The sequence below is a fragment of the Sphingopyxis sp. L1A2A genome (genome assembly GCF_005502465.1).
Taxonomy (GTDB): Bacteria; Pseudomonadota; Alphaproteobacteria; order Sphingomonadales; family Sphingomonadaceae; genus Sphingopyxis.
Genome location: NZ_SCOT01000026.1, coordinates 1 through 40,555 on the forward strand (window position 1 = coordinate 1; position 40,555 = coordinate 40,555).

The 40,555-nt window shown below is 65.4% G+C and carries 43 protein-coding genes, 1 tRNA gene and 1 other RNA gene; 24 read left to right on the forward strand and 21 right to left on the reverse strand.

What is annotated here, in order from left to right:
- The first annotated feature begins 115 nt into the window (after positions 1–115).
- The gene (locus tag FFS68_RS13300) at positions 116–964 is read left to right on the forward strand and encodes an IS481 family transposase (RefSeq protein ID WP_137753691.1); all 849 of its coding nucleotides are present in this window, start codon (positions 116–118) and stop codon (positions 962–964) included.
- 239 nt (positions 965–1,203) lie between these two features.
- Here the strand turns inward: FFS68_RS13300 and FFS68_RS13305 are convergent, their stop codons facing one another.
- Positions 1,204–1,530 (reverse strand): septum formation initiator family protein, encoded by a 327-nt coding sequence (locus FFS68_RS13305; protein WP_137753692.1) that lies wholly within the window; start codon positions 1,528–1,530, stop codon positions 1,204–1,206.
- 182 nt (positions 1,531–1,712) lie between these two features.
- Positions 1,713–2,987, reverse strand: coding sequence for a phosphopyruvate hydratase (eno, locus tag FFS68_RS13310; RefSeq protein ID WP_137753693.1), 1,275 nt, complete (start codon positions 2,985–2,987; stop codon positions 1,713–1,715).
- 204 nt (positions 2,988–3,191) lie between these two features.
- Here eno and FFS68_RS13315 point away from each other — a divergent pair, with 204 nt between their 5' ends.
- The 5 genes from FFS68_RS13315 to FFS68_RS13335 all read left to right on the forward strand — a co-directional run bounded on the left by FFS68_RS13315 (position 3,192) and on the right by FFS68_RS13335 (position 5,248).
- Positions 3,192–3,737 (forward strand): hypothetical protein, encoded by a 546-nt coding sequence (locus FFS68_RS13315; protein WP_137753694.1) that lies wholly within the window; start codon positions 3,192–3,194, stop codon positions 3,735–3,737.
- Between the two features lie 31 nt (positions 3,738–3,768).
- Positions 3,769–4,209, forward strand: coding sequence for a phage holin family protein (locus FFS68_RS13320; protein ID WP_249340154.1), 441 nt, complete (start codon positions 3,769–3,771; stop codon positions 4,207–4,209).
- Positions 4,193–4,600 carry a hypothetical protein gene (locus FFS68_RS13325; protein WP_249340155.1) on the forward strand — a complete coding sequence of 136 codons (408 nt, stop codon included), beginning with the start codon at positions 4,193–4,195 and terminating at the stop codon, positions 4,598–4,600. The genes FFS68_RS13320 and FFS68_RS13325 overlap by 17 nt, the downstream gene beginning before the upstream one ends.
- Positions 4,584–4,949 carry a hypothetical protein gene (locus FFS68_RS13330; RefSeq protein ID WP_137753696.1) on the forward strand — a complete coding sequence of 122 codons (366 nt, stop codon included), beginning with the start codon at positions 4,584–4,586 and terminating at the stop codon, positions 4,947–4,949. Before FFS68_RS13325 ends, FFS68_RS13330 begins: the two co-directional genes overlap by 17 nt.
- An 83-nt stretch (positions 4,950–5,032) precedes the next feature.
- Positions 5,033–5,248: a DUF4170 domain-containing protein gene (locus FFS68_RS13335; protein ID WP_137753697.1), complete on the forward strand. Its 216-nt coding sequence runs from the start codon at positions 5,033–5,035 to the stop codon at positions 5,246–5,248.
- 103 nt (positions 5,249–5,351) lie between these two features.
- On the opposite strand, the gene FFS68_RS13340 is transcribed toward FFS68_RS13335, so the two are convergent.
- The 4 genes from FFS68_RS13340 to FFS68_RS13355 form a co-directional block, all read right to left on the reverse strand.
- On the reverse strand, positions 5,352–5,630 hold the full coding sequence (locus FFS68_RS13340; RefSeq protein WP_137753698.1) for an ETC complex I subunit: 279 nt from the start codon (positions 5,628–5,630) through the stop codon (positions 5,352–5,354).
- A 189-nt stretch (positions 5,631–5,819) separates the two neighbouring features.
- Positions 5,820–8,285, reverse strand: a complete 2,466-nt coding sequence (gene hrpB / locus FFS68_RS13345; RefSeq protein WP_137753699.1) for an ATP-dependent helicase HrpB — start codon at positions 8,283–8,285, stop codon at positions 5,820–5,822.
- The gene (locus FFS68_RS13350) at positions 8,282–8,671 is read right to left on the reverse strand and encodes a DUF1801 domain-containing protein (protein WP_249340156.1); all 390 of its coding nucleotides are present in this window, start codon (positions 8,669–8,671) and stop codon (positions 8,282–8,284) included. The genes hrpB and FFS68_RS13350 overlap by 4 nt, the downstream gene beginning before the upstream one ends.
- An 8-nt stretch (positions 8,672–8,679) precedes the next feature.
- The gene (locus FFS68_RS13355; RefSeq protein ID WP_137753700.1) at positions 8,680–9,693 is read right to left on the reverse strand and encodes a polyprenyl synthetase family protein; all 1,014 of its coding nucleotides are present in this window, start codon (positions 9,691–9,693) and stop codon (positions 8,680–8,682) included.
- 104 nt (positions 9,694–9,797) lie between these two features.
- Here FFS68_RS13355 and FFS68_RS13360 point away from each other — a divergent pair, with 104 nt between their 5' ends.
- Complete coding sequence (locus FFS68_RS13360) at positions 9,798–10,076, forward strand: chorismate mutase (RefSeq protein ID WP_137753701.1); 279 nt, start codon at positions 9,798–9,800, stop codon at positions 10,074–10,076.
- 601 nt (positions 10,077–10,677) lie between these two features.
- Here the strand turns inward: FFS68_RS13360 and FFS68_RS13365 are convergent.
- From FFS68_RS13365 to FFS68_RS13415, 11 genes are all read right to left on the reverse strand, one after another.
- Positions 10,678–12,084: a HAMP domain-containing sensor histidine kinase gene (locus FFS68_RS13365; RefSeq protein WP_137753702.1), complete on the reverse strand. Its 1,407-nt coding sequence runs from the start codon at positions 12,082–12,084 to the stop codon at positions 10,678–10,680.
- 3 nt (positions 12,085–12,087) lie between these two features.
- Entirely contained in the window at positions 12,088–12,750 is a 663-nt protein-coding gene (locus FFS68_RS13370) for a response regulator transcription factor (protein ID WP_137753703.1), read from the reverse strand.
- Between the two features lie 127 nt (positions 12,751–12,877).
- Positions 12,878–13,186, reverse strand: coding sequence for a hypothetical protein (locus tag FFS68_RS13375; RefSeq protein ID WP_137753704.1), 309 nt, complete (start codon positions 13,184–13,186; stop codon positions 12,878–12,880).
- Positions 13,187–13,273: 87 nt separating this feature from the next.
- Positions 13,274–13,348 (reverse strand) — tRNA-Val (locus FFS68_RS13380).
- Positions 13,349–13,506: 158 nt separating this feature from the next.
- Positions 13,507–13,779 (reverse strand): HU family DNA-binding protein, encoded by a 273-nt coding sequence (locus FFS68_RS13385; RefSeq protein ID WP_088441614.1) that lies wholly within the window; start codon positions 13,777–13,779, stop codon positions 13,507–13,509.
- Between the two features lie 168 nt (positions 13,780–13,947).
- A complete protein-coding gene (gene lon / locus FFS68_RS13390) occupies positions 13,948–16,344 on the reverse strand; it encodes an endopeptidase La (protein WP_137753705.1) in 2,397 nt (798 codons plus the stop codon).
- Positions 16,345–16,468: 124 nt separating this feature from the next.
- Positions 16,469–16,804, reverse strand: coding sequence for a YbaB/EbfC family nucleoid-associated protein (locus FFS68_RS13395; RefSeq protein ID WP_137753706.1), 336 nt, complete (start codon positions 16,802–16,804; stop codon positions 16,469–16,471).
- Positions 16,801–18,498: a DNA polymerase III subunit gamma/tau gene (locus FFS68_RS13400; protein ID WP_137753707.1), complete on the reverse strand. Its 1,698-nt coding sequence runs from the start codon at positions 18,496–18,498 to the stop codon at positions 16,801–16,803. Before FFS68_RS13400 ends, FFS68_RS13395 begins: the two co-directional genes overlap by 4 nt.
- Positions 18,499–18,542: 44 nt before the next feature.
- Positions 18,543–18,640: signal recognition particle sRNA small type (ffs, locus tag FFS68_RS13405), an RNA gene on the reverse strand.
- A gap of 41 nt (positions 18,641–18,681) precedes the next feature.
- Positions 18,682–19,020 carry a 2Fe-2S iron-sulfur cluster-binding protein gene (locus tag FFS68_RS13410; RefSeq protein WP_137753708.1) on the reverse strand — a complete coding sequence of 113 codons (339 nt, stop codon included), beginning with the start codon at positions 19,018–19,020 and terminating at the stop codon, positions 18,682–18,684.
- Complete coding sequence (locus tag FFS68_RS13415; RefSeq protein ID WP_137753709.1) at positions 19,017–20,120, reverse strand: aminotransferase class V-fold PLP-dependent enzyme; 1,104 nt, start codon at positions 20,118–20,120, stop codon at positions 19,017–19,019. Before FFS68_RS13415 ends, FFS68_RS13410 begins: the two co-directional genes overlap by 4 nt.
- 141 nt (positions 20,121–20,261) lie before the next feature.
- Here FFS68_RS13415 and FFS68_RS13420 point away from each other — a divergent pair, with 141 nt between their 5' ends.
- Entirely contained in the window at positions 20,262–20,918 is a 657-nt protein-coding gene (locus FFS68_RS13420) for an alpha/beta hydrolase (RefSeq protein WP_137753710.1), read from the forward strand.
- Positions 20,919–21,061: 143 nt separating this feature from the next.
- Here the strand turns inward: FFS68_RS13420 and FFS68_RS17935 are convergent, their stop codons facing one another.
- On the reverse strand, positions 21,062–21,226 hold the full coding sequence (locus FFS68_RS17935) for a hypothetical protein (RefSeq protein ID WP_171003879.1): 165 nt from the start codon (positions 21,224–21,226) through the stop codon (positions 21,062–21,064).
- Between the two features lie 112 nt (positions 21,227–21,338).
- On the opposite strand from FFS68_RS17935, the gene FFS68_RS13425 reads away from it, so the two are divergent.
- From FFS68_RS13425 to FFS68_RS13450, 6 genes are all read left to right on the forward strand, one after another.
- Complete coding sequence (locus FFS68_RS13425) at positions 21,339–21,791, forward strand: RpiB/LacA/LacB family sugar-phosphate isomerase (RefSeq protein ID WP_137753711.1); 453 nt, start codon at positions 21,339–21,341, stop codon at positions 21,789–21,791.
- On the forward strand, positions 21,788–23,095 hold the full coding sequence (gene glyA / locus FFS68_RS13430; protein WP_137753712.1) for a serine hydroxymethyltransferase: 1,308 nt from the start codon (positions 21,788–21,790) through the stop codon (positions 23,093–23,095). The genes FFS68_RS13425 and glyA overlap by 4 nt, the downstream gene beginning before the upstream one ends.
- A gap of 5 nt (positions 23,096–23,100) precedes the next feature.
- Positions 23,101–23,319 (forward strand): hypothetical protein, encoded by a 219-nt coding sequence (locus FFS68_RS13435; RefSeq protein WP_137753713.1) that lies wholly within the window; start codon positions 23,101–23,103, stop codon positions 23,317–23,319.
- 3 nt (positions 23,320–23,322) lie between these two features.
- Entirely contained in the window at positions 23,323–23,787 is a 465-nt protein-coding gene (nrdR, locus tag FFS68_RS13440; protein WP_137753714.1) for a transcriptional regulator NrdR, read from the forward strand.
- Positions 23,784–24,536 (forward strand): TrmH family RNA methyltransferase, encoded by a 753-nt coding sequence (locus FFS68_RS13445; protein WP_137753715.1) that lies wholly within the window; start codon positions 23,784–23,786, stop codon positions 24,534–24,536. The genes nrdR and FFS68_RS13445 overlap by 4 nt, the downstream gene beginning before the upstream one ends.
- Before the next feature lie 177 nt (positions 24,537–24,713).
- Positions 24,714–24,965 (forward strand): hypothetical protein, encoded by a 252-nt coding sequence (locus FFS68_RS13450; RefSeq protein ID WP_137753716.1) that lies wholly within the window; start codon positions 24,714–24,716, stop codon positions 24,963–24,965.
- A gap of 9 nt (positions 24,966–24,974) precedes the next feature.
- Here FFS68_RS13450 and FFS68_RS13455 read toward each other — a convergent pair whose 3' ends face one another.
- A complete protein-coding gene (locus FFS68_RS13455) occupies positions 24,975–25,289 on the reverse strand; it encodes a chorismate mutase (RefSeq protein WP_137753717.1) in 315 nt (104 codons plus the stop codon).
- Between the two features lie 213 nt (positions 25,290–25,502).
- Between FFS68_RS13455 and rpsD the strand changes: the two genes are divergently transcribed.
- Positions 25,503–26,114 carry a 30S ribosomal protein S4 gene (gene rpsD / locus FFS68_RS13460; protein ID WP_137753718.1) on the forward strand — a complete coding sequence of 204 codons (612 nt, stop codon included), beginning with the start codon at positions 25,503–25,505 and terminating at the stop codon, positions 26,112–26,114.
- A gap of 60 nt (positions 26,115–26,174) precedes the next feature.
- Here rpsD and FFS68_RS13465 read toward each other — a convergent pair whose 3' ends face one another.
- Complete coding sequence (locus tag FFS68_RS13465; protein WP_137753719.1) at positions 26,175–28,142, reverse strand: S9 family peptidase; 1,968 nt, start codon at positions 28,140–28,142, stop codon at positions 26,175–26,177.
- Positions 28,143–28,298: 156 nt separating this feature from the next.
- On the opposite strand from FFS68_RS13465, the gene FFS68_RS13470 reads away from it, so the two are divergent.
- The 3 genes from FFS68_RS13470 to aguB all read left to right on the forward strand — a co-directional run bounded on the left by FFS68_RS13470 (position 28,299) and on the right by aguB (position 31,961).
- A complete protein-coding gene (locus FFS68_RS13470; RefSeq protein ID WP_137753720.1) occupies positions 28,299–29,981 on the forward strand; it encodes a M28 family metallopeptidase in 1,683 nt (560 codons plus the stop codon).
- Between the two features lie 137 nt (positions 29,982–30,118).
- Positions 30,119–31,102 (forward strand): agmatine deiminase family protein, encoded by a 984-nt coding sequence (locus tag FFS68_RS13475; protein WP_137753721.1) that lies wholly within the window; start codon positions 30,119–30,121, stop codon positions 31,100–31,102.
- Positions 31,103–31,109: 7 nt separating this feature from the next.
- Positions 31,110–31,961, forward strand: a complete 852-nt coding sequence (gene aguB, locus FFS68_RS13480; protein ID WP_137753722.1) for an N-carbamoylputrescine amidase — start codon at positions 31,110–31,112, stop codon at positions 31,959–31,961.
- Positions 31,962–31,970: 9 nt separating this feature from the next.
- On the opposite strand, the gene FFS68_RS13485 is transcribed toward aguB, so the two are convergent.
- Positions 31,971–32,594 carry a PilZ domain-containing protein gene (locus tag FFS68_RS13485; RefSeq protein WP_137753723.1) on the reverse strand — a complete coding sequence of 208 codons (624 nt, stop codon included), beginning with the start codon at positions 32,592–32,594 and terminating at the stop codon, positions 31,971–31,973.
- A gap of 516 nt (positions 32,595–33,110) precedes the next feature.
- Here FFS68_RS13485 and FFS68_RS13490 point away from each other — a divergent pair.
- The 6 genes from FFS68_RS13490 to nirD all read left to right on the forward strand — a co-directional run bounded on the left by FFS68_RS13490 (position 33,111) and on the right by nirD (position 40,431).
- The gene (locus FFS68_RS13490; RefSeq protein WP_137753724.1) at positions 33,111–33,692 is read left to right on the forward strand and encodes an ANTAR domain-containing protein; all 582 of its coding nucleotides are present in this window, start codon (positions 33,111–33,113) and stop codon (positions 33,690–33,692) included.
- Positions 33,689–34,900 (forward strand): CmpA/NrtA family ABC transporter substrate-binding protein, encoded by a 1,212-nt coding sequence (locus FFS68_RS13495; RefSeq protein WP_137753725.1) that lies wholly within the window; start codon positions 33,689–33,691, stop codon positions 34,898–34,900. Before FFS68_RS13490 ends, FFS68_RS13495 begins: the two co-directional genes overlap by 4 nt.
- A 248-nt stretch (positions 34,901–35,148) precedes the next feature.
- Complete coding sequence (locus FFS68_RS13500) at positions 35,149–36,399, forward strand: nitrate/nitrite transporter (protein ID WP_137753726.1); 1,251 nt, start codon at positions 35,149–35,151, stop codon at positions 36,397–36,399.
- A gap of 2 nt (positions 36,400–36,401) precedes the next feature.
- Positions 36,402–37,616, forward strand: coding sequence for a hypothetical protein (locus FFS68_RS13505; RefSeq protein ID WP_137753727.1), 1,215 nt, complete (start codon positions 36,402–36,404; stop codon positions 37,614–37,616).
- Complete coding sequence (gene nirB, locus FFS68_RS13510) at positions 37,616–40,093, forward strand: nitrite reductase large subunit NirB (protein WP_137753728.1); 2,478 nt, start codon at positions 37,616–37,618, stop codon at positions 40,091–40,093. Before FFS68_RS13505 ends, nirB begins: the two co-directional genes overlap by 1 nt.
- Complete coding sequence (nirD, locus tag FFS68_RS13515; RefSeq protein WP_137753729.1) at positions 40,090–40,431, forward strand: nitrite reductase small subunit NirD; 342 nt, start codon at positions 40,090–40,092, stop codon at positions 40,429–40,431. The genes nirB and nirD overlap by 4 nt, the downstream gene beginning before the upstream one ends.
- Positions 40,432–40,555 lie beyond the last annotated feature (124 nt).

Genomic DNA, 40,555 nt, shown 5'->3' on the forward strand with positions numbered 1-40,555 from the left:
CAAATCGGAATGGTGCGCAGCTTCAAATCGGAATGCTGCGCGAGATCACGTCGGAATGCTGCGCACGATCAAATCGGAACACTGCGCGTGATGACCTCGGAATCCGCAGTAGGGGATCAACGAGAAGACCGTCCTGAAGTGGCGGCACCGGCAGTCCGTCGAGGACATGCCGATGGGGCCGAGGGAGCGCCGCAGCACTGTGCTCTCACCGATGGAAGAGGCTGCCATCGTGGCGTTGCGGGTGCAGGCCCGGCTGCCTCTGGATGATGTCTACATCGCGTTGAAGGACGTGATCCCGCAACTGACCCGCTCATCCCTGCACCGCTGTCTGCACCGGCACGGTATCAGCCGTCTGCCTAAGGCCGACCGCGAGAAGCCGAAGACGTTCAAGGACTACGAGATCGGCTACTTCCACATCGACATTGCCGAACTGCGCTACGAAGGCGGCAAAGGGTTCCTCTATGTGGCGGTGGATCGCACCTCGAAGCTGGTCTTCGCCCGTATCTATCGCAAGGCCACCAAGTTGGCGGCGGCCGCCTTCCTCAAATCACTCGTCAGAACCGTGCCCTACAGGATTCACACCGTGCTGACCGACCATGGTGTCCAGTTCGTCCAGCTCCAGCGCGGTCAGAGCCGGGGATGGTTGATCCACATCTTCGAGCGGGTCTGCCTCGAAAACGGCATCGAGCATCGGCTGACCAAACCCTATCACCCATGGACCAACGGCCAGGCCGAGCGAATGGTCCGAACCATCAAGGAAGCGACCGTCAAATCCTTCCACTACGGCTCGATCCAGAAGCTACGACGACACGTCAGCGAATGGCTGATCGCCTACAACTTCGCCAAGCAGCTCAAGGCTCTGACGTTCAGGACACCCTACGAAGCCATCGAGGAACTCTGGAAATCAAAGCCCGATGCCTTTATCGTCAAACCCAACCATCACATGCCGGGACCAAACACCTAGGCGGCGCATTATAACGTCGGCCGTACTTATGTCGCTGACGCCTCAATCGGACTATTGGGCGGCAACGCTTTAATTTGCCGACAGCCGGTTTTGGGCCGTCGTCCTGCGTCTGCTATGACTTGGATCAGGCGCAGACCTGACGTGTTCTCGGAAGCTCAAAGGTTCAAATGCGAGTTATAGTAAAGGTGTGCCCGCGAAAGCGGGCATGACGAATGAAAGAATGCGCGGTGACTTGGCGGTCAGCGCTTCGCCGCAGGCTCCATCGGGATGATGACTTCATCGGGATGATAGGCGCCCAGTTTCTCGCGCACATATTCCTCGGCCAGATCGGGATCGACGCGCCGCCGGTCGAGCAAGTTGACACGGTTCTGCAGCTCGCTCTCCTTCTTGGCGAGCTCACTCAGCACCACGCGCTGCTTTTCAACCGACTGGCCATAATCGCCCCAAGCGTAGAGCCCGGTCGGTCCCAAAATGATGTAGCCGATCATCGCCAGCACCGCGATCACGGCGACCGCCGGACCGACGGCCCGGTTCATCGATTTGCGGAGTTTGTGGCGCTGCGTCATTGCTGCCCCTTGAATCAGAGTTGATTCAAGGCGTCAAGGCGCCTTGCGACGCTTTTCCACTATTCTCGTCACCCTGGACTTGTTTCAGGGTCCATGGCCTACCGCCAAAATCGACGCTGCGCAAAGTGACAGGCCAGACCCATGGATGCTGAAACAAGTTCAGCATGACGAGACAAAAGGGATCAGCCGAAAATCGCCGCACCCGGGTACCGCGCCATGTCGCCCAGTTCTTCCTCGATGCGGATCAGCTGGTTGTACTTGGCGAGCCGGTCCGAGCGCGCGAGGCTGCCGGTCTTGATCTGGCCGCAGTTGGTGGCGACCGCGAGGTCGGCGATCGTCGAATCCTCGGTCTCGCCCGAGCGGTGCGACATCACCGCAGTGTAGCGCGCGCGGTGCGCCATATCGACAGCGTCGAGCGTTTCGGACAGCGTGCCGATCTGATTGACCTTGACGAGCAACGAGTTGGCGAGGCCGTCCTTGATTCCCTGTTCGAGGCGCAGCGGGTTGGTGACGAACAGATCGTCGCCGACGAGCTGGCACTTGTCGCCGACCAGGTCGGTGAGCGCCTTCCAGCCCACAAAATCATCTTCGCTCATCCCGTCCTCGATCGACTTGATCGGATAGTCGTTGACGAGCGCGGCGAGATATTCGGCCATCTGCTGCGGGCTGAGCGACAGGCCTTCGCCGCTGATCTCATATTTGCCGTTCTTGAAGAATTCGGTCGCGGCGCAATCGAGCGCGAGGACGACATCGGTGCCGAGCTTGAAGCCCGCCTGATCGACCGACGCGGCGATGAAATCGAGCGCAGCGCGGGTCGAGGCGAGGTTCGGGGCGAAGCCGCCCTCGTCGCCGACCGCGGTCGCGAGGCCCTTCGCCGACAGGCCCTTTTTCAGCGTGTGAAAAATTTCGCTGCCCCAGCGCACCGCTTCGGCGATGCTGCCGGCGCCGACGGGCATGATCATGAATTCCTGGACGTCGATCGGATTGTCGGCATGTTCGCCGCCGTTGATGATGTTCATCATCGGCACGGGAAGCGTGCGCGCCGAGACGCCGCCGACATAGCGATAGAGGGGCAGGCCGCGCGCGTCGGCCGCGGCCTTCGCGGCGGCAAGGCTGACGCCGAGGATCGCGTTGGCACCCAGGCGGCTTTTGTTCGGCGTGCCGTCGAGGTCGATCATCGCCACGTCGAGTTCGCGCTGATCCTCGGCATCGAGGCCGATCAGCGCGTCGGCGATGTCGCCGTTGACTGCGGCGACGGCTTTCGTCACGCCCTTGCCCAGATAGCGGCTCTTGTCGCCGTCGCGCAGTTCGACCGCTTCGTGCGCGCCGGTCGAGGCGCCCGAGGGCACCGCGGCGCGGCCAAAGCTGCCGTCCTCCAGCAGCACATCGACTTCAACGGTGGGGTTGCCGCGGCTGTCGAGGATTTCGCGGCCGTGGATGTCGATGATCGCGGTCATGGATAATGTCCTGCTGAAAGCCCTGTCGGCAGGGCGGTAGGGAAAGGCGCCCGCCTGTTATCGGCGACACAGGAAAAGCGCAATAATGCATAGGAATTTTGCTGGCCTATGGAACCATTCGGCGCGCCTTGCTATATATTCAGACAGGACCAAAAGGGATGCTCGCCGCTGCGGCGCCCGACATAAGAAGAAGAGGACAACGCCATGGCCAAAGCCGCTACTCCCGCGACCAAGAAAGCCGCCGCTCCGCGTCCCAAGGCACCCGCAAAGGCCGCCGCCACCAAGGCCGCGCCCGCCCGCAAGCCCGCGACCGTGAAAGCCGCCAAGGATCATCCGATCCGCGATCAGCTGGCCGCGACCCGCGACACCATCAAGTCGGAAGCCTCGAAAAAGGCCGCCTCGCTGAAGGGTGAAGCGACGACGCTGGCGAATCAGGCGTCGGCCAAGGCGCGCGACGCCGCGACCAAGGGCAAGGGCAAAGCCGCCGATGCGGTCGGCAACCTCGCCAAGATGCTCGAGGACAGCGCCGGCACCGTCGACACCAAATTCGGCAAGCAGTACGGCGACTATGCCCGCTCGGCTGCGGCAACCGTCGCCGGTCTGGCCTCGACGCTCGACAAGAAGGATCTCGACGAGCTCGCCGCTTCGACCAAGGATATGGTCAAGAAGAACCCGGCGATTGCCGTCGGCGCCGCCACGGTGATCGGCTTCGTGCTCGCCCGCATGCTCAAGGGCGGCTCGAACGATTGACAAGGTCTTGGCCGCTTCCGATCCGAACCCTTTGCCCCCGTCCGCTAAGCCCAGCTTTGACGGCATAAGTCACGGCTACGCTCCCGACGGGCCGCCGGTCGCGCCGCCGCCCGTGCCGCTCGAACAGATTGTCGGCGATGTCGTCGACAATCTATCGGCGACAGCAAAGGCCGAGTTTGCGCTGATCGAGGCGCGCGGCGAGCTGGCGCTACACGGCGCCAGCCGCGCCGCGATCTGGGGCGGCGTGGCCGCGACGGCGGCGGGTGTGGCGCTGCTGGCGCTGGCATTCGGGGCGATCCTGGCGCTGTCGCCGCAGGTCGGCCCGCTGCTTGCGACGGTGATCGTCGTGACCGTCTTGCTCGCCATCGCCGGCGGTGCGGCATGGCGCGCGCATATCAGCTATGGCGACATTCGCACCGCGCTGCGGCGCGACCTGACCAACGAGGGGTTCGACGATGCCGCGGACGCGTAACCGCCTGATCGCCGCCGCGCGGCGCTCGATGCTGCAGCGCGCCGAACTGCACCGCCGGCTCGACGTCGCCAAGGCGGCGTTCAAGCCCGGCGCGCTGGTCGATCGCGGCAAATACCGCGTCAATGCCAAGATCGACGACGCCGCGCATGCGGTGCGGCAGGAGTTTCGCAACAACCGCTTGCCGATCGCGCTGGCCGCCGTGGCAGGGGTGGCGTGGCTGCTGCGCGAACCGATCAAGGAGCATGCGCCGCGGCTGACGCGCAAGATTCAGGATATGGCGAGCGCGATCACCGATCGGCTGCGCCCAACCGACGAAATGGCCAACGAAACATATGCCGATGACGGCGACTATAGCGAACCAGTGGAGAATGACGATGAAGCCGTTCAGTGAAACCGCCAGCGACGCGCGCGCCAAAGCGAGTGAACTTGCCGAGAAAACCGCCGAAAATGCGCGGCTGACCGCCGAAGCGGCGAAGGCGCGCATCCAGGACGGCTATGGCCGCGCGCGCGCCGTGACCGAAGATTTCGCCGCCAAGGCCAGCGAGCAGGCCAGCGTCGCCCGCGAAGCCGCCGGCGAGGTGTATGAAAAGGGCAAGGTCCAAGCCAAGCGCGCGAACAGCAAGCTGAAGGACGCGGCCGAGAAGCAGCCGATGGCGCTGGTCGCCGGTGCGATCGCGATCGGCGCGCTGCTCGGGTCGCTACTGCCGAAGTCCGGTTCGGGGGGTCGCAAGGGCGACTGACCGGCTTGCCGTAGCGGCGCCGCGCTGTTAGGGGCCGCGGCTTATCCCCTCCCCAGCGCTAACCCGCAAGGAAAGCACAGCCCATGAGCAAATTGCACCTCGTGTTCGGCGGACGTGTCAGCGATCCGCAGGGCACCGACTTTGTCGACCTCCACAACCTCGACGTCGTCGGCCTGTTCCCCGACTATAAGTCAGCCGAAAAAGCGTGGCGCGCCGCGGCGCAGCGCACGGTCGACGATGCCGAAATGAAATATGTCGTCGTGCATCTGCACAAGCTGTTGCAGCCGGACAGCGAGTAAACCTGTCTCGTCATTGCGAGGAGCAAAGCGACGCGGCAATCCAGAGTTTGCGTAAACCGGCCTGGATTGCTTCGCTCCGCTCGCAATGACGATCGGTTAGAATTTACCGGAAATTGTCGGCATAAGCCTGAATCTTCAGCGTGCGAACCGGCGGTGCGACGACGTCGGCTTCGATCCCGTTGCGTTCCGCATAAGCGACCGCCTCGTCCTGGCTCGCAAAGCCGAGCCGGATCTGCCGCTGGGTATCGCCGCTGCCCGCCCAGCCCATCAACGGATCGGGCCTGCGCGCTTCGGCGGGGGCGAATTCCAGCATCCAGCGCTGCGTTCCCGCGCGCCCCGATTGCATCGCATTTTTGGGTTTCTGAAAAATGCGCGCTTTCATCGGGACTGTCCTGCGTTGGTTGGGCTGCCCGTGCCTTAGCGGCAAGCAAAGACGACGAAAAGAGGAAACCCCATCGCCCCCGCTAAGGGCGTTTCAGAGTCACGTGCCTCTGAACGCGGCCGCGGGCGGTTTACGCAGCACGACCGGAAAAGGCCCACAGCGGCCCCCGCCTTCGCGGGGACGACGCATCTATTGTCCGTCGCGCCGCGCTTGCGCCGCCTTGGTCAGCAGGGTCGGACGCGCAGTCGCGGGATCGTCGGGCCAGCTGTGTTTGGGATAACGGCCGCGCATCTCGCGCGCCACATCGTGCCAGCTGCCGCCCCAGAAGCTGACGAGGTCGCGGGTCGTCTGGATCGGGCGGTGCGCGGGTGAGGTCAGCGCGAGGACCAGCGGCACCGGCGGATCGCCGATCACTGGATGCCGCGCCAGCCCGAACAATTCCTGCACCCGCACGCTGACCGTCGGCCCGCCGTCGGCGCCATAGTCGATCGGATGGCGGCTCCCGACCGGGGTGACATAATCGGCGGGCGCATGTTTTTCGAGCAACTGGCGCGCCGACCAGTCGAGCAGCCCCATCAGCACGTCGGTCAGCTTGCGGTCGCCGATATCGCGCAGCCCGCGGCATCCGCCGAGCAGCGGCGGCAACCAGATGTCGAGGCTGTCGGCGAGCGCACCGGTCGACAGCGTGTCGATCCCCGCAAAGGATGCCCGCTGGCGCAGCGCCTGCGCCGCCGGACCCCACCCTATCAGCCCCAGTCCCTTATCGCGCACCGCCGCCAGCCGCAGCGCGATGTCCTCCTCGACATTGTCGCTGCGCCCCGCCTGCCCGCTGGTCAGCGCAATCGCGCCGAGCCTCCGTTCGCGGCGGTGATCGACGCGGTCGCTCGCGGCATCATAGCTGCTCGCGGCGTGCGCGACGATGCGGTCGGCGAAGATCGCCTCGACCTCGGCCTGTTCGATCGGCGCTGCGGCGAGGATGCGAACCCCGGCAGCATGGCCCTGCGCGTCGGCGATCGCGAGCCATTCACCGCCCGCAAGCGGTTCGACCGGATCGATGCGATAGGCGCGGCCGCCGACGCTGAGATATTCGCCGCGCTGCCCGGCCCGTTGGCGGGCGACGCGGTCGGGCCAGGCGGTCGCGATCCAGCCGCCGATCGAGCGCGGTGCCACCTCATCGGTCCCTGCCGCCAGCTTGTCACCGATGCTCGCCAGCCGCCGCGCCAGCCGAACCGCGCCTTCGCTGCGGTCGCCGCGCTGCCCGCGCCAGCGCCCGAGCCGCGCCTCGACATCGACGCCGCGCCCGCCGAGCCCCGGTTCGGTGAGCAGCACCGCGAGGCGTCCGGCCATCTCGCCTTCCCCAGCGCGTGCCGCGTCGAGCAGCATATGCGCGAGCGGCACCGGCAACGAGATCGCGGCGAGCGCCTTGCCATGCGCGGTGATCCGGCCATCGTCGGCCAGCGCGCCGATCGCCTGCAAGCGCGTTTTGGCATCGGCGATCGCGGCGGGCGACGGCGGGTCGAGCCAGCCCAATTGGCGCGGATCGATGATGCCCCAGCTGGCGCAATCGAGCACCACGGGCATCAGGTCGTTTTCGTGGATTTCGGGCGGGTCGAACGGCGGCATTCCCGTCGTTGCCGCTGCTTCCCACAAGCGATAGGCGACCCCCGGCCCCTGCCGCGCCGCGCGTCCGGCGCGCTGGGTTGCCGATGCCTGGCTGGCGCGTTCGGTGACGAGGCGCGCGATCGCAGCCGCCTTGTCGAAGCGCGGGCGCCGCGACAGTCCAGCATCGATGACGATGCGCACCCCGTCGATGGTCAGGCTGGTTTCGGCGATGCTCGTCGCCAGGATCAGCTTGCGCCCGCCATCGGGATCGCGGACGAGCGCCTTGCGCTGGAGCGCCGGGTCGATCTGGCCGTGCAGGCGGTGGACGACCAGCGGCAACCCCGATGCCTCGACTGCCGCCGCGGCGCGTTCGATGTCGGCGGCGCCGGGCAGGAAGCACAGCATGTCGCCGCCCGCCTCATCGGCCATCGCCTGCCGCACCGCGACCAGCACGCTCGCCTCCAGCCGATCCTCGGCACGGCGGCCGATATGGCGCAGGTCGAGCGGGAATATCTTGCCCTCGCTGCGCACCACCGGCGCATTGCCGAGCAACGCCCCAAAACGCGCACCGTCGAGCGTCGCCGACATGGCGATCAACCGCAGATCGTCGCGCAGTCCCTGCTGTGCATCGATCGCCAGCGCGAGCGCGAAATCGCCGTCGAGGCTGCGCTCGTGAACCTCGTCGAACAGCACCGCCGACACGCCCGTCAGTTCGGGATCGGCGAGGATGCGGTTGCGGAACAGCCCCGGGGTCATCACCAGCAGCCGCGTCGCCGCCGATTGTTTGCTGTCGAGCCGTGTCGCATAGCCGACGTTGCCGCCGACCGGCTCGCCCATCTCGTCGGCAATCCGCTCCGCCGCGGCGCGCGCCGCCAGCCGGCGGGGCGACAGCAGCCAGACGTCGCCGCTGCACCACGGCTGGGCCAGCAACGCGGGCGCCACGCGCGTCGTCTTGCCCGCCCCCGGCGGCGCCACCACCACGGCATTGGGTTTAAGCACCAGCGCCGCCATGATGTCGGGCAAAACCTGATCGATCGGGAGCGGCTGCATCATGCCCGCGCCGCGGGGTTGCCCAGTTCGGCGTTGAGGCGGTGCGCCGCGGCGGCGAGGCGGGCGACCTGCTCCGACGTGGTTTCGGTCGCTTCGGTCAGCACCAGATTGCCAAGTTCATATTTGCCGCTCGCCTTGATCCGCGGCTCGATCTCGCGCAGCCGCTTGCCGCGCCAGAAGCCGAGCAGGACGCGATGCTCCTCGGCGCGGATCAGGATGCACGGGCCATTCGCCATGAAAACCAGGTTGGTCCATTTGATCGTTTCGGCGAACGGCGCGGCGTCCATGATCGCGGCGCGCATCATTTCGGCGCGGTCGCGCTGCCAGCCCGATAGCGCGGCGATATAGGCATCGGGAGTTTCCGCGACCGGACCCATTCCCATTGCCATCGCGCGGTTCAATAGGCGCGCGCGACGGCGAAGGCGACCGCCTCGGTCAGCGCCGCCTTCGCATGGCTGGCGCGGAAGCCGCCGATCGCATCGACCGCGCGCTGGCCATAGTGGCGCGCCCGCGCCAGCGTATCGTCGATCGTGCCATGCTGGCGCAGCAGGCGGGTGGCGTGGGCAAGATCTTCGTCCGACGTGCGGTGGCCGGTGATCGCGAGCTTCCAGAACTCGCGTTCTTCGGCGCTGCCACGCGCATAAGCGAGGATCACCGGCAGCGTGACCTTGCCATCGCGGAAATCGTCGCCGACCCCCTTGCCCATCGTTTCGGCATCCGAAACATAGTCGATCGCATCGTCGACCAGCTGGAACGCGATGCCCAGATTGCGGCCATAGGCGTCGAGCGCGGCCTCGGTCGCTTCGTCGCGTTCGGCGACGACCGCGGCGATCTTGCACGCCGCGGCGAACAGCTCGGCGGTCTTGGCGTTGATGATCGCGAGATACTGGTCTTCGCTGGTTTCGATGCGGCGCTGCGCCGAGAGCTGGTTGACCTCGCCCTCGGCAATCACTGCCGAGGCGCGCGACAGGATCTTGAGAACTTTCAGCGATCCGTCCTCGACCATCACCTCGAACGCGCGGCTGAACAGGAAATCGCCGACCAGCACCGACGCACTGTTGCCCCAGATCAGGTTCGCGGTCTTGCGGCCGCGGCGCAGGTCCGACTTGTCGACGACATCGTCGTGGAGCAGGGTCGCGGTGTGAATGAATTCGACCGCGGCCGCCAGTTTGCAGTGGCGGCGGCCCGGATAGTCGAGCAGCTGGCCGCACGCGAGGGTCAGCATCGGACGCATCCGCTTGCCGCCGCCGGCGATCAGGTGCCCGGCGAGTTCGGGGATCAACGGCACTTCGGATTGCATGCGGTCGAGAATGACCGAATTTACCTCGTTCATGTCGGCGGCGACAAGCGCCATCATCGGGTCGAGCGAGGGGGGCCGTTCGCCGTAGAGCTGGTGGATTTCGGCAGTCATGATGCGGCGAGCCTTGGCCGCGCGGCCGCGATTTTGCAACGACTTTCGGCTTGCTTTGGCCCCCCGCCCGGTGCCAAGCGTGCCGAGCATAAGAGGAGCCGCGCATGGACGACCAGCTGAGCCGTTACCGCCAGAGCATCGACAATATCGACGCGGCACTCGTCTATATGCTGGCCGAGCGGTTCAAGGTGACCAAGGCGGTCGGCGAGCTGAAAGCCCGCGACGGGCTGCCGCCCGCCGATCCGGGCCGCGAGGAGCGGCAGATCGAGCGGCTGCGGTCGCTGGCGCGCGATGCCGATCTCGACCCCGAATTCAGCGAGAAATTCCTGCGCTTCATCATCGAAGAGGTGATCCGCCATCACCAGCAGGCCCGCGACGCCTGACGCGGGGCCGCGAGGCGGCGTAACCTTTCGCCACGTGGCAGCGCATTGAAGATCATGCGCTGGTTATTCGCCCTGCTCTCCGCTCTGCTGATGTCGATGCCATCCGTGGCGACGGCAGCAGGCGTACCGAGCGCCGCAGCGTGCCGGCATGAAGCGGCAGATGGGATGCGCGATTGCTGTCCCGACCATGATGCCACCTGCCGCGACGCCGCATGCATGGCCCGGTGCCTGGCGGCGGCAATGGCGAACCCGGCTGTCCCATCGATCGGGCACGAATGGCGGGCTGGCTCAGGCCGCCCGCCCGCCGCGTTGGCGCTGACCACTTGGCAGACGCCGCCGCCGACGCCGCCGCCGAACGTCAGCGCCCTTCTCGATCCACCATAAGATTTGAACAAAGGATGATTGAAATGAAGACGTTTATCACAACGATTGCCGTGGCTCTGACCGCAATGTCCACATCGGCGATGGCCGCTGCACCAGCGGCGTTCGACGCCGCCTGTTGCGCGCTGGGCGTTTGCTGCGGCGGGCCTTGCTGCTAAACAAAGCAGGCTATGACGAGAGGGGTCGGACCAATGGTCCGGCCCCTTTTTACACGGTTTTCTTACCCTGCCGGTAGCCTGAGCCGCACCAGCAAGCCGCCCAGATCCTCGCTTTCCTCGAGCGCGATGCTGCCGCCATAGATTTCGGCGACGTCGCGGACGATCGCCAGGCCCAGCCCGGTTCCGGGCTTGCCGCTGTCGAGCCGCACGCCGCGATCGAAGATGCGGGTCCGGTCGGCGGGCGAAATCCCGGCGCCGTCGTCCTCGATCAGGATTTCGGCCATCGCGCCGTCGCGCTGGATGGTAACGAAGACGCTGCCGCCGCCATATTTGGCGGCATTTTCCAGCAAATTTCCGACCAGTTCGTCCAGGTCCTGGCGCTCGACGCGCGCGATCAATTGCCGGTCGCCCGTGGCATCGAGCCGAGCATCGGGGTAGAGCAGCCCGACCGCGCGCGACACGCTGTCGACGCTGTCGCGGACGTTTGCGCGCGCCTGGGCAGCACCGCGGCGCCCGACCGCGCGCGCGCGCGCGAGGTGATGTTCGACCTGCCGCTGCATCGTCGCCGCCTCGCGCCGCACCGTGTCGGCGAGCGGCGAGATTTGGCTGGTCGCGCTGTTGAGCAACACGGTCAGCGGCGTTTTAAGCGCATGCGCCAGATTGCCCGCGTGCAGCCGGGCTTCCTCGGCCTGTTTCTCGTTGTGCGCGAGCAGCGCGTTGAGTTCGTCGACCATCGGCTGCACTTCCAGCGGCAACGGCGCATCGACGCGCCGGTTCTGCCCGCCGCGCATCGCCGCGATGGCGCGGCGGATATGGCGCAGCGGCCACAGCCCGTAAAAGGTCTGGAGCGCCGCGAGGATGATGAGGCCGAGGCCGAGCAGCGCCAAGCTGGGGATCAGCGTCGCGCGGACCGCGCCGACCTGCGCGTCGAGCGCGACGCGCGATTGCGCGATCTGGTACCGCCAGCTGACCTTGCTGCCCGGCAGGATGACATTGCGTTCAAGCACCCGCAGTTCTTCGTCGGGAAACTGGTTGCTGTCATAGGTGTGGATCTGGTCGTCGATGTGCGGGGTTGGCGCCTTCAGCGAGCGTTCCCACAGCGAGCGCGAGCGATAAGGTTCCTGCTCGCCGCCGCTGATCTGCCAGTACAAGCCGCTATAGGGTTCGAGGAACCGCTGATCGCCGAGCGGTTCGACCAACCGCACCTCGCCATCGGGGCCGATTTCCGACGAACGGATCATCGCGATCAGCACATATTCCAGGCTGGAATCGAAATTGCGGGTGATCGCCCCGGTCAGCACGCGGTCGAGCGCGAAGCCGCCGCCGATCAGCAGCACCGAAATCCACAGCGCCGCGATCGCGATCATCCGCCGCGCGAGCGAGCCGGTGATGCGGCTGGGCGGCACTGCCGGTTTTGCCGCCGCGTCCGGGTCGGTCACGAGCGCCGGGGCGACGTCGGCCTCCGCCATGACTTATTGCGGATCGTCGAGCTGGTAGCCGAGACCGCGGATCGTCGTGATGATGTCGGCGCCCAGCTTTTTGCGGATGCGGGTCACGAACACCTCGATCGTATTCGAATCGCGATCGAAATCCTGATCATAGATATGTTCGATCAATTCGGTGCGCGACACCACCTTGCCCTTGTGATGGAGCAGGTAGGACAGCAGCTTATATTCCTGCGCGGTCAGTTTCACCGCTTCGCCGGCCAGCGTGACCCGGCCCGAGCGGGTATCAAGCCGCACCTGCCCAGCGATCAGTTCGCTCGACGCATTCCCCGCGGCGCGGCGGATGAGCGCGCGCAGACGGGCGATCAACTCTTCGGTCTGGAACGGCTTGGCCAGATAGTCGTCAGCGCCGGCGTCGAGCCCCGCGACTTTGTCGGACCAGCTATCGCGCGCGGTCAGCACCAGCACCGGGAAATTGCGCTTTTCGCGGCGCCAGCGGTCGAGGACGGTCAGCCCGTCAATCTCGGGCAGCCCGAGGTCGAGGATCGCGGCGTCATAATTTTCGGTTGAGCCGAGGAAGTGCCCGTCCTCGCCATCGGTCGCGAGATCGACGGCATAGCCGGTCCCTTCCAGCGTGGCCTTCAACTGCGGCCCCAGCGTGGGTTCGTCTTCGACAATCAGGATCCGCATTCAGACGCCTTTCATTGGCAGACCGGACAGGGCCGGTCGCATATTTTGACTGTGTATCAAGTCCGAACGATCATCGCAAAATGTCGTTGCGATGAATCGTCGGCGCCAGAATCGGTAGCAGGTGATGTCAGGGTTTGCGGCCGACGATCCGGCCGGTGCGGGCATCGACATAGACGACGACGACCTGACTGCCGTCCATGAACTTCAAGGCATAGATCATTCGGCCCGCATCAAACTGCGGCCCGCCCAGATAGGTCATGCTGCTGTAGGGCGCGCGCGAACGAACGTCGGCGATCAGGCGGTTGAGCGGCACGACCTGTCCCTGCGCCGCCGCGTCGCGCATATTATCCTGGTCGCGATCGTTACGCGCGGCGGCAGGCATGCCCGCAGTGAGCAGCAGGGCCGAGAGGATGGAGAGGGTCAATGTGCGGATCATGGCCGTTTCTCTAATGCAAAGGCATTGAATAGGCGATGAATGACCCCGTCAGCCCCCGTTTTGGTTCGGGATCCACCGCCTGGGTCATGGTGGGCGCGGCAGGGATTGAACCTGCGACCCCACCCGTGTGAAGGGTGTGCTCTACCACTGAGCTACGCGCCCGTCCGGGTCCGACCGAGTGGCCGACGCCCGAAAGCCGGACGTCCATAGCCGCTGCACCGATGATTGCAACGGCGATTTCGCCGAAACACCGCGCCGATGCAAATCAGGCCGCAGCTTGCGCTGCGGCCTGAAATATTCTTACCCAAAGGGCTGACCAATCAGTTGACCGCGTCCTTGAGCGCCTTGCCGGCCTTGAACTTGGGCTGGTTCGACGCCGCGATGGTCATCGTTTCACCGGTGCGCGGGTTGCGGCCGGTCGATGCCTTGCGCTTGCTGACTGCGAACGTACCGAAACCAACGAGACGAACTTCGCCGCCCTTTTTCAGCGAACCCGTGATCGCTTCGAAAACGGCTTCGACGGCTTTGCTCGCGTCACCCTTGGTCAGGCCGCTCGAGTCAGCGACGGCGGCGATCAGGTCTTGTTTGTTCATGCCTAAGGAACCCCTGCTTATGGTTGATTGAATGATTCATGGCCGTGCCATGGGGCGTCACTAACGCCGTTTCGTCCCTTGTTGTCAAAGCAAAAAAGGACGAAAACCGCCGTTAAACGACGATTTTGCGACGAAAAGCAGACTCGTAAGACAGCAAAACGATCAGGGTCAGTGGCGAATCGTCGTTTCGAGGTCCGCACCGGGGGCAATCGGCGGCGACGCCGCGAGTTCGTCGGCTTCGGTCCATTCGATCGGCACGATCGGACTGACCAACGCCACCGCCAGCACCTCGTCGACGTGACTAACCGGAATGATCTTGAGCCCGGTGGTGATGTTCGCCGGGATTTCGACCAGATCCTTTTCATTTTCTTCCGGAATCAGCACGGTGGTGATGCCGCCGCGCAGCGCCGCGAGCAGTTTTTCCTTGAGCCCGCCGATCGCCAGCACGCGGCCGCGCAGCGTGACTTCGCCGGTCATCGCGACATCGCGGCGCACCGCGATCCCGGTCAAGGTCGAAATCATTGCGGTGACCATGCCGACGCCCGCCGACGGGCCGTCCTTTGGCACCGCGCCCTCGGGCAAATGGATATGGATGTCCTTGCGCGCGAACAGGCTGGGCTTGATGCCATAGCTTGGCGCGCGCGCTTTCACGAACGACAGCGCCGCCTGCACCGATTCGGTCATCACTTCGCCGAGCTTGCCGGTGGTGCGCACCTGGCCCTTGCCCGATGCGGTGACCGCCTCGATGGTCAGCAATTCGCCGCCGACCTCGGTCCATGCCAGCCCGGTGACGGCGCCGATCTGGTCCTCCAGATCGCCCATGCCGTGGCGATATTTGCGCACCCCCGAAAACTCGTTGAGGTTTTCCGAGGTGATGGTGACACTTTCGGTCTTGCCTTCGAGGATGCGGCGCAGCGCCTTGCGCGCCAGCCGCGCGATTTCGCGTTCGAGCGTGCGGACGCCGGCCTCGCGGGTGTAATAGCGGATCAGGTCGCGCAGCCCTTCGTCGGTCAGCGTGAATTCGCCGTCCTTCAGCCCATGCGCCTCGATCTGCTTGGCAATGAGATGCAGCTTCGCGATCTCGACCTTTTCGTCCTCGGTATAGCCTTCGAGCCGGATGATCTCCATGCGGTCGAGCAGCGCCTGCGGCAGATTCAGCGAGTTGGCGGTGGTGACGAACATGATGTCGCTGAGGTCGACGTCGATCTCGAGATAATGGTCCTGGAATTTGCCATTCTGTTCGGGGTCGAGCACTTCGAGCAACGCCGACGCCGGATCGCCGCGGAAATCCTGACCCAGCTTGTCGATCTCGTCGAGCAGGAACAGCGGGTTCATCGTCCCCGCCTTTTTCAGGTTCGTCACGATCTTGCCCGGCAGCGAGCCGATATAGGTGCGGCGGTGACCGCGAATTTCAGCCTCGTCGCGCACGCCGCCCAGCGACTGGCGAATGAATTCGCGCCCGGTCGCCTTGGCGATCGACTTGCCGAGGCTGGTCTTGCCGACGCCCGGCGGGCCGACGAGACAAAGGATCGGACCCTTCAGCTTGTTGGTACGCGCCTGCACCGCCAGATATTCGACGATGCGGTCCTTGACCTTTTCGAGCGCATAATGGTCATCATCAAGCACGGCCTGCGCCGCGGCGATATCCTTCTTCAGCTTCGACTTCTTGCCCCACGGCAGGCCGATCAGCGTGTCGAGATAGTTACGAACGACCGTGGCCTCGGCCGACATCGGCGCCATCGCGCGCAGCTTCTTCAGCTCGGCGTTGGCCTTGGCTTTGGCCTCCTTCGACATCTTCAGGCCGTCGATCTTGACCTGCAGTTCGGCCAGGTCGTCGCCGCCCTCGCCATTGTCGTTGCCAAGTTCGCGCTGGATCGCTTTCAGCTGTTCGTTGAGATAATATTCGCGCTGGCTCTTTTCCATCTGGCGCTTCACGCGGCCGCGGATCTTCTTTTCGACCTGCAGCACGCCAAGCTCGCCTTCCATGAAGGCGAACACCATTTCGAGCCGCTTCGACGGCGCGTCTTCGACGAGCAGCGCCTGCTTGTCCGACACCTTGATGTTGAGATTGCCCGCGACCGAGTCGGCGAGGCGCGAGGCGTCGTCGATCTGCGACAGCTGGACCGCGGTTTCGGCCGGCATCTTTTTGTTGAGCTTGGCGTAATTTTCAAACTGGTCGACCACCGAGCGCATCAGCGCCGCGGTATCGACGCTGTCGTCGACCGTATCGCCGATCGGCTTCACGCTCGCCATCACGGCTTTATCGTTGCTGGTCAGCGCGACCAGCTTGGCGCGCTCCTTGCCCTCGACCAGCACGCGAACGGTGCCGTCGGGCAGCTTGAGCAGCTGCAGCACGGTCGCGATCACGCCCGTGTCGTACAGATCGTCGCGCTGCGGATCATCCTCGCCCGGGTCGAGCTGCGCGACGAGGAAGATTTCCTTGTCCGATTCCATCGCGGTTTCGAGCGCGGCGACCGAACGGTCGCGCCCGACGAACAGCGGCACGATCATGTGCGGGAAAACGACGATGTCACGCAGCGGCAGCAGGGGAAAAGATTGCGTCATTACGGCTCCTGGACGAGCGTCACGACCGGACGCACCGCCCTTCTTATAGGGTGATCATCGCTAATATGGCGTAACTTCGCACGCATTCAATGTCGCTGCCGTGAACAGCGGGGGCAAAGCCGGCTCAAAACGGCAGCTTGAAGCCCGGCGGCAGCGGCAGACCGCTTGTCATCTTGCCCATTTCTTCGTTGCTGACCCGGTCCGCCTTTTCGCGCGCGTCATTGAACGCCGCGGCGAGCAGATCTTCGAGCATTTGCTTGTCGGCAGGGACAATCAGACTGTCGTCGATGTTGATCGCCTTGATCCGGCCCTTGGCGCTGGCCAATATCCGCACCAGACCGCCGCCCGAAACGCCCTCGACCTCGACGCTGTCGAGCTTCGCCTGCGCCTCCTGCATCTGCGCCTGCACCGTGGCGGCCGCTTCCTGCGCCGCCTTCATCATCTCTTCGATCGATTTCATGGATTGGACTTATGGCGATTGTCGGCGGGGTCTTCAAGTTTCGCGTCGGGAAAAGCGGCCAATGCGGCTTTCACCACCGGCAAAGCCCGGATTCGCGCGTCATTGTCGGCGACCGTCGCGGCGCGGACTTCGCCCAGGCTGGGCCGTGCTTCGCCTTCGCCGCCCCGGACATGCCAGCGGCTGCCGGTGGCAGCGAACAGCGCGTCGCCCAAGTCGCGCTCGAACGCGGCGGACAGCGCCGCAGCCGGGGAAAAGACAAGATGGCCCGGTTCGAGTTCGACGATCCGCAGATGATCATGGACATCGACCGCCAGCCGATGGTTGCCGCTGCTTTCGAGCAGTTGGTGGATCTGTGCGATCGTCAGCGACGTCGCGGGCGTTTCCGCCACCGCAGCAGCCGGGGCGGCGGCGGCGGGCTCCTTGCTCGCCCCTGCAGCGGGCACCGCGAGCGGCATTGTCGGCAATCGCCCCGATTCCAGGATTTTCGCCAGTTCGCCGGGGTCGGGCATCGATGCGGCGTAAATGACCCGCAGCAACAGCATCTCCAGATGCTCGAGCGGATTGTTCGCGCGCAGCACCTCGTCATGCCCCTTGAGCAGCAATTGCCACAGCCGATTGAGGGGCGCGAAGCCGAGCTTCTGCGTCCAGTCGACGATCCGCTCGCGGTCGGCCTGCGCCAGCGCGGGATCCTCATGGCGCGAGACCTTGGCCAGCGTGATCGCGTGGGTCAGGTCCATCAGCCCGCGCACCATCGCCACCGGCTCGATGCCCAGCGCATATTGGCCACGCGCGAGGTCGATCGCGCCGCCGGCATCCCCTTCCAAAATCGTTGCCATGAGGTTGGCGATCGACGAGCGGTCCGACAGGCCGAGCATCACGCGCACCTGGTCGGCGCTCACCTTGCCCCCGCCGTCCAGATCGGCATGTGCGATAGCCTGGTCGAGGATCGACAGCCCGTCGCGCACCGATCCCTCGGCCGCGTTGGCGATCAGCCAGATCGCCGGCGCCTCGGCTTCGACGCCTTCCTTTTGCAGAATCGCGCTGAAATGCGCGAACAGCATGTCGGGGGTGATGCGGCGCAGATCGAACCGCTGGCAGCGCGACAGCACGGTCACCGGCACCTTGTTGACCTCGGTCGTCGCGAACAGGAATTTGACGTGCGGCGGCGGCTCTTCGAGCGTTTTCAGGAGCGCATTGAAGGCATTACGCGACAACATGTGGACTTCGTCGATGATGTAGATCTTGTAACGCGCCGACACCGCGGCATAGCGCACCGCCTCGATAATCTCGCGCACATCGTCGACGCCGGTGTTCGATGCGGCGTCCATTTCGATGACGTCGATATGGCGGCCCTCGGTGATCGCGCGGCACGGTTCGCATACCCCGCACGGATCGATCGTCGGCCCGCCCTGCCCGTCGGGTCCGATGCAGTTCAGCGCTTTCGCGATCAGGCGCGCGGTCGACGTCTTGCCGACCCCGCGCACCCCGGTCATCAGAAACGCGTGCGCCAGCCGATCGCGCGCGATCGCATTGCCCAGCGTGCGGACCATCGCATCCTGACCGATCAGTTCGGCAAAGGTTTGCGGGCGATATTTGCGCGCGAGGACGCGGTACGGGCCGGATGACGCCTGCGGCTTCACCTCGGGCAGGTCCATTCCCAGCATCGGGGGTTCGTCGTCGGCGGAATCGCTCATGGCATCGTCTTAGGGACGGCGCGCGATCTTGTCGAAGGGGGAAATTGGGTGGGAGCCGGAACGACCCGCGGCGAATTCGTTGCGGCTGCTTCCTTCCGGACCTGACCGGGTTGGCGAAGACCACGTCCGCCCGACTCCCGCGGCGCATATGGCGGGGAGATCAGCGAATTGCAAGCGTTGCGCTCAGCGCGGCCCCTGCATGTTGCGGCTTTCGCCCGGGATATGCACGGTCAGCCCGTCCATCGCCTCGGTTAGCAAAATCTGGCACGCGAGGCGGCTGGTGCGGCGCACGCCGGCGGCGAGGTCGAGCATATCCTCTTCCATCTCGCTCGCCGGCGGCAGGCGGTCGAAATCCTCTTTGGCGACAATGACGTGGCATGTCGAACAGGCCATCTGGCCCTCGCACGTCCCTTCGAGCGGCATCATGTGCGCCTGCGCGACGTCGAGCAGGATGCTGCCCGGTTCCGTTTCGGCCTCGGTGCGCCCTTTGCCATCGGTGTGGATGAAGGTGACGCGCATCAATTGACCCCCTGCAATCGTGCCGCATCCTTGATCGCGGTCAGGCCGTCGCGCAATTCCTGTTCGCTGGTGTAGCGCCCCCAGCCAAGGCGGATCGAGGCGCGCGCATCGGCCTCGCTGACCCCCATCGCGCGCAGCACATGGCTGACCTTGCCCGACCCACTGCCGCACGCGCTGCCGAGCGAAAAGGCGATGCCCCGCGCGTCGGACATCAGGCGGAGGCCGTTCACGCCCGCGCGGCGGATGTTGAAATTGCCGTGGTAGCGCGCGTCGGCGGCGCCATTGAGCGTCCATTCGGGCAGCATGTCGCGCGCCAGTGACCATAGCCGCGCGACATGCGCGGTGTCGGCGTCGGCCCGCTCGGCCGCCAGCGCCGCAGCGGCGCCAAACCCGGCGCACAGCGCGGGCGAGACGGTTCCCGAGCGCATCCCCTGTTCCTGCGCGCCGCCGAGCATCAGCGGCGGCAGGTCGATGCCGTCCCTGATCCACAGCGCGCCGATGCCTTTGGGGCCGTGGATTTTGTGCGCCGAGACGGCGATCAGGTCGGCGCCCTCGGGGATCGCCACGCGCCCATAGCCTTGCACCGCGTCGCAGAGCAGCAGGCTGTTCTTCACATGGGCGGCGGCGGCGAAATCGGCGACCGGCTGGATCGTCCCGACCTCGTTATTGACCAGCATCGCCGCAACGATGCCATTTTCGGGGATCAACGCAGCGTCGGGCGGCAACGCCAAGCCCTCGGCATCGACCGGCAGGATCGCGGCGTTCAACCGCTCGAGACATTGCAGCGACGCCGCATGTTCGATGCTCAATCCGGCGACCCCGCCCGGCATGATCTCGGCGCCGCGGAGCAGCGCCCAGTTGAGCGCCTCGGTCGCGCCCGAGGTGAAGAAGACACGCCCCCCCTTCGGAAGCAGCGCCGCGACCTGATCGCGCGCGACCTCGACCGCCGCGGCGGCGGCGCGCCCGCCTTTATGCGTGCTCGACGGGTTGGCAAAGCCCCCGAGGTCATTGGCGCCTTCTCCCGGCCCCGCCAGCCAGCGCAGCATCGCCTCGCGCGCTTCGGGGGCGAGCGGCGTTGTGGCTTGGTAATCGAGGTAAATCATCCGGCGGACAGATCCTTATTGCGAGCGATTCGCAAAAGTTGCAACATGCTACGCAATTTCTATATAGGCGCCATCTTCGCTCCGCCACCCCGCCAGCCCGGCGATTCGGCGGCCAGCCATAAAAGATAATGAGGTGCTCCCATGCCCGACGTGATTTTCCCCGGCCCCGAGGGCCGTATCGAAGGCCGTTTCTCGCCCCCGCCGCGCCCGCGCGCGCCGGTTGCGCTGATCCTGCATCCGCATCCGCAGGGCGGCGGCACGATGAACGACCGTATCACCCAGGCGATGTACAAGAGCTTTGTCGCGCGCGGCTTTGCGGTGCTGCGCTTCAACTTCCGCGGTGTCGGCCGCAGCCAGGGCACGTTCGACAACGGCATCGGCGAGCTGAGCGATGCCGCATCGGCGCTCGACTGGGTCCAGTCGATCCATCCCGAGGCGCAGACGACGTGGATCGCAGGTTTCAGCTTTGGCGCGTGGATCGGCATGCAATTGCTGATGCGCCGCCCCGAAATCCGCGGCTTCCTGTCGGTCGCGCCGCCGGCGAACATGTACGACTTCAGCTTCCTCGCCCCCTGCCCCTCGTCGGGCATCATCGTCGCGGGTGGGCAGGACGAAATCGTGCCGCCGGTCGCGGTGCAGAAGCTGGTCGACAAGCTGCGCACCCAAAAGGGCATCACGATCCATCACGACGAAATCCCGCGCGCCAACCATTTCTTCGAGCATGAGCTCGACCAGCTTATGAAGTCGCTCGATAACTATCTGGATATGCGGCTCGCGCCCGATTCGCCGATCCGCTGATTCAACGATCCTCCCTGTGGCGAAGCCATGGGGAGGTGGCAGCCCGCAGGGCTGACGGAGGGGCCATTGCGCACGGTCGGCGCCCCTCCACCATCGCCTGCGGCGACGGTCCCCCTCCCCATCGCTTCGCGACAGGGAGGATTTTACTTCACCGGCACCAGCCAGATCGCGACATTGGCGAACATCACCAGCGCCGCGACCAGCATCAGCAGCGCGCGGCGACGATCGCCCCCCCGAAAGACATAGGCAGCGCCGCCGGTCAGAACGACCCCGGTGAGCATCAGCACGGATATGACAGTGTCGGACATGCCGCGGCTTTATCGGTCGCGTCACAAATTTGCCACCTCGCTTATGGCCAATCCGCGCGGCTTCGCCTAAAGCGCGCTCATCGATTCCTTGTCCAAAGCGGGAGCCGCGCCGATGCGCATCGCGATTGCCTCTGACCATGCCGCTTACGAGCTGAAGGCGCTGCTCGCCGACTGGCTGCGCGCCGAAGGCCATGCGGTCGAGGATCTGGGCACCAACGGGCCCGGCAGCGTCGATTACCCCGATTATGGCTATGCGCTGGGCGAAGCGATGGCCGCGGGCCGCGCCGACCGCGGCGTTGCGCTGTGCGGGTCGGGGATCGGCATCTCGATCTCGGTCAACCGCAACCCCGCGGCGCGCTGCGCGCTGGTGTCCGAACCGCTGTCGGCAAAGCTGGCGCGCGAGCATAATGACGCCAATGTCATTGCGATGGGCGCCCGCCTGACCGGCATCGACATGGCCAAGGCTTGCCTCGCCGCCTTTCTGACCACCGACTTCGCCGGCGATCGCCACGCCCGCCGCGTCGATAAACTATCGAATCCGCCTCAACTGGAGACCAGCCGATGACGACCAACACGCTCGACAAGCCCATCAAATCGGCCGGCTATTTCACCGATGGTGTTGGCACTGTGGACCCCGCAGTCGCCGCGGCGATGAAGCATGAACTCGAACGCGAACAGTATCAGATCGAACTGATCGCCAGCGAAAACATCGTCTCGAAAGCGGTGCTGGAAGCGCAGGGTTCGGTGTTTACCAACAAATATGCCGAGGGTTACCCCGGCCGCCGCTATTATCAGGGCTGCGCCCCGTCGGACGAGGTCGAAACCCTCGCCATCGACCGCGCCAAGCAGCTGTTCGATTGCGCTTATGCCAATGTCCAGCCGCATTCGGGCGCCCAGGCCAATGGCGCGGTGATGCTGGCGCTGACCAAGCCCGGCGCGACGATTCTGGGGATGAGCCTGGACGCCGGCGGTCACCTGACCCACGGGGCGCCGCCCGCGATGTCGGGCAAATGGTTCAACGCGGTACAATATGGCGTGCGTCCCGACGACCATCTCGTCGATTTCGACCAGGTCGAGGCGCTGGCCAAGGAACATCGCCCTGCCTTGATCATCGCGGGCGGCTCGGCCTATCCGCGCACCCTCGATTTCGCGCGCTTCCGGGCGATTGCCGACGATGTCGGCGCGCTGCTGATGGTCGATATGGCGCATTTCGCGGGCCTTGTGGCCGGCGGCGTTCATGCCTCGCCGCTGCCGCACGCGCATGTCGTCACGACGACGACGCACAAGACGCTGCGCGGCCCGCGCGGCGGCATGATCCTGACCAATGACGAAGCGATCGCCAAGCGGATCAATTCGGCGGTCTTCCCCGGGTTGCAGGGCGGCCCGCTGATGCACGTCATCGCCGCGAAAGCGGTGGCATTCGGCGAAGCACTGCGCCCCGATTTCAAGGATTATGCCAAAGCCACCGTCGCCAATGCCCAGGCGCTCGCCGCCCGGCTGAAAGCGCGCGGCGCCGACATCGTCGCGGGCGGCACCGACACGCACCTCGCGCTCGTCGACCTGCGCCCGCTGGGCGTTACCGGCCGCGACGCCGACGAGGCGCTGGAGCGCAGCGCGATCACCTGCAACAAGAACGGCGTGCCCTTTGATCCGCTGCCGCCGGTCAAGACCAGCGGCATTCGCGTCGGGTCGCCCGCCGGGACGACGCGCGGCTTTGGCATCGCCGAGTTCGAGGCGATCGGCGATATGGTGGCCGATGTGCTGGAGGCGCTGCGCGACAAAGGCGAGCATGGCGACGCCGATGTCGAGGCGAATGTTCGCGGCCGCGTTCGCGCGCTGTGCGAACGCTTCCCGATCTATCAGGGGTAAGCGCGATGGCACGGCAACATCCCGAAGAACCGACGTTGGCCGAGGTCACGATCGAAGAGGTTAAGGCGATGGCCAAGCAGGGTATGGCGCATCCATCGACCCGGCCGGTGCTGGTCGGCGGCGGCGTCGGCGCGGTCATCGGCCTGCTGCTCGATGCCGTCACCTGGCCGGTCGGGCTGTTCGCCGGCGCCGCCATCGCGCTGCTGATGCGGGTGCGTCGCTAACCCATGCGCTGCCCCTATTGCGGCCATGAAGACAGTCAGGTGAAGGACAGCCGTCCCACCGAAGACAGCGCGGCTATCCGGCGGCGGCGCCAGTGCGAGGATTGCGGCGCACGCTTTACGACGTTCGAGCGTATCCAGCTGCGCGAAGTCGGCGTGCTCAAGGCCGATGGCCGCCGCGAGCCGTTCGATCGTGAGAAACTGATGCGGAGCATCCAGATCGCCTGCCGCAAGCGTCCGATCGACGGGGCGCGGATCGAACGGCTGGTGTCGGGCATCCAGCGCCAGCTGGAAACATCGGGCGACAGCGAAGTGCAGGCGGCGCAGATCGGCGCGATGGTGATGGAAGCGTTGAAGGGCTTCGACAGCGTCGCCTATATCCGCTTTGCCAGCGTCTATCGCGAATTTACCGAGGCCAGGGACTTCGAGGAGTTCGCCTCGTCGGTGACCGAGGCGGCGCACAAGAGTTGACCGACGCGGCCCCACCCCCCGTCATCGTCCTCGTCCGCCCGCAGCTTGGCGAAAATATCGGCAAGGCGGCACGCGCGATGCTCAATTTCGGGCTGACCGAATTGCGTCTGGTGACCCCGCGCGACGGCTGGCCCAATCCCGACGCGGGTCCGGCGGCAGCGGGCGCTGACGTCGTGCTTGCCGAGGCGCAGGTGTTCGGCAGCCTGGCCGAGGCGGTCGCCGATTGCACCACCATCTATGCCACCACGGTGCGCAAGCGCGGCGTCGCCAAGCCTGTGCTGACGCCCGAAGCCGCGGCGCGCGCGGTGCACGCCAGCGCGGGCCGTTCGGCCTTTGTCTTTGGCGCCGAACGATCGGGGCTCGACACCGACGATGTGGCGCTGGCGCACGCGATCGTCACAGTGCCGATCAATCCCAAATTCGCGTCGCTCAACCTGGCGCAGGCAGTGATCCTGCTCGCCTATGAATGGTCGAAGCATGCTCCGGGCGAAGCCGAGGGGGGCGTCGCATTGGCGAGCCCGCCAGAGGTGCCGCTCGATCCCGTGGCCCCGCACGCCGAACTGGAGGAACTGATCCAGCATCTGGTTCGCGATCTCGACGCCAGCGGCTATTTTGTGCCGCCCGAGCGAACCGAAGCGACGCTGCGCACCTTGCGCACCGCGCTGACCAAGACCGGGTGGTCGCACAATGATATCCGGATGATGCACGGCATTATAACCAGCCTGGGCAGGACGCCGAGACCGCGATAGCCGTCGGCCCCGCACCGCGGGATACGCCGTTGGACGATTCGCGGCGTCCGTAGAGCCGTTGAAGCCGGACATCATGATCAAGCCTTCCTGGCCATCGCCGTGATGCAGTGCACCAGTACACTTGGCCTTCAAGCGATACGCGCCTATGCCGTTGCGTCGTTCAGGAGTCTGATTCGCATGATGATTTTGTTGCTCTCCCTCACCCTGTCGGCGGCATCGCTGGATGCGGCAACCGCCGCACCATCGGCAACCACCGGCGTCAGCAAACCGGCCAAGCCCGCCAAACCCAAGAAGGTTTGCGAGAAGATCGAAGTCACCGGCAGCACGGTGCCGAAGCGCGTCTGCCGCCTCGTCGCCGAGCCGGCCAAGCCTGCCCCCGACGCGGCGCGCGCCGACACCGCTTCGCCTGCGGGCGGCACCACCAACTAATCCATCCGCTCAGCGATCGGCGCGGATTTGGTCCCATTTGGCGGCCTCGTGCGCGATCGATTGTTCGACCAGTTCGTTCCACACCGCGCGCAGCCGTTCGGGCGCCAGCCCGGCGGCCGCGGCTTCGCGCCCGACATTGTCGAGCACTTCGGCCTTGCGCGCTTCGTCGCGCACCGTGGCGCGGTCGCTCTTGATCCGCGCGGCGGCGTCCATATAGCCGAACCGGCGGACCAGCAGCGCGACGAGCTGACGATCGACGTCGTCGACCCCGGCGCGCACCTCGATCATCGTTTCGCAGGTTTCGGGAGATTTGGCAGCGGTCATGCGCGCTGCCTTTAGCGGCTTTTTCGATGCTGTCGAGACGCGCGTCCGACAAGCGCCGCAACGCTTGACTTTGCCCGCCTCCCCCTCTAATCGCGCGCCTTCGCAATGGACCCCGCACCCCGGTGAAGCGGCGGTCGCATATGGCTCTTGCCCATATGGTGCGACCCGGGAACCGCCGAAATCCTTCGGCACACAGCATATTGGAGACGACCTATGTCGAAGCGCCAGAGCGCCAAGTATAAACTCGACCGCCGGATGGGCGAAAACATCTGGGGTCGCCCGAAGAGCCCGGTCAACCGTCGCGAATATGGCCCCGGCCAGCACGGCCAGCGCCGCAAGGGCAAGGTGTCGGATTTCGGCATCCAGCTGCGTGCGAAGCAGAAGCTGAAGGGCTATTACGGCGACATCACCGAAAAGCAGTTCAAGAAGAACTATTTTGAGGCGTCGCGGATGAAGGGCGACACCGGCCAGAACCTGATCGGCCTGCTCGAACGCCGCCTCGACGCGGTGGTCTATCGCTCGAAATTCACCCCGACGATCTTCTCGGCGCGCCAGCTGGTCAGCCATGGTCACGTCTATGTGAACGGCGTGAAGTGCAACATCGCCAGCCGCCTGGTGAAGCCGGGCGACGAAGTGACCCTGGGCAAAAAGGCGCAGGAAATGGCGCTGGTCGCCGAAGCGCAGAGCCTGCCCGAGCGCGACCTGCCCGAATATCTGGCGGTCGACGGCACCAAGGCCACCTATGTCCGCGTTCCGACGCTGGACGAAGTGCCCTATCCGGTAAAGATGGAACCGAACCTGGTCGTCGAATTCTATTCGCGCTGATCGGGCGGTTCACCGCACAAAACAAAGGGGCGGTCCGGCGACGGGCCGCCCCTTTTCGTTTCAACGCGACAGAAAGGTCGTGATGCGCCCCAGCATCGCGGTTCGCACGTCGCTGTCGGTCAGGCTGTGCGCCAGCCCGGGATATTCGACCAGTTCGACGGTCTTTCCCGACGCCGCCAGTGCCCGTTTCATCATCCGCGCCTGTTCGATATCGACATTCTGATCGAGCGTGCCGTGAAACATCAGCACCGGAACGCCAATTTTTGCCGCATTCTGCGCCGGCGACCCCTCGCGGACATGCGGACCCGAGCCGATGAAATCGCGGGTGATCGATCCCGATCGATATTTTTCGCTTTCAAGCTTCAGTTCGGCGAGATCGGTGACCGGAGCGATCGCGACGATCGAACGGAACAGGTCGGGCGCCACGACCCCCGATTGCAGTGCCGCATAGCCGCCATAGGACCAGCCGACGATCGACAGTTTTGCCGGGTCGGCGCCTTCCTTGACCAGCCAGCGACCGGCATCAGTGACATCGCCGATTGCGGTCCGCCACGATTGAAAACCATTGTTTTGATACCATTGATCGCCATAGCCCGACGAGCCGCGATAATTGGGCTGGACCACCGCGAAACCGCGCGTCGCGAAATATTGCGACAGCCAGTCGAACCCCCATTCGTCGCGCGACGACGGCCCGCCGTGCGGCATGACGATCGCGGGCAGACCCTTCGCATTCGTGCGCCCGGGCGGCAGCGTCAGATAGCCCGGAATCATCGTGCCGTCGGCCGCCGGGTACTGGATCGCCTTGACTGGCGACAGCATCTGGTCGGCGAGCATCGGGCGATCCTCAAGCAGCGGGCGGAGCTGTTTTGCGGCGGGCGTGTAACGATAATAGCGGCCTGCATCGACATCCGACCCCGCCCAGACCAGCCACTGACTCTCATCCGCCGAGGCGTCGAGGAAATAGACGTCGCGCCCCCCGAGCGCCTTGGATAACGCGCCAGCCATCGCCGCGACCTTGGTGTCGGTGGTCACCATCTTGCGGCGATCGGTGGCGTAAGTGGCGCCGACCACCCGGCGCTCGCGCCCGACGCGGACCAGCCCATCGACATCAACCTCGGGATGCCGAAACAGGATATCGCCGCGTCCGCTGCCGTCGAGCCGGACCGCGCTGACCGCCAGGCGGCCGTCCACCTTGGCAAAGCCGATGGCGCGGTCGGTGGCGGCGTCGACGGTCACGGGGTCGAACCCCTCGTTGGTCAGGACATTGACGGCAGAGAGGGTTTGCCAGTCACCGCCCTGGCCTGGCTTGAAAAAATAGCGGATCACGCCGCTGACATAGCCAGTTTGCCCCTTTTGGCCCTGCGTCCCCATGATCCGGACCTTGCCCTTGCCGTCGGTGATATATTCGACGGCGTCGCGGCGCGGTTTTTCGACGACCTTGATCGCGCCGCTGGTGGCGTCCATCAGATCGACCCCCATGCCCTCATCATCCTTGACGATCAGCGACGCCGACTCGCGGTTGGCCTCGCGAACATGACTGCGCATCACCAGCACGCTACCGGCGGGGCCGGGCTGCCAGTCGATCACGCTGCCGCCGCGCAGATCAAGCCCGAGCGCATTGGCGCCGCGCCGCGTGCTGAGCGTCCGAACGTCGCCGCCCGCGGAATCGACGCTGACCAACGTCGTGAAGCCATAGATTTCCTCGCCATATTTCTGACGGCCGCCAACCTGGCAGATAATCCGTGCGTCGGTCGCCCAGCGGCACCAGGACAATATTTCGGGGTCGCCGCTGGCGCGCAATATGCGGCGCGGCGTCGCGCCATCGGCGATCTCGACGACATAAAGATCGTTCGCCTGCCCCTTGCTCGGGGCGACGAACGCCAATTTGGCGCCATCCGGCGACAGGCTGACCTGGGTGACGCCGGCCAGCGTGCCAAAGCGCCGCGCCACCTCGTCCTCTTGCGCCCCGACCGGTGCCGAACCCATGGCCAGTCCAAACCCCAGCAATCCCAGCCAGCGACCCCGCATCCGATATCCCCCTGTTTTATCGTCCCGTTTTCCTCTGCTAGAGCGCCGATGAGCGATTTCCAAGGACGAAAGGTTGCAGCGCGGCAGCGATGCTTGCGCCCGTCGCGTCCGGCTGGCACAACCCCGCGATCAAACGCCAAAGCCCAAGGATATGCCATGCTTCGTTTCCCCCGAACGACCGCCGCGCTCGCGCTTCTTTTGACCGTTGCCGCGTGCAATGCGTCCGACAAGGACGCGGCGCCCGCCCCCGCCATCCCCGATGTCGAGGTTCCCGAATTGTCGCTCGCAACGTTGCAGGAAGTGACGAAGGAGCTGTCGCTCGACGCCTATGAAGGCCGCGCGCCGGGCACCCCCGGCGAGGAAAAGACCGTCGCTTATCTGATCAAGAAATATCAGGAAGCGGGGCTGAAGCCCGGCAACAACGGCAGCTGGACGCAGGATGTGCCGCTGGTCGAAATCACCGCGAACAATGCGACGCCGTTGACCTTCACCGGCGGCAAGGCGCCGGTCACCGCGCAATATGCCAAGGATTATGTGGCGTTCAGCTATCGCGTGCAGCCGACGACCGCGGTCAAGGACAGCGACGTCGTCTTTGCTGGATATGGCATCGTCGCCCCCGAAAAGGGGTGGAATGATTACGCCGGGCTCGATGTGAAGGGCAAAACCGTCGTCGTTCTGGTCAACGACCCCGATTGGCAGACCAAGGAAGCCAAGGGCGAGTTCAACGGCCGCGCGATGACCTATTACGGCCGCTGGTCGTATAAATATGAAGAAGCGGCGCGGCAGGGCGCCGCCGCGGTGCTGATCGTCCACGACACCGAACCCGCCGCCTATGGCTGGAACGTCGTCGAATCGAGCAACACCGGCACGCAATATCTGGCCGAAAGCAAGGACGGCGGCGCCAGCCAGACCGTGGCCAACGGCTGGATCCAGCTGGCGAAAGCGAAGGAGCTGTTCGCCAGCGCCGGACAGGATTTCGACCAGCTGCGCGCCGGCGCGGGCAAAAAGGGCTTCAAGCCCGTCGCGCTGGCCGGGGTGAAGGCGTCGTTCAGCTTTGACAATGACATTGCCAAGAAAATGTCGCGCAACGTCATCGGCGTGCTGCCGGGGGCCAAGCGCCCCGACGAATATGTCCTCTACACCGGCCATTGGGACCATCTCGGCCGCTGCACACCCGTCGATGGCGACGACATCTGCAACGGCGCGGTCGACAATGCGACCGGCATCGCGGGTCTGGTGACGCTGGCGCAGGCGTTCAACAAGGCAGGCGCGCCCGACCGCAGCATCGTGTTCCTGGCGGTGACCGCCGAGGAATCGGGGCTCCTCGGATCGAAATATTATGCCGAAAACCCGGTGTTCCCGCTGTCGCAGACCGTCGGCGGGGTGAATATGGACGCGCTCAACTCGGTCGGCCCGGCGAAGGACATCGTGGTCGTCGGCGGCGGCAAGTCCGAACTCGACGCCTATGTCGAAAAGCTCGCGAAGATGGAAAGCCGCACGGTCAAGGCCGAACCGACCCCCGAAAAGGGCTTTTACTATCGTTCGGATCACTTCAGCTTTGCCAAGCTGGGCGTCCCGATGTTCAACTTCGGCAGCGGCGACGAGCTGGTCGAGGGCGGGATCGAAGCGGGCCAGAAAGCGTCCGAAGATTACGAAAAGAACCGCTATCACGCGCCGGGCGACGAATATGAGGCGATCACCAACTGGGGCGGCATGATGGCCGACCTGCGCCTCTATTACGCCGCGGGCCGGATGCTCGCAATGACCGAGGCATGGCCGAACTGGGTCGAAGGCGACGAATTCCGCGCCGCCCGCGACAAATCGCGCGCCGGGAAATAGGGTTTCGTCATTGCGAGCGGAGCGGGCCGAAGGCGGCCGTAGACCTACCAATCCAGAGCGGTTTACGCACACTCTGGATTGCCGCGTCGCTTCGCTCCTCGCAATGACGAAGCTAGGTACTAAGGACCGACAACCGCATGACGCTGAAAATGCCCGCCGAATGGGCACCGCACGACGCGGTGTGGATCGGCTTTCCGCACCTTGCCGACGAATGGTCGGGCCAGATCGACGCGGCGCGGCGCGATGTCGCTGCCTTTGCCAATGCCGTCCATGACGGCGGGCGCGGCGAGCAGGTGCGGCTGGTCGTCAACGATGACCGGCAGGCGCAGATTGCCGCGGCGCTTGTCGATCCGGGCGTGTCGATTGTGATCCAGCCGCTGGGCGACATCTGGCTGCGCGATACCGGACCGATCGTCGCGGGCATCGGCGCGGCGCGGCGCGCGCGCAATTTTGAATTCAACTGGTGGGGCGAGAAATTCGTCATGCCCGGCGATCAGGAAGTCGGCGCTGCGCTGGCCGCGTCGAGCGGCCTGCCGGTCGACGACCAGGACTGGGTGCTCGAGGGCGGCGGGATCGACGTCGACGGCACCGGGCTGTGCGTCACGACCGAAGAATGTCTGCTCAATCCGAACCGCAACCCCTTGCTGACACGCGACGATATCGCGGTGCGGCTCCACCGGTCGCTCGGCATCGATCGGCTGCTGTGGCTGGGCAAGGGGCTGGTCGGCGATCATACCGACGGCCATGTCGACAATCTGGCGCGCTTTGTCGGCGCGGGGCGGCTCGCGCTCCCCGTCGCCGCGAGTGACGACGACCCCAATATGCATATCTATGCCGACGCCCGCGCACGCACCGCGGCGTTCGGCGGGATCGAGATCGTCGACCTGCCCTCGCCCGGACGGATCGAAGTGGACGGCGAAGTCGCGGCGGCGAGTTATATGAACTTCTACATCGGCAACAGCGTCGTCGTCGTCCCGACCTATGGCGTTGCCAACGATCAGGCCGCGGTCGATGCGCTGGCGGCGCTGTTTCCGGGTCGCCGCGCCGTTGGCGTTCCGGCGCTCGGCATCATCGCCGGTGGCGGCAGCTTCCATTGCTCGAGCCAGCAGCTTCCGGCATAGCGGCGCCATGACCCGCACCCTCACCGTCGCTGCTTTGCAGCTCGCCCTGCCCGGCCCCGTCCAGCCCAATATCGACGCCGTGTCGGCGCTCGTCGCGGACGCCGCGGCGAAGGGCGCGCAAGTCATCCTGCCCCCCGAATTGTTTGAAGGGCCGTATTTCTGCCAGGTCGAAGATGAGGCGTTGTTCGCCAGCGCCCGACCGACCGCGGACCATCCCAGCGTCATCGCCATGCAGGCGCTCGCCGCAAAGCTGAAGATCGCGATCCCGACCAGCTTTTTCGAGCGCGACGGGCCACATTATTACAATACGCTCGCGATGATCGGCCCCGATGGCGCGATCATGGGCACCTATCGCAAGAGCCACATCCCCGACGGGCCGGGCTATGAAGAGAAATATTATTTCCGCCCCGGCAACAGCGGCTTCAAGGTCTGGGACATATTCGGCGCACGGATCGGCGTCGGCGTATGCTGGGACCAATGGTATCCCGAATGCGCGCGCGCGATGGCGCTGATGGGCGCCGAGCTCCTCTTCTATCCCACCGCGATCGGCAGCGAACCCTATGACGCCGACCTCGACACCAGCCGGATGTGGCGCCGCGCGATGCAGGGCCATGCGGTGTCGAACTGTATGCCAGTGATCGCCGCCAACCGCATCGGCACCGAGGGCGACGCCCATTTCTATGGCCACAGCTTCATCAGCGACGAATGGGGCGATTTGACGCAGGAATATGGCGCGGCCGAAACCGGCGTGCTGATCGAGACGATCGACCTCGACCGCGCGGCAAAGCACCGCGCCGGCATGGGATTTTTCCGCGATCGCCGACCGCAGCTTTACGGGCGGCTGGTCGAGGACATCTGACGCGCCGATTCAACCCTGGAAACGGCGGATGCTTTCCAGGTCGGCGCGATCGAGCGGCTGGGTCAACCACAGGCCACCGCGTCCGGCCCGCGACCAGCGCACAATCGCGCGGCGCTTGACCCCGCCCGCCAGGATCAGATCAAGCTCCTTGCCAACCTCGAAATGGCCGTCGTGGAGGAAACCCGCGCCGTGCTGCGACAAATCGACCAGTTCGATGTTGCCCGTACCCTCGGCGGTCACCGCTTGCGCCCGGCTGTGCACCGGCAGTCGCGGCTGGCGATAGCCGGTCGCGCGCTGTTCGGCGGCCAATTGCTTGAGCACGTCGGCGACATCGACCGCGGTGTCGAAGGCAACGCCGCAGCGTCCCTCGTTCGACCAGACGACATTTCCGACCAGCGTCACCGTATCCGACAACGCGATTTCCAGCCGTTCGCCGACGCTGATCGGCACGTCCGCGGCGAGCATCATGCCGCGGTCGGACATATTGCGGACGCGCCACAGGCCGGCGTCCCCGTTGCGCATGACCTTTGCGATACGCCAAACCGTGCGGTACCGATCGGCGCCGCGGCGATCGGTATCGGGACCGGCAATATCTTGCTCCTCGGCGGAATTGGAGAAGCGATGCTGATTCATGTTGTCCACCTTATCGGAGCAGCGTCGGGGAAAACGGCAATTCGCGGTCAATACCGCGAGACACATCCATGATTGCCAATGTCCATATCGAAAATGTCATTATTATTCAATGATATTACTGGTCATAGTTAATTCTCTTTAAACGAAACAAATCGGACTGCGGTTAAACCTGATCGCTAACCGTGAATAAACTTTGTATTTTGCATAATTTAACGGTGCCGCGACGGCGACATTAAGAGCCAATCTGGAAGCATTTTGCTGCAATTCGCGCACCCCGCGGCGGCGGTGATCGCGGACGCGGGCGCCCGATTTGCCCTGCCTTGCTAATTCTGGGGCGAGGCTGACGAGGTCGTCCCGGCGCCCCCGTACCGTTAATATTCAGCATCAATCTCAACGGTTTGAACCAGTTCGCCATGGGCGGTCACGCGCCGCATCCGTCCTGCCTCGATCCATACCGCGTTTCGCAGATGCCCGATGAAACTGGCGGATTCGATTTGAGCGCCTTAAGGCGCGGTCATGAGGATCGCGATCATCGACACCAGCACGACGCGCGCCGCCATCATTTCGGATGGGCTGCGCGAGGCCGGACTCGACGATCTGGTGCTGATCGACACGGCGGGACCGCTGGCGGCCCAGATCGAGGCGGCGCAGCCCGAAGTCGTGCTGATCAACCTCGAAAATCCCAGCCGCGACCTGCTCGAGGATTTCTTTGCCATGTCGCGCGCGCTGGCGCGGCCGATCGCGATGTTCGTCGACCAGAGCGATACCGAAGCGACCGGCGCGGCGATCGACGCGGGGGTGTCGGCCTATGTCGTCGACGGACTGTCGAAACAGCGGATCAAGCCGGTCATCGACCTCGCGGTGCGGCGGTTCCAGGCCTTTTCGCGGCTGCAACGCGAACTTGATGAGGCGAAAAATGCCCTGGCCGAGCGCGCGATCGTCGACCGCGCCAAGGCGATATTGATGAAACGACGCGCGATCGACGAACCCGCCGCTTATGCGCTGCTGCGCGGTCAGGCGATGCGAACCAACCGCCGCATTTCGGAAATAGCCGAGGCGATCGTGACCAGCGACGCGCTGCTGGGAGACATGGAATGAGCGCCGAGACGTTCCGCATCGGCTTTCTGCCGCTGGTCGATGCCGCGCTGCCGATTCTGGCGCATGAGCTGGGCTTTGCGGCGCGCGAGGGTGTCAGCATCGAACTGGTGCGTGACATGACCTGGGCGACGGTGCGCGACCGCCTGCTCTATGGCCACACCGACGCCGCGCACATGATCGCGCCGCTGGCGATCGCCACCGCGCTCGGCCGCGACCGGCCCGCAGTGGCGATGGCGGTGCCGTTCGTGCTGGGGCTCAACGGCAATGCCGTGACCTTTTCGACCCAGCTCGCCAAGGACGTCGGGCTGGGCGACACGCTGGGCGATCCGGCCGCGATCGGCGCGGCGCTGCAGCGCGTCGCGGCGGCGCGGAAAATTGCGGGGAAGCCGCTGCGCTTCGGTGTCGTGCATCGCTACTCCAGCCATAATTATATGCTGCGGTACTGGCTCGCCGGGGTAGGCATCCGTCCTGATCTCCATATCGACATCGTGGTCACCAGCCCGCCCTTTGCCGCGGACGCGCTGGCGGCGGGCGAGGTCGATGGCATCTGCGTCGGCGAACCGTGGAATTCAATCGCGGTCGAGCGCGGGGTCGGCCATATCGCGCTCGCCACCGCACAGATCTGGCGCCGCGGCGTCGAAAAGGTGCTCGCGCTGCGCGAGGCGGTGGTCGACGAACGGCGCGATGCGGTCGAGGCGCTGCTGCGCGCGCTCCACGCCGCCGCCGCGCATTTCGTCGAGCCGGGCACGGCCGAGGACAGCGCCGAAATTCTGGCGCGCCCCGAATATCTGAACGCTTCGCGCGATGCAGTGCTGCGCGCGATCACCGATCGCATCCGGCTGACCCCCGGCGGCGAGCCGATCCATTATCCCGATTTCATGTTCCAGCACCGCGAAGCCGCCAACTTCCCCTGGCGCAGTCAGGCCGCGTGGCTCTATTCGCAGATGCTGCGCTGGGACGCCGCATCTTACGCGGCCGCCGACGCCGCCACCGCGACCGCGGTGTTCCGCCCCGACATCTATCGCGCCGCGCTGGCGGGCTCGGGGGCGCCGCTGCCGGGGGCGAGTTCAAAGCTGGAAGGCGGCATCGACACGCCGCTCGGCGCCGGGTCGGTGCAGGGGCGACTGCTGCTGGGCAGCGACCGGTTTTTCGACGGTCGCGCCTTCGATCCCGACGATATTCAGGGCTATCTTGCTGATCTTCCCTGAATTTCAATTTATGCTGCACCTGCGAAATAACCGCTTGCGGGAAGCCCGCGAATCAGGCAGTTTAAACGCACTCGGCAAGGCTGCCGGGGCAGGATAAAGCGGCTACGGCTCCAACGACGGGGCCGGTCCGCGCGGCAGGCGGGAAGCCTTTTCCCGTAATCCAACAGGCAATGAAGCCGTCAGGATGCGCCCGCGTGGCCGCCGTCCTGGCGGCTTTTTTATTGCCCGTCACACGAAGGGGACGGACGATGACGACAGCAAGTGGGACGACGGCACAGGCGGGGGCGAGAACAGCGCCCAAATCGAACTTCTGGTCCAGCGGGCACTGGCCGACGCTGGTCGCCGCCTTTCTGTACTTCGACCTCGCCTTCATGGTGTGGGTGGTGCTGGGGCCACTGGCCCCTGCGATCTCCGCCGACCTTGGCCTCAGCGCGGCGCAAAAGGGCTTGATGGTCGCGGTGCCGACGCTCGCCGGGGCGCTGCTGCGCGTCGTCAACGGGCTGCTCGTCGACCGCATCGGCCCCAAACGGTCAGGCGCGATCAGCCAGGTGATCGTGATCGCCGGGCTGTTCAGCGCGTGGGCGATGGGGGTGACCAGCTTTGCCGGCACGCTCGCGCTTGGCGTGGTGCTCGGCTTTGCCGGGGCCAGCTTTGCCATCGCGCTGCCGCTCGCCAGCCGCTGGTATCCGCCCGAGCATCAGGGCAAGGCGATGGGCCTCGCCGGCATGGGCAATTCGGGCACCGTGCTCGCGGCGCTGTTCGCCCCCGGCCTCGCGGTCATGTTCGGCTGGAACGCAGTGCTCGGCCTCGCCTGCATCCCGTTGACCATCGTGTTCGTCATCTATCTGTTCATGGCCAAGGACGCGCCGAACGCCCCCGCGCCCAAGAAGCTGGCGCATTATTTCGAGCCGCTCAAGACCGCCGACGCCTGGTGGCTGATGGCCTTTTATTCGGTGACCTTCGGCGGCTTCGTCGGGCTCGCCGCGTCGCTACCGATCTATTTCACCGACCAGTTCCACCTGACCCCGGTGATGGCGGGTTATTGCACCGCGGCCTGCGTCTTTGCCGGGTCGCTGGTGCGGCCGATGGGCGGCGCGCTCGCCGACCGCATCGGCGGGGTCAAGGCGCTGATGATGGTGTTCGTCGTCGCCGCGCTGGCGCTCGCCGGGGTGCCGCAAGCCGACACGCTGCCCGCCGCACTCGGCCTGTTCGTCATCGCGATGCTCGCGCTGGGCACCGGCAACGGCTCGGTCTTCCAGCTCGTCCCGCAGCGCTTTTCGGCCGAGATCGGCGTGATGACCGGGCTGGTCGGCATGGCGGGCGGCATCGGCGGTTTCTACCTCGCCTCCTCGCTCGGCTTTGCCAAGCAATGGACAGGCAGCTTCGCGCCGGGCTTTTACATCTTTGCCGGGCTGGCGGTCGCCGCATTGATCGGACTGCTGTTCGTGAAGAGCCAGTGGCGCAGGGCCTGGGGCGCCGCCGAAGGCGTGCGGATCTAGTCATGACCCGCACCCTCATCCTGTTGCTGGCGCTCGCGCCGGCCGGGGCGGCGCATTCCCAGCCCGTCCAGATCAAGCCGCTCGGCGAAGCCCGCCTTCGCCATGAAATGGTCGATCAGGACGGCCTCGCCGCCAATGCCGAAGCCCTGACCCTGCGCGTCCGCGCCGGGGTCGAGGCCAAGGCGGGACGCTGGTCGGCGCTCGTCGAAGGGCAAGGCAACCTTGCCATCGTCGACGATTATTTCGACGGCCTCAACGGCGCGGCGACCCGCCCGATCGTCGCCGATCCCGAAAACATCGCCCTCACCCGCGCCCAGCTGCGTTACGCCTCGCCCGCCTTCGCGGTGACCGCGGGACGCCAGCGGATCGGTTTCGACGACGAGCGGTTCGTCGGCAGCGTCGGGTTTCGCCAGAACGGCCAGAGCTATGACGCGGTGCGCGCCGAGGTGACGCCGGTGAAAGGGGTCAAGGTCGACCTGGCCTATGCGTGGAGCGTGCGGACGATCTGGGGCATCGACGGCGCGGGGGCGCGGCAGCAAGCGGTGTCGGGCGACAATGTCTTTGCCAATGTTGGCGCCCAGACCCCCGTCGGCAAGCTCAGCGGCTTCGCCTATCTGGTCGATCAGGACGAAACGGCAATGCAGGGTTTTCGCATGTCGAGCCAAAGCTATGGCGTCCGGCTCGATGGCAACCGGCCGATCGGCAAGGCAAAAATCGCGTACCAGCTGAGCTATGCGCGCCAGTCCGACTGGCACCGCAACCCCAACGACTACAGCGCCGACTATTATCTGGCCGATGTCGCGGTCGATTTCGGCGGACCGCGCCTGGGCGTCGGTTACGAGGTGCTGGGCGCGGGTTCAGGAGCAATCGGGGGCACCGCCCTCACCAGCTTTCAGACCCCGCTCGCCACCGGGTTCAAATTTCAGGGCTGGGCCGACAAATTTCTGGTCACCCCGCCCGACGGGATACGCGACCTGTATGCGAGCGCGGGGTGGAGCTGGAAGACGGTCGGGGCGCTGAAAGCGGTCACCGTGCAGGCGGCGTACCACGATTATCGCAGCGACCGCGCGTCGCGCTCCTATGGCGACGAGATCGACCTGCTCGCCAGCGCCAGGCTCGGCAAGGTCACCGGATCGGTGCGCTACGCCCACTACAACGCCGACCGCTTCGCCACCGACACCGACAAATTTTGGCTGCAACTGGACTGGATGCTGTGATGGAATACCGCCCCCTCAACCCCGGCCCCGACACGCGCGAGCATCTGGTCGTGATCGGCAACGGCATGGCAGGGTGCCGCGCGGTCGAAGAGCTGCTCGCACGCGACGCCGACCGGTACCGCGTGACGATTTTCGGCGCCGAGCCGCGGGTCAATTATAACCGCATCATGCTCTCCCCCGTCCTTGCGGGCGAAAAGAGCTTTGACGACATCGTGATCAACGATGCCGACTGGTATGCGGCGAACGGCATCGCGCTGGTTGCGGGCGACCCGGTGATGGCGATCGACCGCGCCGCGAAGACGGTGACGACGCGCGGCGGCACGACCGAAAGCTATGACCGGCTGCTGATCGCGACCGGTTCCGATCCGTTCATCATCCCGGTGCCGGGCAAGGATCTGCCTGGCGTCATCGCGTTCCGTGACATGGACGATGTCGACACAATGCTGGCGGCGGCCGATGCGGGCGGCGATGCGGTGGTGATCGGCGGCGGCCTGCTCGGGTTGGAGGCCGCGCATGGGCTGAGCCTGCGCGGGATGAAGGTCACCGTCATCCACCTGATGCCGACGCTGATGGAACGCCAGCTCGACGAAGCCGCGGGGTGGCTGCTCAAAAACGCACTCGAAGCGCGCGGGCAGACGATCCTGACCGGCGCCGACACCGCCGAGATCGTCGGCGACGCCAAGGTCGAGGGGGTGAAGCTGAAAGACGGGACGCTGATCCCCGCCAGCCTCGTCGTCATGGCGGTCGGCATCCGCCCGTCGGTGGCGCTGGCCCGCAACGCAGGGCTGGCGGTCGGGCGCGGTATCCAGGTCGACGATCATATGGTCACTAGCGATCCCGCCGTTCTCGCGGTCGGCGAATGTGTCGAGCATGACGGGCAGGTTTATGGCCTCGTCGCGCCTTTGTGGGATATGTGCCGCAGCCTCGCCGACGGGCTGGTCGAGCAGCCGACGGGCTATCGCGGCTCGGTGACCTCGACCAAGCTCAAGGTGTCGGGGATCGACGTGTTTTCGGCGGGCGATTTTTCGGGCGGCGACGGGTGCGAGGACATCGTGCTGCGCGACGCGAGCCGCGGCATCTACAAGCGCGTCATCGTCAAGGACGACCGGATCGTCGGCGCGGTGCTCTATGGCGATACCGCCGACGGCAGCTGGTATTTCGACCTCCTCAAGAAACAGGAGGATGTCTCCGACCTCCGCGACCTCCTCATCTTCGGTCAAGCCTTCGCCTCGGGAGGGGGCGCCGCGGACCCTAAGGCGGCCGTTGCGGCGCTTTCTGCAGATGCGGAAATATGCGGCTGCAACGGCGTCACCAAGGGCCAGGTCGTGTCGTGCATCGCCAAGGGCGCGCACAGCCTCGATGCCGTGCGCGGCACCTGCAAGGCCTCGGCGAGCTGCGGCAGCTGTACCGGCCTCGTCGAAATGCTGCTCGCGCTCACGCTTGGTGACGAAGTGCAGGCGGGGCCGAAAACGATGTGCAAATGCACCAGCTTCGGTCACGACGATGTACGCCGCGAAATCGTCGCGCAGGGCATGCGCTCGATCCCCGAGGCGATGCAGCAGATGCACTGGACAACCCCCGACGGCTGTTCGTCGTGCCGCCCGGCGCTCAACTATTACCTGCTCTGCGCGCTCCCCGGAGAGTATGTCGATGACCAACAGAGCCGTTTCGTCAACGAACGCCTCCACGCCAATATCCAGAAGGACGGCACCTACTCGGTCGTCCCGCGCATGTGGGGCGGGCTGACCAACCCGACCGAGCTGCGCGCGATCGCCGATGTTGTCGAGAAATATGACGCGCCGATGGTCAAGGTCACCGGCGGCCAGCGGCTCGACATCTTCGGGATCAAGAAGGAGGATCTGCCTGCGGTGTGGGCCGACCTCAATGCCGCCGGGATGGTGTCGGGGCACGCCTATGGCAAGGCGCTGCGCACCGTGAAGACGTGCGTCGGGTCCGAATGGTGCCGTTTCGGCACCCAGGATTCGACCGGCCTTGGCGTCAAGATCGAACGGATGAGCTGGGGCAGCTGGATGCCGCACAAGTTCAAGATCGCGGTGTCGGGCTGCCCGCGCAATTGCGCCGAAGCGACGATCAAGGATTTCGGCATCGTCTGCGTCGACAGCGGCTACGAACTCCACGTCGGCGGCAACGGCGGGATTCATGTCCGCGTCACCGACCTGCTGTGCAAGGTCGCGACCGAGCAGGAGGCGATGGATTATTGCGCCGCCTTCATCCAGCTTTACCGCGAGGAAGCCCGTTATCTGGAGCGCACCGCGCCATGGATCGAGCGCGTCGGGGTCGAGCAGATCAAGGCGCGGATCGTCGACGACACCGCGGGACGCGAGGCGCTGCGCGCGCGCTTCCTCTATGCCCAGAGCTTTTCGCAGGACGACCCCTGGGCGCAGCGCGCCGGGGGCGCCGAGGCCGAACATCATGCGCCGATGGCGCGCTTCATTCCGCAGGAGGCACTGGTATGACCATAGCAGAATGGCTCGACATCGGCTGGGTCGATCAGATCCCGGTGCGTGGCAGCCGCACGGTGCAGGTCGCGGGCGGCGACGACATCGCCGTCTTTCGCACCGCCGAGGGCAAGGTCTTCGCGCTGCTCGATCGCTGCCCGCACAAGCATGGCCGGTTGAGCCAGGGCATCGTCCACGGCGGCGCGGTCGCCTGTCCGCTCCATAATTGGCGGATTTCGCTGTCGACCGGCGAAGCGCTCGGCGACGACAAGGGTTGCACCCCCACGGTGCCGGTCAAGATCGACGGCGGCCGCGTGCTGATCTGCCGCGCCAGCACGTTGAAGGCGGCGGCGTGACCAATAATTGCTCTACGCCGCTTGCTCCCCTCCCTCATAGGGAGGGGCTGGGGGTGGGTACGAGCGTCAGCGAGGCTCTCTTTTTCGGCAAGAACGCGCCGAGCGGGGCATCGAGCCCCGCCCG

Excerpts from the sequence above, each read along its gene's own strand:
- FFS68_RS13455 (WP_137753717.1), bottom strand. The coding sequence starts at position 25,289 with ATGACCGCTGCCAAATCTCCCGAAACCTGCGAAACGATGATCGAGGTG.
- FFS68_RS13375 (WP_137753704.1), bottom strand. The coding sequence starts at position 13,186 with ATGATCCGCACATTGACCCTCTCCATCCTCTCGGCCCTGCTGCTCACT.
- glyA (WP_137753712.1), top strand. The coding sequence starts at position 21,788 with ATGACGACCAACACGCTCGACAAGCCCATCAAATCGGCCGGCTATTTC.
- FFS68_RS13475 (WP_137753721.1), top strand. The coding sequence starts at position 30,119 with ATGACGCTGAAAATGCCCGCCGAATGGGCACCGCACGACGCGGTGTGG.
- aguB (WP_137753722.1), top strand. The coding sequence starts at position 31,110 with ATGACCCGCACCCTCACCGTCGCTGCTTTGCAGCTCGCCCTGCCCGGC.
- FFS68_RS13360 (WP_137753701.1), top strand. The coding sequence starts at position 9,798 with ATGGACGACCAGCTGAGCCGTTACCGCCAGAGCATCGACAATATCGAC.
- FFS68_RS13485 (WP_137753723.1), bottom strand. The coding sequence starts at position 32,594 with ATGAATCAGCATCGCTTCTCCAATTCCGCCGAGGAGCAAGATATTGCC.
- FFS68_RS13420 (WP_137753710.1), top strand. The coding sequence starts at position 20,262 with ATGCCCGACGTGATTTTCCCCGGCCCCGAGGGCCGTATCGAAGGCCGT.
- FFS68_RS13425 (WP_137753711.1), top strand. The coding sequence starts at position 21,339 with ATGCGCATCGCGATTGCCTCTGACCATGCCGCTTACGAGCTGAAGGCG.
- FFS68_RS13495 (WP_137753725.1), top strand. The coding sequence starts at position 33,689 with ATGAGCGCCGAGACGTTCCGCATCGGCTTTCTGCCGCTGGTCGATGCC.
- FFS68_RS13370 (WP_137753703.1), bottom strand. The coding sequence starts at position 12,750 with ATGCGGATCCTGATTGTCGAAGACGAACCCACGCTGGGGCCGCAGTTG.
- FFS68_RS13350 (WP_249340156.1), bottom strand. The coding sequence starts at position 8,671 with ATGGCAATGGGAATGGGTCCGGTCGCGGAAACTCCCGATGCCTATATC.
- nirD (WP_137753729.1), top strand. The coding sequence starts at position 40,090 with ATGACCATAGCAGAATGGCTCGACATCGGCTGGGTCGATCAGATCCCG.
- FFS68_RS13450 (WP_137753716.1), top strand. The coding sequence starts at position 24,714 with ATGATGATTTTGTTGCTCTCCCTCACCCTGTCGGCGGCATCGCTGGAT.
- FFS68_RS13395 (WP_137753706.1), bottom strand. The coding sequence starts at position 16,804 with ATGAAATCGATCGAAGAGATGATGAAGGCGGCGCAGGAAGCGGCCGCC.
- rpsD (WP_137753718.1), top strand. The coding sequence starts at position 25,503 with ATGTCGAAGCGCCAGAGCGCCAAGTATAAACTCGACCGCCGGATGGGC.
- FFS68_RS13500 (WP_137753726.1), top strand. The coding sequence starts at position 35,149 with ATGACGACAGCAAGTGGGACGACGGCACAGGCGGGGGCGAGAACAGCG.
- FFS68_RS13365 (WP_137753702.1), bottom strand. The coding sequence starts at position 12,084 with ATGGCGGAGGCCGACGTCGCCCCGGCGCTCGTGACCGACCCGGACGCG.
- FFS68_RS13305 (WP_137753692.1), bottom strand. The coding sequence starts at position 1,530 with ATGACGCAGCGCCACAAACTCCGCAAATCGATGAACCGGGCCGTCGGT.
- FFS68_RS13505 (WP_137753727.1), top strand. The coding sequence starts at position 36,402 with ATGACCCGCACCCTCATCCTGTTGCTGGCGCTCGCGCCGGCCGGGGCG.
- FFS68_RS13325 (WP_249340155.1), top strand. The coding sequence starts at position 4,193 with ATGCCGCGGACGCGTAACCGCCTGATCGCCGCCGCGCGGCGCTCGATG.
- FFS68_RS17935 (WP_171003879.1), bottom strand. The coding sequence starts at position 21,226 with ATGTCCGACACTGTCATATCCGTGCTGATGCTCACCGGGGTCGTTCTG.
- FFS68_RS13465 (WP_137753719.1), bottom strand. The coding sequence starts at position 28,142 with ATGCGGGGTCGCTGGCTGGGATTGCTGGGGTTTGGACTGGCCATGGGT.
- FFS68_RS13490 (WP_137753724.1), top strand. The coding sequence starts at position 33,111 with ATGAGGATCGCGATCATCGACACCAGCACGACGCGCGCCGCCATCATT.
- nirB (WP_137753728.1), top strand. The coding sequence starts at position 37,616 with ATGGAATACCGCCCCCTCAACCCCGGCCCCGACACGCGCGAGCATCTG.
- FFS68_RS13355 (WP_137753700.1), bottom strand. The coding sequence starts at position 9,693 with ATGACTGCCGAAATCCACCAGCTCTACGGCGAACGGCCCCCCTCGCTC.
- nrdR (WP_137753714.1), top strand. The coding sequence starts at position 23,323 with ATGCGCTGCCCCTATTGCGGCCATGAAGACAGTCAGGTGAAGGACAGC.
- lon (WP_137753705.1), bottom strand. The coding sequence starts at position 16,344 with ATGACGCAATCTTTTCCCCTGCTGCCGCTGCGTGACATCGTCGTTTTC.
- hrpB (WP_137753699.1), bottom strand. The coding sequence starts at position 8,285 with ATGATGCAGCCGCTCCCGATCGATCAGGTTTTGCCCGACATCATGGCG.
- FFS68_RS13335 (WP_137753697.1), top strand. The coding sequence starts at position 5,033 with ATGAGCAAATTGCACCTCGTGTTCGGCGGACGTGTCAGCGATCCGCAG.
- FFS68_RS13330 (WP_137753696.1), top strand. The coding sequence starts at position 4,584 with ATGAAGCCGTTCAGTGAAACCGCCAGCGACGCGCGCGCCAAAGCGAGT.
- FFS68_RS13340 (WP_137753698.1), bottom strand. The coding sequence starts at position 5,630 with ATGAAAGCGCGCATTTTTCAGAAACCCAAAAATGCGATGCAATCGGGG.
- FFS68_RS13470 (WP_137753720.1), top strand. The coding sequence starts at position 28,299 with ATGCTTCGTTTCCCCCGAACGACCGCCGCGCTCGCGCTTCTTTTGACC.
- FFS68_RS13415 (WP_137753709.1), bottom strand. The coding sequence starts at position 20,120 with ATGATTTACCTCGATTACCAAGCCACAACGCCGCTCGCCCCCGAAGCG.
- FFS68_RS13385 (WP_088441614.1), bottom strand. The coding sequence starts at position 13,779 with ATGAACAAACAAGACCTGATCGCCGCCGTCGCTGACTCGAGCGGCCTG.
- FFS68_RS13435 (WP_137753713.1), top strand. The coding sequence starts at position 23,101 with ATGGCACGGCAACATCCCGAAGAACCGACGTTGGCCGAGGTCACGATC.
- FFS68_RS13400 (WP_137753707.1), bottom strand. The coding sequence starts at position 18,498 with ATGAGCGATTCCGCCGACGACGAACCCCCGATGCTGGGAATGGACCTG.
- eno (WP_137753693.1), bottom strand. The coding sequence starts at position 2,987 with ATGACCGCGATCATCGACATCCACGGCCGCGAAATCCTCGACAGCCGC.
- FFS68_RS13315 (WP_137753694.1), top strand. The coding sequence starts at position 3,192 with ATGGCCAAAGCCGCTACTCCCGCGACCAAGAAAGCCGCCGCTCCGCGT.